This is a genomic window from Bradyrhizobium sp. AUGA SZCCT0177, assembly GCF_018130125.1.
Taxonomy (GTDB): domain Bacteria; phylum Pseudomonadota; class Alphaproteobacteria; order Rhizobiales; family Xanthobacteraceae; genus Bradyrhizobium.
Genome location: NZ_JAFCMA010000001.1, coordinates 332,187 through 387,756, shown reverse-complemented (window position 1 = coordinate 387,756; position 55,570 = coordinate 332,187). Strand labels below are relative to the sequence as shown.

Here is a 55,570-nt window from a genome sequence, read left to right as displayed (position 1 = left end):
GTGCTCTCAGAATTCCAGTCGGTCACGGCTTGCAGCGCATTGCGCAGCTTGCCGATCAGTTCACGGGTTTCCGGCGTCAGCAGGGCGGCCGCTTTCGGCTCGAGCTCGAGCGGACGGTCGGCAAAGATGAAGTAGGAGCCGGCGATCAGTTCGAGCAGCGTCTTGGCGCGCTCCTTCAGGCTCGGCATCGCCCGCAGCAATTGCGCCCGCGTGGTGTCGTTGAGCTTGGCCTTCAGCTCGGCGCCATCAGGGACGTAATCCAGCAACTGTTCGAACATGGTCACGAGCGCTTGATCGTCGGCCTGGCGGATGTAGTGGCCGTTGAGGTTTTCCAGCTTGGCGAAATCGAAGCGCGCCGCCGAACGCCCGATGGCGGGCAGGTCGAACGCGTCGATCATCTCCTCCGTCGAGAATATCTCCTGGTCGCCGTGGCCCCAGCCGAGCCGGACCAGGTAATTGCGCAGCGCCGCCGGCAGATAGCCGAGTGCGCGGTAGGCCTCGACCCCGAGCGCGCCATGGCGCTTCGACAGTTTTGCGCCATCGGCGCCATGGATCAGCGGGATATGGGACATGTTCGGAATGTCCCATTCCAGCGCGTCGTAGATCTGCTTCTGGCGCGCGGCGTTGATCAAATGATCGTCACCCCGGATCACATGGGTGACGCCCATGTCGTGGTCGTCGACCACGACCGCCAGCATGTAGGTCGGGTTGCCGTCGCCGCGCAGCAGCACGAGATCGTCGAGGTTCTCGTTCTGCCAGACCACGCGGCCCTGGACCTGATCCTCGATCACGGTCTCGCCGGTCTGCGGTGCCTTGAGACGGATGGTGGGCTTCATGCCCGCGGGCGCTTCGGACGGGTCACGGTCGCGCCACAGGCCGTCATAGAGGCGGGTGCGGCCCTCGGCGCGGGCCTTCTCGCGCATCGCCGTCAGTTCCTCAGGCGTGGCGTAGCAGCGATAGGCGCGGCCACTGGCGAGCAGGGACTCGGCGGCCTCGCGGTGGCGGGCGGCTCGGCTGAACTGGTAGATGACGTCGCCGTCCCAATCGAGCTCCAGCCACTTCAATCCGTCGAGGATCGCGGCAATCGCCGGCTCGGTCGACCGCTCGCGGTCGGTATCCTCGATCCGCAGGAGCATCTTGCCGCCATGCTTCTTGGCGTAGAGCCAGTTGAACAGCGCGGTGCGGGCGCCTCCGATGTGGAGGAAGCCGGTCGGCGAGGGGGCAAAGCGGGTGACGACGGAATCGGTCATGATTTGGGCAGGCCTATGCTTGAACGGCCGTGGTGTATAGCAGGACGGTGCATAACTAAAGTCTCGCCATTAATGTCCGGTCCTGGACAAAGCAGGCTTGGCGGGCCGGGGCGAATTTGGCAGAAGGGCCGCTTACCGAGCGGGAACACGTAATGACCACAGAACCGGCAGCGGCAGAAGCAGGGCGCGATTTCATTCGCGACATCGTCCAGGCCGACCTTGACACCCAGAAGCACAGCCGGATCGTGACCCGATTTCCGCCGGAGCCGAACGGCTACCTGCATATCGGCCACGCCAAGTCGATTGCCCTTAATTTCGGCATCGCGCAGGAGTTTGGCGGCAAGTGCCATCTGCGCTTCGACGACACCAACCCGACCAAGGAAGAGCAGGAATATATCGATTCCATCCAGGCCGACGTGCGCTGGCTCGGCTACGATTGGGGAACCGATCTTTATTACGCCTCCGATTATTTCGAGCGGCTCTACGACTGGGCGGAAGGCCTGATCAAGGCCGGCCACGCCTATGTCGACGACCAGTCGCAGGAGGAAATCCGCCTCTCGCGCGGCACGCTGACGGAACCCGGCAAGAACAGCCCGTTCCGCGACCGCCCGGTGGACGAAAACCTCGATCTGTTTCGCCGCATGAAGGCCGGCGAATTCCCGAACGGCACCCGCGTGCTGCGCGCCAAGATCGACATGGCCTCCGGCAACATCAACATGCGCGATCCCGTCCTGTACCGGATCCTGCACGCCCATCATCCGCGCACCGGCGACAAATGGTCGATCTATCCGAGCTACGACTACGCGCACGGCCAGTCGGACGCCATCGAAGGCATCACCCATTCGATCTGCACGCTGGAATTCGAGGATCACCGGCCGCTCTACGAATGGCTGCTCGACAAGCTGCCGGTGCCGTCAAAGCCGCGGCAGTATGAATTCGCAAGGCTCAACATCACCTACACGCTGCTCTCGAAGCGGGTGCTGACGCAGCTCGTGCGCGAGGGCCATGTCGCCGGCTGGGACGATCCGCGGATGCCGACCGTCGCCGGCCTGAAGCGGCGCGGCGTGCCGCCGGCGGCGGTGCGCGAATTCGTCAAGCGCATCGGGGTGGCGAAATCCAACAGCGTGGTCGATGTCGGCATGCTGGAATTCTGCATCCGTGAACTGCTCAACAAGACGGCCGAGCGCCGCATGGCGGTGCTGCGGCCGCTCAAGGTCGTGATCGAGAATTATCCGGAAGGCCAGGTCGAGGAGCTCGAAGCCATCAATCACCCTGATAATCCCGACGCCGGCACCCGCCGCATCGCGTTCGGCCGCGAGCTCTATATCGAGCAGGACGATTTCATGGAGAACCCGCCGAAGAAATTCTTCCGGCTTTCTCCGGGCAATGAAGTGCGGTTGCGCTACGCCTATTTCATCAAGTGCACCGGCGTCATCAAGAACGACGCCGGCGAGGTGGTCGAGCTGCGCTGTACCTATGATCCCGCCACCAAGGGCGGTAACGCGCCTGACGGACGCAAGGTCAAGGCCACCATGCACTGGCTGCCGGCGGCGCAGTCGCGGCCCGCGGAAATCCGCGTCTACAACCAGCTGTTCGCAAAACCGAGCCCCGACGCCGGCAATTTCGCCGCCGACATCAACCCGCAGTCACTGGAAGTGCTGTCCGACGCGCGGATCGAGGTCGGCGTTGCCGAAAGCAATTCGAACGAGGTGATGCAGTTCGAGCGGCAGGGCTATTTCGTGCGCGACCAGGACTCGACGCCGGACAGACTGGTCTTCAACCGCACCATCGGCCTGCGCGATACCTTTGCCAAGGAAGTCGCCAAGGGCTGAGAACGGCTGACGTCGGCCTCACAACGATTGGATATTCCGATGCCAAGCGCGGCCGACGACATCGCATCCGGCACCATGGCGAAATGGGCCGCGGCGTTCAGCAGGCTGGACGCCGATGCGCTCGCCTCGCTCTATTCAAGGCACGCGCTGTTCTTCGGCTCGAATCCGACGCTCTATCGCGGACGGGAAGGCGTGAGGTCTTATTTCGCAGGCCTGCCGCGCTGGAAGGCGCAATCCGTCCGCTTCACCGACGTGTCGACCGAAGCCGCCGGCACTGAGGTGGTCAACACGGCAGGCACGGCTAACTTCGCCTTCGACGATGCAACACTGACCGTGAAGATCACCTGGGTCATTGTCCGCGAAGACGGCGACTGGAAAATCGTCAGCCATCACGTGTCGTCGAAGGCGCCGCTGATTTAGGCGACGTCTCACAGGATCGTTCGGTGTTCGACTTGACGCTCGCGCGATACGATTTTGTCGGCGCTTGCGAGGGCAGCCTGCAATGGCTAACGATCGGCCGATGCCAGTTGCATTGGATCGGGAATGTTGAAGCACTTCGCTCACGATATCTGGACCGCGGATGGAACCGAAATCGTCATCGTCGGATTTCATTATCCCACTCGGATGGCTGTCATAAAACTGTCCGGCGGCGGCCTCTTCATCTGGTCGCCGATCCAGCTCACGGATGGCTTGCGGGCAGAGGTCGATGCCCTCGGTCCAGTGCGGCACATCGTTGCGCCCAATTCACTTCACCACTTGTTTCTTCTAGCGTGGAAGCAGGCCTATCCCGGAGCCAAGGTCTACGCCCCTCCGGGGTTGCGCAAGAAGCGTGAGGACATTGTCTTTGACGCCGATCTCGGTGACGCGCCGAGTCCGGAATGGGATCAGGAGATCGACCAGGTCTTGATGCAGGGCAATGTCATCACGACAGAGGTGGTATTCTTCCACGCCAGCAGCGGCACCGTGCTCTTCACCGATTTGATTCAGCAGCTTCCTGCCAGTTCGTTCTCCGGCTGGCGGGCTGTCGTGGCGAAACTGGACCTCATGGTAGGCCCCGAGCCGTCGGTGCCGCGCAAGTTTCGACTCGCCTTTACCAACCGCCGCGCCGCGCGGCTCTCTCTGGAACGCATTTTCGCATGGCCGGCCGAGAAGGTGCTGATGGCCCACGGACCGCCGGTAGAGACGGATGCCCGGGTATTCCTGCGCCGCGCGTTTGGATGGCTGGCCACGCATTCCTGACGGCGCTTTCCCCGAGATTTCGCTTCGCGTCTTGCGATCTGGCCGCCGTTCATCAAGACTCTGCGCACATGGGCGCGCGCAAGGTGCAGCGGTCAAAGCTTGAACAACGATCGCAGAAAATTCTGCACATCCGCTGTCGCTTGCTCGCGTGCCGCGGGATTATAACCAAACGACCCCTCCGACACGACGCATGGGGCCCCCGTTCCTGCCAAGCCGCCGGTCATCACGTCGATGATCTTGTCGTCTTGCTCGAGGAACGTACAGTTGTTGTAATTCAGGAAGCCGGTCGGCGTTTGACGGTTGGCGAGATCGGCGTTGTCAAACCAGTGCTTGGCGCCAACGTATTCGAATAAGGCGGCGTCATTGCCGGCGTTGCGGAGCCTTGCGACGTACTCCCTGCAGCGGCCGATGATCGTCGCGTCATCCGCTGCGCCATGAAAGATTCGTATCGGGACATTCGCCACGCGATCTTCATCGATGAGCTTGATATGACAGCCTGTGGGGTAAAACGCGAGATGGGCTGCAAAGGATGACAGCCCGGGACCGTAGCGTTGCTGGAACCGCGGGGAGGCGGCCCAGAGCGCGTTGCGGCCACCGAAGGAAAATCCCAATACTGCAATTCGTGAAGGGTCGATGCGCGGATGGACTGCCAGAAGATCCCGTGCGCGATAGACATCCGTGAGCACACTGGCTGTGCTTATTGTGTGAGGACCTGAGCAGACACGCGGAATATTCCTCCCGACAAAACTGTTGACGACGAACGTAGCGACGCCGAGTTGAATGAGACTTTCCGCCCAATACGTCTCCGCCCCAGTGATGCCCGAACAACCATGCGTTATGACGACGGCAGGAACCCGGTCCGTGGTCTCCGGGAGCCTCAGAATACCAAAGATAGTTGCCGGCGACCCGTCCTGTGGGGCAGCCATGAAGGGAGGCGTAAACAGGCTGCCGGGGAAGGTCAGGCTTTGGAAGTTCACTATTTCGATGCGGCCTTGAGAAACAGCGGCTTGCGGGGCCAGGAGTGCGAACGCTGCCATGCCAACCAGCACGGACGACATGCGTCTTGAGGCGCCGATCATAGGGCGCCGATATCGCTGCGCGCGTGAAGCGAAGAGCCCGGTGGCCAAAATCTTGCGCAAGAGTCCGATGATCGCCCGTTGCATCAAGCACCTCGCCGAAGTCAGGGGTGAACGGCGCTGAATGTTAGAAGGCAGAGTTGACTCACCCGCGACCAACTTGATGGCCGAGAGGCCTTTACGCAGCAGCGGGCATCGATCACGAAAACAGAAAGGTGCCTATCAGCAAACCGGCTGCAAATGACCAGAGGCCCAGAGTACAAAATGAGACCACGCGGACAAGGATACGGAGGTCGTGGTCTTGCGCAACTTCGTGGGATAGGTCCGCCATTTCAGCCACCGCCTGCGTTGGCCGCTAGGTTAAGGCTAGGATCGCTGTTTCCGCCCAAAAACAGGCAAAAAATGGGCAGTCAAGCTTAGAGATTCGGGTGAAAACCAGGTCGACCGTTGCTCAAAGTCACCAGTCGCACCGCGATCTGTGGCGACAAGGCGAATCATTTTGACTGTGCAGCGCGGCGAGTTGCTTACTTGAGCGACCCTGCGAGGATCGCCAATGTTCGAGGCCGTTGCAGCATTTCTGATAATTCTCAGCGTCGGCATCCTTGTCGCTCACGCGCTGGACGCTTACAGGTCGTGGAAATAGTGCGGCTTGGGGCCGTGCGGTTCACGGTTGCGGGAGCGCGCGCCTTACTGATCTCTTTTGAGCTTCCGCTTTCCCCAATTATGCTCTTTGGCATCGGGATTGAACTGCAGAACTTCGTGGCGGTGCAGTGCCTTGAGCACAGCCATGCGCGCCAAGAACATCCAGGCAATACCGCGCTCCGCGGCGTAGGTAAGGATTTCCGCCGCGGTCGTGACTGCCGGCATATCGCGTTCTGATTTGGGAACGGTCTCGGCGAGGTAGGCGACCGCCTCGCGCAGCGTGTTGAGCTGTGTGCCGTCCGGCGCCTCGATCGCCTCGTCGAATTTGCGGAGCCATCCTTTAAGCATCACGCAAACATCTCCGCGCCGGCCAAAGGTTCCCCGGAACTATATGACGTCATTTGCTGTTGAACAGCATGCCCGTCAGGTATTTTTTCAGTGCAGCGGTGGGAGCCAGCGTCGGGCTCTTGTTCGTTTTCACGTCCGACATGTTTGCGGAGATGAGCCTCCGATGGGCAATGGCGCTCCTTGCACTGATCGGTGGTGCTAAGCTGGGCGTTCTCGCCTGCTACTTACTGGACATGGCGGTAGAAAATGCTCCGGACATTAATCGGCGGGGCCAATAGCGGCAAAAGCAATTCCCCTCTACCCCTGCACCGAGCCAGCAGGCGAACATTTCGGCGCCGGCCGGGGTGATCTTCAGGAAGTCGTGTCAGCGGCAGAAGGGAAAGGCAACGCCACAATGGCGAAACGGGAGGACGACGAGGCTTGCGGGGCGCTTCACTTCGCCAGCCCGAGCGACTTCAGCGCCTTGCCGTTGTCCTCGTCGTCGGCCTTCATGAACTCGCCGTACCTTGCCGCATCCAGATAGATCATGTCGAAGCCGCGCCGGGTCATGAAATCCTTGAACTCGTCGCTGTCCCAGGCCTTCTTGATCGCGGCCTCATACGTCTTGGCGATCTCCGGCGGCAGGCCCTTGGGCGCCGCAAAGCCGCGCCACACGCCCTTGTGAAACTTGTGACCGGTCGCCTCCTCGGTGGTCGGCACGTCAGGGAAGTTCGGCGCGCGCTTGGGCGAGAAGAACGCGAGGCTGCGGATACGCCCCGCCTTGATCAGCGCCTCGGCTTCCGGCATCGAGCACGCGACGAAGTCGACGCCGCCGGCGGCCAGATCCGTCAGCGCGGTCGCAGCGCCCGTGGACGGCACCCAGCGGATCGAGGTCGGCGAAACGCCGTCGGCCTGCATCAGGCCCGCGAGCGCGACATGCCAGCTTCCGCCCTGGCCGGTGCCCGAGGCCACCACCTTGTTCGGGTTCGCCTTGATATGCGCGAACAGCTCCTTGACGTTCTTGTAGGGCGAGTCCGCCTTGACGTGGATCGCGGCGAAGTCCTGGTTGACCAGCCCGAGCGGCGTGAACTTCTCGAACGTAAGATCGGTAAGCCCCGCCCAGTGCATCAGGGTGATCTCCAGCGTGATGAGGCCGAACGTGTAACCGTCAGGCGCTGCAGTCGCGATCGCCTGGTGGCCGACCACGCCCGATCCGCCGGTGCGGTTCACGACGTTCACCGGCTGCTTGAGATCGCGCTCCATGATGTTGGCGATCTGGCGCGCGACCGCGTCGGTGCCGCCGCCGGCGGCCCATGGCACGATCAGCGTGATGGGTCGCTCCGGGAAGGCCGCTTGCGCGTTGCCGGCGCCGAGCAGGCCTAACGCTGCAAGCGAAGCAAGGGCAACATTTCTGGCCAGACTTTTGGCATCGCGGATTACTTGGCGAAGCATTCGCAAACCCTCCCGATTTTGTTTTTGATGCGCCGGGCATTGCACCGCGGCGCGCGCTTTTTGCGCTACCCGCCATTCGGGCGGCGGAGCGCCGGCATGTCAAGGGGAAGTGCCGGCGCGTGGCGCGGCGGAACGCCACGATGGGTGGGAGAAGCGTACGACGTAAGGCGGAGCAGCGGCGGTGTCAGCGCTGTGCGGCCTTGGCGGGATCGGCGTAGGGGCGGGCGGTGACGTGTTTCATGCGGGATGCAAATCCATCATATGTGCTTCGTATATGTGATGGTCGGCCGTCGCTATGTCGATCGTGACGCCACAGAAACAGCGTGCCCGTGCACTGGTTGATTGCGTCGGCAACGGCAGGCCAGCGGTAGTCGCTCCCGCGCTGGGGCCGTTTCCATTTTGGTGAATATTACAGATTACAGGTCGATCTCGAGGTAGGACCGGTGCATTTTTGTCGGTTCTTTGTTGCCATCAAACAAGACTTGAACAGAACCTTGTGCGGCCGTCCACCCAGGAATACGCACTACCGTGCCACGAGACTTAGTTCGGGGCGTGCGCGATTTCCCTAGCTCACTCAACCGGACGCGATCTCCCACCTGAAATTCTGGTAGAGGGTCGTCGCTCTGACGTATCATTGGAAACGTTCCGCGGGCCGCATCTTCAGGCTTTCACTTACCCATCGCCTTCATCTCGATCTCGACCGGTCAATCGAGCGCGAGGACGCCGAAACCGGTGAGCCTCGGTACTCCTTCTTGCATCTCGACGAAGCCCAGATCCATGAGCGCCGCTAGGTCATTTTCGCTGACGGGCGTCAATTTCGTTCGCTTACTTCTGATATCGCGCATCGCCCAGCGGAGGCGGATCGCGGTGTCAAGGTTTAGTCCGGACAGCAATGACTTTGCTTGCTCCGCCCGTCTCAACGCATCTTCGGCATCGGGTGCAGCGTCAACTGCAGGGGCTTGAACAGAAGGCTCCTCTTCGTTTGGTGGGTCAAAGGACGTTGCCGGCGCGGGCTCAATCTGGGTCGAAATTAGTGGAGGCTCGCGGAATATCTCCGCAAGAACCTTGTCCATCTCCTGAAGTTTATCCGTACTCATTTTTTGGCCTTCAACCCCCGGACAAGCCGAATTTGTCGCGATTGCAGATCCAAATTAGCGCCGGACAGCCGTCTCCAAGAACTCCTGCACGGAGCGCGGCACTTGATCGTATTCGACAAATCGTCGGCGCAGTTCGTCGGCGATATCCATGGTCACGTCCCGCGACCAGCCGTCGACGGTATTGAAGGCTACGATGCGCGCCGGATGCCCACATTCGTCGTTCATAAGGTCTTGGATCAGCGTCTCGCGATCGGTACCCGCTTCGTCGGTCTCGCGCCATGCTCGGCCTAAACGGGCGCCGAAATCGTCCAGCACCAGATAAACGTCCCGGTCCGCTTCTCGCGGCACGATCGACGGTGAGCGACGCATAACGGAACTCCCGGTCCAGAATACAATGCCAGCCTCCAGAAGGACGAACCGAAGCCGTCAGTCGAAAGCAAACCCATCGGTCTATTCGTTAACAAAAACATTCGATCCCGTGCGTGGGCCTTTGGGGGTAATCCCGGACATTCATGAATCCGGCTTACAGGACCGGGATTCAAGCTAGCCCCGGCGGATTCGTTCCAGGCGGTCGGGAGTCTGGAACTAAATCTGGCCTGCGCGCATTCCGGCTTATGGTTGAAGGGTTGGGAGATAGCAGTGTGCAATGGCAACTACACATAAAGGCGAGTGCTGCTGCGGCACGGTTCATGTGGAGGTATCAGGCGAGCCGGAAGCAATGGGCTACTGCCATTGCAGTTCGTGCCGTTCATGGTCAGGCGGACCCGTCAACGCTTTTAGTCTCTGGAAGCCCGAGGCGGTCCGAATAACATCGGGCATGTAGGAATGTTCCAAAAGACCGAGGTCAGTAAGCCGCAGTACCGTAAAAAATGTGGCGGGCACCTAATGACCAATCACCCGCCCTTGGGACTGGTAGACGTCTTTGCAGCAACATTGCCAACGCTGAAGTTTACGCCGGGCGTACATATAAATTACTCAGAAACAGTTCTGCCCATGCGCGACGGTGTGACCAAGTTGAAGGATGTTCCGAAAGAGTTTGGTTGGCTCCGGAGAGGTAGTTTCAGAGTAGGCGCGCGCCGCGAATAGTGCTTCTTTCGCCACCGGCAGAAGTTACGAATGATGCACGCCTTGATCAGGCGGGAGCGCAAAGCTTCTCAGTCACCGGTAGCTGCCGAGTCGGGGCGGTGATGGGAACACCATGCCGCGCCGTAATACCGAACCGATGATCAAAACAAGTCGAGGTCAGCGACGCGTTTTTTCAGAGCCAGCCGAATAGCTCCCCGATCCAATACCCGAGAGGGGGGATACGAACTGCCTGTGCAGGCAAGTTGGTCTTTTGGCGCCATCGAACAACACGGTAATGCCCGTGTTGGTATGACTCACCTCGACAACGATGCCATTCAGATTAGCCAGTTCCGGGCATCGAGCAGCGCCTAGCTTACTCGTCTTGAAGCGAGTCCCGACAACTATCCTGTCGATTTCCCGAACCATTGCAAATCTTCAAAAATAAATTTCGGTAAAGCGCAATAATATGTACCAGCGGACACTTAATGCGTGCCACCAAGTTGGCAAAGATTAAACACCTTAACCTATCAGCTTTCCATCACCCGTTTGGGTCAGCGGTCATGCCAAGGTCACCTGCATGTTGCAAGGCGGCGACAGTTCATTGAACCCGCGGTCCCGTGACACTTAGCGACGCTACCAGCGTCAGCCAGGAGTGCGGCTCTGTTGCGGAACCGGACTGCGTACGCGCATGCGGGATAAGCAGGCAAGTATGCAAGAAAAGCGAATCGACTATGCCGGCTGGTTTGTTACGCTTCAGCAGCCCTCACGCGGGCTAAAGAAGCAATGATACCCGACTTAGCCCCGCCCTAACCGGCGGGGTTTTTCGTCTAGAGAGGGCGCCTCGACGCGGATGCCGCCGGTTTCTTGCGCTGGAACGTCCCCACGGCTCACACCAGGCGTATCGGCACCGTCTTCGCCTTCAGCCCTAGCGCCGGTAGTGTCTCGGTTTGAAATTTCGGAATGAAAGAGGCCGCCAAACTGAGGCGACTATCGCAACAGACTCGGCCTTCACCAAGTCTGGCCGCCGACGGCAGAGAAGACTGCGCCCGAAGACGATTTGCTGTTTAGGTCTACTGGGGTGCGGCCGCTAGTTGGAGCGGACTTCGTAGCTGCAAGGACTAGTCCCGCCCAGCCACCGGCGACTGCATCGAGTTCGGAGGCGGTGAATTCGTAAATCGAGGTCTGGTTGGTCATGGTCCCGCTCCATGTTGTGGCGCTGTGCGCCGTTGATCTGGAGCGAGTATGCCGGGTGGCGATCTGACGTGCTGTGACGAGAGTCATATTGACTGCCGATGTCGTCAGAAAATCAACTTTTAACGGTCACCAGTCATCCTGAAGGCAATCGCGGAACGGACCCCAAAGCCCCCGCGAGAGTGATGCGTAAAGGAAACCCGCCGGGGCAGTTACCGGCGGGTTTTCTTCCCACAGCAGTCTTGAGAGCGCGGGGCTTCGCTTCCGCGCGCGCGGCGCCTTTCCCCGATATTCCACTTCCGTTCTGCTAGCCGGAACCTCACACCTTCCGGTAGCTTTGTCCCCGCGAGCGTATCGTGTGGGTAGCTTGATGTCGGAGCAGGGCAACACGTCGGGCCAAAGGCGAGGCTACGCCGGCACGTGGCCGCCGCGTGGGGCGGCGCCGGTCGGCGGTCTCGCGCCCCAGCGTCTTGCGCTGTGGCCGCCGCTGATCGAGACCTTGCGGCAATGGGCGCGCGCGGAGGCGGGGGCGGGGCGTTTGCTGCCCTGGGTGCCCGTCGCCTTCGGCACCGGCATCGCGTTCTATTTTGCCGCCGACCATGAGCCGGTGCTGTCGGTCGCGGCTGTCACCGCCATCGTGCTGTGCGCGGCGGCGTTCTTGCTGCGGCGGCACAAAATGTTTCCGGTCGCCGTGATGATTGCCGCCGTCGCCGCCGGCTTTGCGATTGCGACCTGGAAGACGGCTCGGATCGCGCATGGTGTGCTGGCGCGGCCGATGTTTTCGGTGGCGCTGACGGGATTTGTCGAAACCCGCGACATCCGCGAGCGCACCGACCGTTTTGTACTGCGCGTCGTGACCATGGAGAGCGCGCGCGACGCGACAAAAATCGAACGGGTGCGGCTGTCGGTCAAGAAGGGCACCGCGCCTGACGTGGGCAGCTTTGTCGAATTGAAAGCGCGGCTGTTGCCGCCGATGTCGCCGCTGCGGCCCGGCAGCTACGATTTCGGCCGCGACATGTTCTTCTCCGGCATCGGCGCCTCCGGCTTCGTGATGGGCGCGATCAGGACCGCGGAAGCGCCTGATGGCGGCGGGTGGAAGCTGCGCTATTCGGCGTTCATGCAAGGCATGCGGGATGCGATCGATGCGCGGATCAGGACCACGCTGGAAGGCGACAAGCGCGCGATCGCGACCGCGCTTCTGACCGGCCGGCGCGATGCGATCTCCGAGCCCGTCAATGACGCGATGTTCATCTCCGGCCTTGGCCATGTGCTGTCGATATCAGGCTATCACATGGCTGTCGTCGCGGGCGTCGTGTTCTTTGCGGTACGGGCACTGCTGGCGCTGTTCCCGACGCTCACGGTTGGTTTTTCGATCAAGAAATGGTCGGCGGTGGCGGCACTCGCCGCGTCGGCGTTTTATCTGTTGCTCTCCGGCGCTGAAGTCGCGACCCAGCGTTCGTTCTTCATGACGGCCGTGGTGCTGATCGCGGTCATGGTCGACCGCCGCGCCATCACGTTTCGAACGCTCGCGGTCGCGGCCCTCATTGTCTTGACCATCGCACCGGAGGCGCTGGTGCATCCGAGCTTCCAGATGTCGTTTGCGGCGACCCTCGGACTGGTGGCGCTGGTGCAACTCGGCATGCCGCGCCTGTTCGCGCAGCCGGATCATTCCGCGACGGCGCAGGTGGCGCTGTGGGGCGGCCGCGAGATCACGATGCTGCTCCTGGCCTCATTGGTGGCGGGCCTTGCCACCACGCCTTACGCGGCGTTTCATTTCCACCGGGTGACGCCCTATGGCGTGCTCGCCAATCTCGCGGCGATGCCGGTGGTCTCGGCGCTGGTGATGCCGGCGGGCCTGCTCGGCCTGGTTGCGATGCCGTTTGGTTTTGACGGTGTGTTCTGGGCCATCATGGGCGTCGGCATCGACTGGATGATCGTTGTCACGCAATGGGTCGCGGCCTTGCCGGGCGCGGTTGGTCGTGTGCCGGCGTTCGGCATCGGCCCGCTGATTGCGGCGAGTCTTGGCATCATCCTGCTCGGCTTGTTGCGGACGCCGCTGCGCTATACCGGCGCGGCCGTGGTGCTGGTGGCGGCGGTGTGGGCGGCGAGGGTGCCGCAGCCGGACATCCTGATCTCCGCCGACGGGCGCAATGTCGGTGTCCGCGGCCAGGACGGCAAACTGCATTTGATGCGCGCGGCCAAGGGCGCCGCGAGGGATGGCTTCCTCGTCAAGGAATGGCTGGCGGGGGATGCCGACGCCCGAAAGCCTGCCGATGCCTCGCTCACCGAGGGCGTCTCATGCGACGAGAGCGGCTGCGTGATGCAAGGCGCCGGTGGCGGGTTCGTGGCATTGGCGCTGCGGCCGGAAGCGCTGGCGGATGATTGTGAGCGCGCGGCGCTGGTGGTCACCGCAAGGCAGGCGCCTGCGGCGTGCGGCGCCTCGGTGATCTCTGCGGAGCGTCTGCGGCGGCAGGGCGCCATGGTGCTGCGGCGAAGCGGCAGCGGATTTACCATCGATGCCGTCAAGCTCCGGGGCGTCGATCGTCCATGGTCGCCGGCGATCGCGGGCGAGGGGGACGCGGAGACAACCATCCTCGCGCCGCGCCGTACGGCGCCGCGTGCGGTCGATGCGACCCCGTCGGAAGCGGATCTCCAGGCCGAGGAATAAGGATTCACGTTCCCCGGCGGGGCGCGACCGGCGGCGCGGAATTCAACCGGTGGAAAGCGGTGTCGCCGTGTCCGCCTTCGTTGTTGTGCGCTCGGGAATCGGATGCACCACCGGCAATTGCAGCACGGTGACGCGCTGACCCTCGCAAAGCTGCGTCACCAGCACATGGCTGCCGTCGGGAAATTCGATCGCGTCGTGGTGACGTTCCTTGATATGCGGATCGATGGTGTTGAACTTGCCGACGCGAAAACCGATCGTCCGCGTCCAGATCCAGCGATTGTCGTATTTGACGTCTTGCGCGAAGGCCAGTTCGGTCCCGGGCAGCATGCAGACCGCGACTGCGGGGTCGCGTTCGCTGGCAAAGCCGCGGGTCGAGGTGCCGCGGAAGGTGGTCGATATCAATGTCTCGCCGACCTCAGCAGGACGCGTTGCCATCGCGTGCAAACTATAGTCACACATCGGATCGCTCCCTCGTAAGAGATAGAGACCCGTGCCTCCCTCGAGGCGCTGGCCTCTATCAGAGTGGACTTGAGCAAAGTCTATTCCTGTTCTGGGCAATAGTGCGACGGAAAGGCCGGCGTGCCCGATCACAAACGCGCTACGACGGCTGCGGATCTTCGGGCATCGGCGGCAGCGGCAGTTCGAAGGCGCCGAGATGGAATTGCTCCCTTCCGTCGTCGGCAATCCCGGGCAGCGCGACCAGCGTGAACGCAGCCTCCGGATATTGCTGCCAGATCGCGAGATCTTCCGCCGTCACCATCAGCCAGCCGAACCGGAGCATGTAGCGGCCCGGCTCGGTCACGAGTCCCGCCCTCTGCCAGGTGATCTTGGTGATCATACTGCTGACCACGTCTCGTCCCCCCGGTTTTTGCGTCTTCGAGTTGAAAACGCGTCAAACCAACCATCCTCGCCCGCACAGTTTTTGCCGCATTCTGGGCAATTGTGCGACGCGCGGCCCCACCGTTCTCCGTCAGGGCCGGGTCTTGATCTTGCAGCCAACAACGTGGATGCCCGGCACAAGGCCGGGCATGACGCGCTTACGGATGTCGTTACCGAACAGAAGCGCCCGCGAAAGCGGGCCGCCCTCAGTACTTCCGGTACAGCCCGATCAGCTTGCCCTGAATCCGGACCCGGTTCGGCGGCAGGATGCGGACTTCATAGGAGGTGTTGGCAGGCTCCAGCGCGATCGAGGCGCCGCGGCGGCGGAAGCGTTTCAGGGTGGCTTCCTCCTCGTCGATCAGCGCCACCACGATATCGCCGGTGTCGGCGGTCTCGTTGCGCTGGATCAGCGCCATGTCGCCGTCGAGAATGCCGGCGTCCACCATGGAATCGCCGCGGACTTCGAGCGCGTAATGTTCGCCGGAGCCGAGCATGTCAGGCGGTACGCTGATGGTGTGGCTGCGGGTCTGCAGCGCCTCGATCGGGGTGCCGGCGGCGATCCGGCCCATGACGGGAACGGCGACCGGACGGTTGCCATCGTCCTCGGCGGACGCACTGGCGGCGCGGACCTTGCCGAGCGTGCCTTCGATGACGCTGGGAGTGAAGCCGCGGCGGCCGTTGCCGTTACCGGCGCCCGCAAGCTCGGGCAGCTTGATGACTTCGATGGCGCGGGCACGGTTGGGCAGGCGGCGGATGAAGCCGCGCTCTTCCAGGGCGGTGATGAGGCGGTGGATGCCGGACTTGGAGCGGAGGTCGAGCGCATCCTTCATTTCGTCGAAGGAGGGCGGCACGCCGGCTTCCTTGAGCCGTTCGTTGATGAAACGCAGAAGTTCATACTGTTTGCGCGTAAGCATCTCGAGCAATCCCCCGGTTGGCGCGTCGTAATTCGTGGTCGTTCAGTTCAGTTGCGAGTGCGGTCTCAAATTCGGAAGTCCAAAACTCCCATTTGTAGACACTAGCTCTCGAAACAAATCATGAACGAACACTATATGTTCGATACATGTTCCGCAACCACTTAATTTCAGGTGAACGCGCGCCGACTTCGCCCGAACAGGCCGCCGCGATGCGTCATTCCGGCAGGCGCAGGAACTCGCATGGCGTGCCTTTCGGCAGCGCCGGCGCAAACGGCGGACGTATCAAAAGCGCCCGTGCCGCAGCGAGATTTCCAAGCAGCGACGAGTCCTGGTGGCTCACCGGCACCGCGATCAACGCACCGTCCTCGCGCTCTTCAAGTCGTGCGCGAAGATAGTCTTCGCGCTGGTCGTTGGCGGGGAGATCGCGGCCGAGCAGGGCGGTCTCACGCGCGTGATGGATGGTTTTTCGGCCCGACAGCGCGCGAATCAGCGGCACCAGAAACAGGAAACCACAGACATAGGACGAGACCGGATTGCCGGGCAGGCCGATCACCCGCATCGCCCCGAGGCGCCCGTGCATCATCGGCTTGCCCGGCCGCATCGCGATGCGCCAGAACGCCATGGCCACGCCCTCGGCCTCCAGCGAGCGCTTGACGAGGTCGTGGTCGCCGACCGAGGCGCCGCCCATCGTGATCAGGATGTCGGCGCCCGATGCGCGGGCGCGGCGGATGCCGTCGGTGGTCGCCTCGACCGTGTCGGCGGCGATGCCGAAATCGATGGTCTCGGCGCCCTCGGCCCGCGCCAGCGCGCGCAGCGCATAGCCGTTGGAGTAGACGATCTGGCCGGGGCCCGGGATCGAGCCCGGCATCACCAGCTCGTCGCCGGTGGCGAGCACCGCCACCTTGGGGCGGCTGATCACGGCGAGTTCCGGATAGTTCATGCCGGCGGCGAGCGACAGGTCGCGTTCGGTGAGGCGGCTTCCCCTGGTGAGCAGCACATCGCCCTCGCGGAAATCGGCGCCGGCGGCGCGGATATGCCGTCCCGGTTTGGCGGTTTCCGTGATCGTGACGTGGTCGCCGCTGGCAGCCGTGTCTTCCTGGATGATGACGGCGTCGGCGCCATCAGGGATCACCCCGCCGGTGAAAATCCGGACCGCTTCGCCCGGGCCCACCATGCGCTCGAACGGGCGGCCCGCCGCGACTTCGCCGATCACCTTCAGCCGCGCGGAGAGGTCGGCGGCGTCGGCCGATCGCACCGCATAGCCGTCCATCGCCGACATCGCCTGCGGCGGCTGGGTGCGCTTTGCCGCAAGGTCGCGCGCGAGCACCCGATGCCAGGCCGTGTCGAGTGCGGCCATTTCTTCCGCCAAGGGATCGGCGCCCGCAAGGATCGCGGCCAGTGCATCAACGACCGGCATCAGGGCCACGGCAACACCCTCTCAAATTCCCAGCGCGGCGAGCGCCTTTGCGACGTCATCCGGCCCTGTCACATGTACCGCGGCCAGGCCGCGCGCCCGCGCGCCGTCGATGTTCGCGGCGGAATCGTCGAAGAACACGATGCGGGAGGCGGGAACACCGATCGCCTTGACGACGTGATCATAGGCCGCCGCATCGGGCTTTCGAAGCCCGATCGTCGATGACAGGTAGATTTCGCGGAAATGGCCGAGCACGCCGGCATAGGCCTGGCTGAAATGCACGACATGCGCGTTATTGGTGTTGGAGAAGGCATAAAGCGGCAGGCGTTGTCCGGCGCGCGCCAGCGATGCGGCGATATCGGGCATTTCGCCGGCGAAGATCGCGTTCCAGCCTTCCAGGAACTGGGCGTCCGATATCCCGATGCCGAGTGAGCCACGCAGGCCTGCGAAGAATTCGGCGTCGCTGATCTCGCCCCGCTCGTGGCGATGCCAGGCATCATTGGGCAAGAACCGCTCGACCAGCTGTGCCGGCTCGCAGCCGGCATGGCCGGCCCAATTGGCCACCACCTTGCCGAAGTCGATATCGAGTACGACGCGTCCAAGATCGAACAGGAGCGCGTCGGCGGAGTTGGGGAGAAGCGGGGCGTTCATGCCAGACGTTTACAAAACTGGACCGCTCTGGGCAACGACTGGCTGCAACCAGCAAAATGCTTGTTTTCGCGAGCAACTTCCGCCCAATCCAGCACTTAGGCTGGCGCGGGAGCTGTGCTAAGCGTTTGGCCGGAAAGTCCGGGGAGTGATCGCATGAAAATGATTGGTATCGTGGCTGTGATGGTCTTGCTGGCCGGGCCGGCGTTGGCCCAGCAGGCACCCGTTCAACAATACGGGGAGCCGGACAAGGAAAAGTCGCCGTCGGAGATCGCGGCGGCGAAGGAGGCCGAGCGGGCCTACAAGCGGTCGCTGGGCAATATTCCGGAGCAAAAGAGCACGGATCCCTGGGGAACCGTGCGCAGCGACAATGCCGCCCCGAAAGCCGCAGCCAAGCCGCCCGCGAAGCCGAAGGCAGCCAAAACGGATATCAAGACCGAGACCACCGCAAAACAATAACAGCCGCCCGCCGGCAGCTTGCCGGGACTGGGGTGCCCAGGATTCCAGGAAACCGGCGAGGACGCTAGAATGTCGAACACGCTGCTGTTTTCGCCGGTGACGATCCGCGGCGTTGAGCTGAAGAACCGCATCGTGGTGCCGCCGATGCACCAATATTCCGCCGTGAAGGGGTTTCCGACCGACTGGCACCTGATGAACTCAGGCAAATTCGCCGCCGGCGGGGCCGGGCTTGTCGTCGTCGAGTCGACCAAGGTCGAGCGCCGCGGTTGCGGCACGGTCGGCGATCTCGGCATCTGGGACGACGCCTTTGTCGAGCCGCTTGGCCGCCTCGTTAGATTCATCCATCAGCAGAATGCGGTCGCGGGCATTCAGCTCGGCCATTCCGGGCGCAAGGCGCGCGCGACCCGGCCGTGGGAAGGCGACCGGCCGCTGCAACGGACGCCCGAGATCGAGGATTGGGACGCCTGGTCGCCGGTGGCGCCGAGCGCGATTGCCCATAGCGAGAAATGGCCGGTGCCGAAGGCCCTGGAGCGGAGCGAAGTGAAAGACCTCGTGCAGGCCTGGGGCCAGGCCGCGCGGCGCGCCCATGAGGCCGGCTTCGACGTGCTGGAGCTGCATGGTGCGCACGGCTATCTCGTGCATCAATTTTTGTCCGAGCGATCCAACCAGCGCACCGACGAATATGGCGGCTCCGAGGCCAGCCGGACGCGCTTCATCATCGAGATCACCGAAGCGGTGCGCACGCACTGGCCCGACCACAAGCCGCTGTTCGTGCGCCTGTCGGTGGACGACAACGCCGGATGGGGACCGGAGCAGAGCGCACGGCTGGCAAAAATCCTCAAGGCCAAGGGTGTCGACGTCATCGACTGTTCGTCCGGCGGCATCACCGAGATGGCGCCGATCCTGGGCAAGGAAATCAAGTACAGCTACCAGGTGCCGCTGTCGGACTATGTCAAACGCCACGCCGATATCATGACCATGGCGGTCGGCCTCATCATCCATGGCGACCAGGCCGAGCAGATCCTGCAGGACAAGCAAGCCGATCTGATCGCGGTCGGCCGCGAAATCCTCAACAACCCGAACTGGCCGATGGACGCCGCCCTCAAACTCGGCGTCGAAGGCCCGTTCCGCAACGTGCCCCCACAATTCGGCTATTGGCTGGGCACGCGCGCCAAACGCGGCTTTGGCACGCAGCCGTCGACCTGGCAGAGCGGGCTGAACGAGGCGGGGAAGCTGACCTGAAGCTGGTAGCCCGCATGAGCGCTAGCGATATGCGGGTATCGGAGGTGCGAGAGCCTCGCACATCGCTTCGCTCATCCCGGCTACGCAACAATCCGCTTCACATCCGCTTCTCGAAGAACACACTCGCCGCAATGGATTGCGGCGCTTTCAGCGCGTAATCCCCAAACGCGGAACATTCCCGGAATCCCGTCCGTATATAGAGCCGCATCGCCGCGATCTGGCGCGTTCCTGTCTCCAGGCGCAACATGGGAAGTCCGGCGCCACGCACCTCGTCTTCGATGCGCGCGAGAATCGCGTCGGCGACGCCCTGGCCGCGCGCGTTGCCGCGCACATACATGCGCTTGACCTCGGCATATTCAGGGAAGAGGGCGACGCCGCCGCAGCCCACCGCCACGCCGTGACGTCGCGCGAGGAAGAAGCGGACATGCGGTTGAAAGATCGCATCGATGGGAAAGCCATGCCGCTGCTCCGGCGGATACTCCACCGCGAGCACGGCCTCGAGCTCGCCGATCAGCAGGCGCACCTCATCGGTCGCGGCCAGCGCAACTTCGATCTGCACGTCATCGCCGTTGCTCATCGGTGCTCCCTTTTAGACCCGTACGTTCGCGAGCTTGGCCCGGGCGAGCGAAGCGATATCAGGATTTCTTCAGATTCGTCCTGACAATTGCAACGAGATGCCGAAGATTGCAGGCGGCTTAACGCGATCGATCAAATGTTGAGTAATTGACATTACCGCCCATCCACCATGGCTCAACTAATCCCGTTGTCCTGACGTCTGGCAAGGCAATTTGAACGCGTGAGCTGCTATGTGTCGGCGCGGCTATGAAATACGTTGGCGGCAACAAGGTCACTTGCGCCACGCAGTCTCGATCGAGGAAAATATAATGGTAGATGGTGCCACCGCATCTGAGCCACCCTTCGTCCCCGACGCTCCCCTTCTCGCCGATGCCGCAACGCCTCCCGAGGCCTTCGTTCCCTCCGACGTCTCGATCTTCAGGATGCTGACCGCAGAACAGCGTCAGGAGATCCGGGGTTTCATGCGCGAGCTGGTCATTCTGCGCGGCGAAGAGCTTGTCGCCGAGGGCGACGCGTCGGACGCTTTCTTTGAAGTCGTGCGCGGCGCATTCACGGTGCAGCGCGCGGGCGATGAAGGGCTGATTGCCGAACTGGGGCCGGGCGATCTCATCGGTGAAATCGGCTTTTTTGGAAAGATCCGGCGGACGGCCACCGTAACGGCGATCAGGGATTCCTGTGTTCTCTCATTGTCGCGTGCCGCTTACAACAAAATAGCAATTGAAGCGCCCAGCATCGTTGGTTTCTTGCTTGAGGCGATGGCGCTTCGGGTGGCCGAGACGACGTCGCGCGTCGTTCCCAACCGGCAACTTGCGCGCACGCGAACAATCGTGGTTCTGGAAGGGGGAAGGGAGCCGGTGCCGCCGCAGTTTTACGCGTTGCTGACACAGGCGCTCGGCAACGCGGTGGTTGAGATCGTGACCTCCCAGCGTATCAATCAAATGTTCCCCGGACGGGATCCGGACGATGAAGAGGTAACCGGCTGGCTGCATCGACTGGAGCAGGCATCCGATCTCGTCGCCTATTTTGGCGACCGGGAGCTGACGCGCTGGACCCAGAAATGCATCCGGCAATCCGATCAGGTCCTGTTCGTATGCAGGGGCAGGGCGCCGGATGATTCCCTGACCGAAGTAGAGGCTGCGGCGTCGACCTATCATCGAACCAACGAGCGGCGGCTCGTGCTCGTTCATGATGAGCGAAGCGGTGAAGTGCGTGGCACGGGCGCCTGGTTGAGGCGCATGCCCGTCTTCATGCATCACCACATATCGCTTCAGGACGACATCGATGTACGGAGCCTGGCGCGCTTCCTGCTCGGGCGGGCGATCGGGTTTGTGGCGGCTGGCGGGGGAGGATTGGGTCCGGCGCACCTTGGAATCTACAAGGCGTTTCGCGAACGCGGCGTTGACTTCGATATCTTCGTCGGAACCAGCGTCGGGGCTGCCATGGTCGCCGGCTTCGCCAAGAACCTCGAAGCTGAAGATCTTGATCGAGGCACGGACGATATCTTCGTCAAGAGCCGGAGTTTCAAGCGTCCCACCTGGCCGCGATACTCCCTGCTTGACCACAAGGCCCTCGACCGCGCGCTTGCGGAGGCGCTCGGGGCGGATTGCAACATCGAGGATTGCTGGAAGCCGTTTGCCGCCGTGGCAACCAATCTCTCCACCCAGGCCGGCGAAGTCATTCGTACCGGTTCGCTGTGGCAGGCCGTGCGGGCGTCAGCCTCGATTCCAGGCATCTTGCCGCCGTTCTACACCAAGGATGGCTCGATGCTGGTTGACGGCTGTCTGATCGACAACATCCCGCTTGCGCCGATGCACAATCTGAAGCGCGGGCCCAACCTGGTGGTCCATTTTGGCAAGCAGGAAATCGAACGCTTCGAGGTGGATTACGATGCGCTTCCGGGACGCCTCAAGCTGATTTCCAGTCTGCTGCTGCCGTTTGGCAAAAAGCGCCTGCCAAGGGCGCCATCAGCGGTCAGCGTGCTCTGGCGCAGCCTGCTCGTGCATCAGCGCGTGGATTCGATTCCGGTGGGCCCCGCCGATTTTGTGATGCGTCCGCCGACCATTCCTGGCGCCAAGGTCATGGAGTTCGACAATCACAAGCGTGTTTTCGAAGCGTCCTATCTGTGGGCAAAATCAACGCTTGAAAGCGCGGAAGGCGATCAGCACGCAGCACTGCTCGCGATTCTCTCAAAGGGCTCGCCATTGCGCGCCGCTGCCGGCCGGACGTTCGCCGAGCTGGCCGCAAGCTGAGTTCAGGCGTCGCTTTGACGCGTGCATATCTATCATTTGAATAAAATTTATCCTGTTTTAGGGTTTCACCGCGAAAGCGAACCTGAAACCATTTTCCGTTCCACAGAACTATTCTCTGCAATTCACGAAGTCGTGCAGAAACGCGGCCTCCTTATTCGTCCGTTCCATCGCGTGAATGGAAGCGCAATAAGGAGACGATCATGCAAACGACTTCTGCCGAGACCAGCGCATCGGCCCGAGAGAACGGAATCTCCTGGCTGAACGAGGCCGGCATCGATCTGTCTCAGATGATGCTGCGGCTTGGATGCGCCAGGACGAGCGTGGAACTCGACCACTATCTCAGGAGGTTGCTGCCGGCTCATCGCGAGGTGATTGAACTCGTCGACTTCGCGCTCAAGTCCCTCGAGGAAGCAAGCGAGATCATCGGCCTCCCACAGGCGACGATCAAGACGCGCTTGTTCTACGCTCGCAAGGCGTTGGTCGACGTGGTCAAATATCAGAATATCGAGCCCGTTGCCGCCTAGTGCGCTCCCGGGGAGGGCATGACCTCCTCGACCCCTTCACCAGTATGTTCAGAGGAGCCGGTCATGAATTCGATCGAATGGCGGCATGAAGTGATGGTTGTGGATTGCGACTCTCCCGCGCTCGCACCAATGCTCCAGGGCGAAGCGCTCGACGTCGCCGCGGCCTTCGTAGCCACGACAGCCGCGGCGGTTTTCGAGATTGTGCGGTTGCGGACCGGTAAGTCGGTCGTGATCCGCTTGCTTGAACCAGATGACCGCGAAGCGCTGCAGGCCTACTTCGAGGCGCTGTCGCCGGCCGCGCGGCGTAACCGGTTCACCGGCGCAAGCCATGGCCCCACGGATCGGGATCTCGATTTGTTGTTTCGGTCCAGCGCGGATAGTCGCTTCGCTGTGGTCGCCGTCATGACGGTGAATGGCGTCGAAACGATCGTCGCCGAGGCCTGCTATGCGTTCGATCGGGCAACCGGCGGCCTGGAGTTCGGCGTTTCCGTCCACGATGAGCATCGGGGCTGCAGCATCGGTTCTGCATTGCTTTCAAATCTCGAGCGCCTCGCGGCGGCATTCGGCGCCCGCCATATCTTTGGTGATACGCTGCGGACCAACAATGAGATGCAGGCGCTTGCGCGCAAGGCAGGCTTTTCCTTCTCCAATACGCCGGGCAATTGGTGCGAGCGCCGCATGGTGAAGCCGTGTTTGGCGGCGTTGGGCACGATGCTTGGCGGCGTCATGCCGGGGTTCGGGGCGGCCGGAAAGCTGTCTGTCGCCTGATCCGATGCGATCGGCTTGAAGCAGGCCAGCCGCCGCGATGGTCGCGAAGGCCGTTCGGGCCTGCGTGCAATGACGCCTGGGCGCGACAAAACGACCCGACGGGCAAATCAGTTCTGATTTACGGAAATCGTGTCAAGCCCCAAAATAAAAAATATTTCTGTTTACCAGAAGGGAAATCAGGTGCATATCTTTGCCCATCCCGTCCTACTCAGAAGGGCGTCGGCCGTCGTCACGGACGTTGGGCGGGTTGCGGTGGACGCTTGTTTGCGCTGAGACGACGGCGCGGACGGGCGTACGGCAAAACCGTGTGGTCCTGGCGCCCGTTGCAGGCGTCAAGCTGTCGGAGAAGCGCAAGCGGGAACGGCAGCGACGGAGTCAACCAAGAACTCGTCTCCGGGGAGATCACGGCATAAGCCGTAAAGCCATTGCGCAGGGAAGGCCGGGTGTTCTCCGCTGCCCTGTATGCTCGTGTGCAGCTTTCTTTGCACTATTCGCACACGAGACCGCGGGTGCAGCGCGCACCCGGTCTTCCCTGCGCCCTCTTGATGAGAGGGCAAGGAAATTTCTGGCAAACCTCGGGCGCAATGCGCCGCGAGATCGCGAAGCTATGTCCACGTCGTCCCGGCGAAGGCCGGGACCCATAACCCCGGCGAGAAGTTTTGCGAATGGTCTCGGCTACCGAGGCTTTATCGAGAGATCACGCGGTATGGGTCCCGGCCTTCGCCGGGACGACGAGAGACATAATTGCTGCCTCGCTCGAATGACGTCGAAGCGGTTATGGAATCAACACCCTTACGTCCCGCAGAACGTCTGCAGCACGCGCTGCTCCGGCTGTGGCGGATCGGCATAGCCGGCAAACTCCGGCTGGTCCTCGAACGGCTTTGCCAGCACGCCCAGCAACTCCTCGAACGGCGCGTAATCGTTGTTATTCATCGCGGCCTGGATCACGGCTTCGACGCGATGGTTGCGCGGGATGAAGGCCGGGTTGACCTTGCGCATCGCGGCATGTCGTTCCGCCGCCGATTGCGGTTCGTCAGCAATACGCTGCCGCCAGCGCGCCGCCCACTCATCGAACGCCGCGAGATCGAGGAACTGGGCCCTGACGCTGTCGTCGTTGGCATCAAGCGCGGCGTCGGCGAGGCGGCGGAAGGTGAGGGTGAAGTCGGCCTGGTTCTTGGCCATCGCATCGAGCAGGTCCTGCACCAGCGCCTCGTCGCCGTCACGCTGATCGAACAGGCCGATCTTGGCGCGCAGTCCGGCCTGATAGGCGCTGGTGAATTTTTCGGCGAATTCGCCGAGGATGAATTGCGCCTGTTCGATCGCCTTGTCCTTGTCGTCGGAAAACAGCGGCAGCAGGCATTCGGCCAGCCGCGTCAAATTCCACAGCGCGATCTGCGGCTGGTTGGCGTAGGCGTAGCGGCCCATCTCGTCGATCGAGGAGAACACCTGCGCGGGGTCGTAATGGTCCATGAACGCGCACGGGCCGTAGTCGATGGTCTCGCCCGAGATCGAGGAATTGTCGGTGTTCATGACGCCATGGATGAAGCCGACCAGAAGCCAGCGCGCGACCAGTTCGGCCTGCCGCGCCACCACGCCTTCCAGCAGCGCGTGATAGGGGCGCTCAGCCTTGGCGGCCTCCGGATAGTGGCGCGCAATCGCGTGGTCGGCGAGCTGGCGCACGCCGTCGGTGTCGCCGCGCGCGGCGAAGAACTGGAAGGTGCCGACCCGGATATGGCTCGCGGCGACGCGGGTCAGCACCGCGCCGGGCAACATGGTCTCGCGCTGCACGCGCTCGCCGGTGATGACGGCCGCGAGCGAGCGCGTCGTCGGAATGCCGAGCGCGAACATCGCTTCGCTGACGATGTACTCCCGCAGCACCGGGCCAAGCGCGGCGCGGCCATCGCCGCGGCGGGAAAACGGCGTCGGGCCGCTCCCCTTGAGCTGGATGTCGCGGCGGACGCCGTCGGCGTCGATGACTTCGCCGAGCAGGATGGCCCTTCCGTCGCCGAGCTGCGGGACGAAATGCCCGAACTGGTGGCCGGCATAGGCCATCGCGATCGGATCGGCGCCGTCGGGGACGCGTTTGCCAGCCAGGATCTCGGCGCCCTCAGGGCCGGAAAGCACCTCCGGATCGAGGCCGAGATGGACGGCCAGCGCCCGGTTCAGCTTGATCAGCCGGGGGGCCGCCACAGGGGTGGGCGCCACGCGGGCGAAAAAGTTCGCCGGCAGCGTCGCATAGGTGTTCTGGAACGGGAAATGGACGGTCATGACCACAAAGATAGGCGCGCCCGGGGGATAGGCAAAGGGCTCACGCCCGATAGGTTCGAAATGCCGCTTTTTGGGCCAAAACAGGGGCCGCCACTGGTTGCCGCGCCTGACCTCGTCGGGTAAACCCTGCCGCAGCTCGGGCAGGCCTTGTTCCCCGATTCTTGTCTTGATTCTGGCCCTCGATTCGAACTCCAATATCAGTTTTTGGGATTTCCATGCATCGCTACCGGTCACATACATGCGGCGCGCTCCGCGACAGCCACATCGGCGAAACCGTTCGCCTCTCGGGCTGGTGCCACGTCATCCGCGACCATGGCGGCGTGCTGTTCATCGACCTGCGCGACCATTACGGCATCACCCAGTGCGTGGCCGACAAGGACTCGCCGGCGTTTGCTGAAGTCGAAAAGTTCCGCTCGGAGTGGGTGGTGCGGATCGACGGCAAGGTGCGCCATCGTCCCGAAGGCACTGTCAATGCCGAATTGCCGACCGGCAAGATCGAGATCTATGTCAGCGCGGTCGAAGTGCTGGGGCCTGCCGGCGAGCTGCCGCTGCCGGTCGCTGGCGAGCAGGAATATCCTGAGGACATAAGGCTTAAGTACCGTTTCCTCGACCTGCGTCGCGAGAAACTGCACCAGAACATCATGACCCGCGGCGCGATCGTCGATTCCATGCGCAAGCGGATGAAGGAGCAGGGCTTCTTCGAATTCCAGACCCCGATCCTGACCGCGTCCTCGCCCGAAGGCGCGCGCGACTTCCTGGTGCCGTCGCGGATTCATCCGGGCAAATTCTACGCGCTGCCGCAGGCGCCGCAGCAGTACAAGCAGCTCCTGATGATGTCGGGCTTCGACCGCTACTTCCAGATCGCGCCGTGTTTTCGCGATGAGGACCCGCGCGCCGACCGACTGCCGGGCGAGTTCTATCAGCTCGACGTCGAGATGAGCTTTGTCGAGCAGGAAGACGTGTTCGCGTCGATGGAGCCGGTGATTACCGGCGTGTTCGAGGAGTTTGCAAAAGGCAAGCCGGTGACAAAAGGCTGGCGGCGGATTCCGTTCGCCGAAGCCCTGAAGAAATACGGCAGCGACAAGCCGGATCTGCGCAATTCGATCGAGATGCAGGATGTCTCCGAGCACTTCCGCGGCTCCGGCTTCAAGGTGTTCGCGCGGATGCTGGAAGACCCGAAGAACCAGGTCTGGGCGATCCCCGGACCCGGCGGTGGGTCACGCGCGTTCTGCGACCGGATGAACTCCTGGGCGCAAGGCGAGGGCCAGCCCGGCCTCGGCTACATCATGTGGCGCGAGGGCGGCGAGGGCGCGGGGCCGCTGGCGAACAACATCGGCCCGGAACGGACGGCCGCGATCCGGAGCCAGCTCGGGCTGAAGGAGGGCGATGCAGCCTTCTTCGTCGCCGGTGATCCGGAAAAATTCTGGAAGTTCTCTGGTCTCGCGCGCACGAAAGTCGGCGAGGAGTTGAACCTGATCGACAAGGACCGGTTCGAGCTCGCCTGGATCGTCGACTTCCCGATGTACGAGTATGACGAGACTGAGAAAAAGGTCGACTTCTCGCACAACCCGTTCTCGATGCCGCAAGGCGGCCTCGATGCGCTCAACGGGCAGGACCCGCTGACCATCAAGGCGTTCCAGTACGACATCGTCTGCAACGGCTACGAGATCGCCTCCGGCGGCATCCGCAACCACAAGCCCGAGGCGATGGTGAAGGCGTTCGAGATCGCGGGCTATGGCGAGAAGGATGTCGTCGAGCGGTTCGGCGGCATGTACCGCGCGTTCCAGTACGGTGCCCCGCCGCATGGCGGCATGGCGGCCGGCGTCGATCGCATCGTGATGCTGCTCTGCGGCACCACCAACCTGCGCGAGATCTCGCTGTTCCCGATGAACCAGCAGGCCGTCGACCTGCTGATGGGCGCGCCGTCTGACGTCGCGATCAAGCAGCTGCGCGAACTGCACATCCGGCTCAACCTGCCGGACAAGGGCTAGCGTAGGGTTAGAGTCCCGTCGAAGCCTCGATCCGGAATTGCGCCAGCGCCAGCAACGGGTCGGCGTTCATGTGCTGGTTGAGCTGCTGGAGCGGCAGCTTGCCGCGCGGCGTGAGTTTGACATTCAACGTTTGCCGCGGCGTCTCGACAAAGCGAGCGACGGCGTCCAGCGCCGCGAGCACGTCGGGATAGCCCGCGGCCGGTTCGCGGGCCGACCGGATCATGTCGACGATAGCGCTCCGCGCCGCCTCGCGGCTCACGTCCTGAAGGCGGGCATATTGGGCAACCGCGATGTCGACCGCGCCGGTGTCGCGCAGCACGAACTCGAGCGGGCCGGCCTCGATCTGCTCGGCCATTGCCGCCGCCTGCACCGGGTTGAGCGTGAACACCCCGCGAGGCACGTTGGTGAGCGACAGCCGCGCATTTGCCTTGAGGAGCCCGCCCAGTTCGAGCGACACCGGCTCCAGTGCGAACGTCTTCGTCGCCTCCGTCCAAACAGCGCCGACGTCATTATCGATGACTGCCTTGTCGAGGCCAGCCGCGATCAGCGCCTTCAGCATTGGATCGGAGGCGTCGAGAGGCGTCGTCATCCTGGTGGTCATGCGGACCTTGGTCGGGATCGGGCCGACAAACTGCCCCCAGTCCAGGCTGAACTGTTCGATGCTGACCTGCTTGCCGGTGTTCTTGAAGGGGGCCACCAGTCCCCTGAGTTCAGCGCCCCCGATCAGCGGAATCATGTCGAGCGCCTTGTCGGGCGGCGGCGGCGAACCGGCGAACTGCGCCGACAGCCGCAGCAGATTGGCGACGTCGAGGGATTTGAGGGCAAAGCGACCAAGCTTGACCGGCCCTTCGGGAGCGCGGCCATCGACGCCTTCGATCGCGAATTCGTTGACCTTGCCATTGTCCAGATCGAGCCGCATCGCCGACAGCTTGATGGGGCCCTGCGGGGTCTCCACCGAGAACCCGCGCATCTCGGCATTGCCGATCCGCATGCCCTCGTACAGCTTGGCCACCTTCTCGATCAGCGCGCGCGCCTGCGCCGGCGTTGGCGGCGCGGCGCCGGGCGCAGGTATCATCGCCAGCAGATCCGGCACTTGCATGCGCGAGGGCCGCAAGCCCAGATCATCGATCGTGATGCCATCGATCCGCATGTTGAGGCCTTGCGCGGAGGTGACGACATAGGGCCCCGTCGTGATCTGGCGGTAGGCGCGGTAATATTGGTCGTCGCTGGCCTTCTGCGGATCGAACATCGCGGCCACCGCGCGGCTGTCGATGTCGTAGCCCGCGATATTGGCGAGGTTGCCGGTGAGCTTGTCGGGCTTGCCCCCCGCGCCTTGGGCGTTGACGGTGAACACCGCACCATCGATCTTGGCGCTGGCGACCTTGCCGTCCTTGATGTCCTGCATCGCAAGGCCCGTATACGCGACCTCGCCACCGCCCGGCGTGGCAAGGCCGGAGTTGATGGTTCCGGTCAGGCTGGGGGCCGTGATCGACGCCGCCGTGACGCCTGCGAACTGCTCGAGTACGGACCGGTAGACGTCGGCAAAAGACGACGAAGCCGGCAGCCGCTGGAGGCTGGCGGGGCCGGAATAGTCCTTCACAATGATCCGCGGCACCTTGTAGGCGAGGCTCAGAGCCGCCTGCGGGGCCATGGCCGCGCCGATCTCGACATCGGTGATGTCGATGTTCTCGGCGGAGAAGCGCGCCGCGTCCGGCTGGCTGACGCCAGAGGCCGTGAGGCTGCCGATCTTGACGCTGGTCGGGTGTTGCGCCGCCGATTGAGCCGCGATCTCGGCGATCGTGACCGTACGGCTCAGCAGGTCGAACGACACCTTGCCATGGCTCGCCTTGCCTCCCGCCGCGCGAATCTGTTCAAGCGCGGCGTCGACCTCGCTGGCTATCCGATGCTGGGTATAGAACTGAAAGCCGAAGAAACCTCCCACCGCGATCACGATTGCGGCAACCAGGCCGCTCAGAACCTTTACCATTCGGGCAGCTCCGGTTGCCGGTTGGGCGGAAGGCAATTTGCCGTTGTCGGTCGAATGACCGGGGATGGGGAGGGGTCATGGTACCGGGTTCGATCGTTTGCGTCGATCCGCCAGCCCCTGCGCCCTGTTGATGGGGGCGCCATCAGCTGTTGCATCCAAGCGGTTGCGCGTGCTTCACATCCGGCTCAATCTGCCGGCAATCTGACCTCGTCCGGACGTGGCGAAGAAACAAAAGATCGGGACCGGAAACGCGGGAGTATGCATGTCGTCTTATTCTGAAGATCTCCATTCCGCGGCACTGGCGTACCATCGGCTGCCGCGGCCCGGTAAGCTGGAAATCCAGGCCACCAAGCCGCTCGCCAACCAGCGCGACCTGGCACTGGCCTATTCGCCGGGCGTTGCGGCCGCCTGTACCGAAATCGCCAACAATCCGGCTGAAGCGGCGACCCTGACTGCCCGCGCCAACCTGGTCGCCGTGGTCTCCAACGGGACGGCCGTGCTCGGCCTCGGCAATATCGGCCCGCTGGCGTCGAAGCCGGTCATGGAAGGCAAGGCGGTCCTGTTCAAGAAATTCGCCGGGATCGACGTCTTCGACATCGAGATCGCCGCCGACACGATCGAGCGCGTGGTCGAGACGGTGGCGGCGCTGGAGCCGACCTTCGGCGGCATCAACCTGGAAGACATCAAGGGGCCGGAGTGCTTTGAGATCGAGGCGCAGCTCAAGGCGCGCATGAAGATCCCGGTGTTTCACGACGACCAGCATGGCACCGCCATCATCGTCGCTGCGGCGATCACCAACGCGCTGCTGCTGAACGGCAAGAAGCTCGCCGACGTCAAGATCGTTTGCTCAGGCGCCGGTGCAGCCGCGATCGCCTGCCTCAATCTTCTGGTGTCGCTCGGCGCGCAACACAAGAACATCTGGGTCTGCGATATCGACGGCGTCGTACACGAGGGCCGCAACACGCTGATGGACCGCTGGAAGGCGGTTTATGCGCAGAAGACCAGCGCGCGCGTGCTAGCCGACGTGATCGGCGGCGCCGATATTTTCCTCGGCCTATCCGCGCCCAACGTGCTGAAGCCGGAAATGGTCAAGGCGATGGCGGATCAGCCGCTGGTCATGGCGCTGGCCAATCCGAATCCGGAAATCATGCCGGACGAAGCACGCAAAGCCCGCCCCGACGCGATGATCTGCACCGGGCGAAGCGACTTCCCGAACCAGGTCAACAACGTCCTGTGCTTCCCGTTCATCTTCCGCGGCGCGCTCGACGTCGGCGCCACCGGCATCAACGAGGAAATGAAGCACGCCGCGGTGGACGCGATCGCACAGCTCGCCCGCGATCCGCCGTCGGACGCGGTGGCGCAGGGCTTTGACAGCAGCGAAACCCAGGGCTTTGGACCGGGCTCGCTGATCCCGAGCCCGTTCGATCCGCGCCTGATCCTGCGCATCGCGCCGGCGGTCGCCAAGGCCGCAATGGATTCCGGCGTGGCGACACGGCCAATCAAGAATTTCGACGAGTACACCATGCTGTTGGAGCGCTTTGCGTTCCGCTCCGGCCTCGTCATGAAGCCGGTATTCGCCAAGGCGAAGTCCCAGCCGGTGCGGGTGATCTACGCCGAGGGCGAGGATGAGCGCGTGCTTCGCGCCACCCAGGTCGTGCTCGAAGAGAAACTGGCGCGGCCGATCCTGGTCGGGCGGCCGTCGGTGGTCGAAGCCCGGATCAAGCGGTTCGGGCTTTCGATCAAGGCCGGGCAGGACTTCGACCTCGTCAATCCTGAGGACGATCCGCGCTACCGCTCCTACGTCCAGACCTATATCGATGTCGCCGGAAGGCGCGGCGTCACGCCTGAGGCCGCGCGCACCGTGGTTCGCACCAACGCCACCGTCATCGCAGCACTGGCGGTGGTTCGCGGCGAGGCCGACGCCATGATCTGCGGCGTCGAGGGCCGCTATATGAGCCATCTGCGCCATGTCCGGGAAATCGTCGGCTTCCTGCCGGGCGTCAGCGATTTTGCGGCATTGTCGATGATGATCACCAGCAAGGGCTCCTATTTCATAGCCGACACGCAGGTGAGGCCCAATCCGAGCGCCGAGGAATTGGCCGAGGTGGCGTCGCTGGCGGCGATCCACGTGCAGCGCTTCAACATGAAGCCCCGCGTTGCCTTCGTGTCACATTCGGACTTTGGCAGCTATGATACCGAGTCGTCGCGCAAGATGCGTCTCGCCACCGCATTGCTGCAGGCAAAGCACCCTGAGATCGAGGCAGATGGTGAAATGCAGGGCGATACCGCGCTATCGGCGGCTGCGCGCAAGCTCGTGCTGCCGCATTCGAAGCTGGAAGGCGATGCCAACATCCTGATCATGCCGAATCTCGATACCGCCAACGTCGCCTACCAGATGATCAAGACGCTGGCGGATGCGCTGCCGGTAGGGCCGATCCTTATCGGCCCGGCGCGCCCGGCGCATATCCTTACCCCGGGGGTGACCGCGCGCGGCATTCTCAACATGACGGCGGTTGCCGCCGTCGAGGCCCAGGAGCGTGCCGGCCGTGCGCAACCGACTCTGTTCGGCTAGTTGATGTCGACGGGTTCTAACGCGGATGGTTTCGATTTGATCGTTTGAAAAGCAGGGGCGAAACGCTCATAATCGCCTTGCGCGACCGCTTGTGACATTGCATTGCCATCCAGTGAGGCCGACCCATGCCAGCGTTCTTTACTTTCGGGCGAGTTTTGTTCGCCGTGCTCTTCATCTACACGGGAGCGACCAAGCTCTTCGGCATCCAGCAGACGGCGGATTTTATCGCGTCCAAGGTGACCATTCCCACGCTGCTCGCGCCCTATACCTCGCAGCTCGAAACCATCACGGGCATGCCGACGCCGCAATTGCTGGCGCTTTCGATTGGCGGGTTCGAGATCATCGCCGGGCTGATGATCGCGGTTAATTTCGGCGCACGGTTCTTTGCGATCCTTTTGATCTTCTTCGTGCTGACCGCCACCTTCTATTTCCACGATTTCTGGAATCAAGCCTCGCCCGAGAACGCCAAGACGCTGATCGACGCGTTGAAGAATCTGTCGATCGTCGGCGCCCTGTTCATGATCGCGGGCTACGGCCGCGGGCCGCGGTCGTCGGAACCTGCCTACGACGTCTAGACTAGAGCGGCGGACGTGTGTTCAGGTCCGCCGCCACGGCGTGACGGTGACGTCAGCCGCCGGGTCGAGTATTTTCGGTTGTCCGGCGCGTAATCCGTGCGACGCCAACACCTGCTGCGGCGAGCGCGCGGGCACCCCGGGGAAGCAGGGCTCGCCGTCCGGCAGCCGCACGTGCGGGGCCTGTGACAGCCAGAATACGTCGTAGCGGTCCATGAACATGCCGAACACGTAGGGGCCGCCGATCACGGCGACCGTGCCGGCGCGTATTCCGGTCTGCTCGCAGACGGCCTCAAAGGAGGCGCCAGCCGGATTCCACAGCGTGGCGTTGGCATTGGATGGATCGGGCGCAATCGTGCGAACCTTTCGCGTCAGGATCAGCCGCCTGCGCCGCGGCGAGTTCGGCTGGTCTTCGTAGGAATTGCGGCCGTGCAGGATCAGGTCGGCGCGGTCGAGGGCGGCCGTGAAGAACTGCTTGTCGCCCTCGAATTTCAAATCGTCAGGCATGACATTGCTGGCGTTCGCCAGCATGCCGTCCGCCGAGACGATAACGTAGCCTTCGATGCGCAGCGCCGGCATGGACTTGTCGCCGAGTCGAAGCCGATTATTCCGAGATCGTCTGCACGACGCTGGAAACCGGGCGCGAACTCACCGTCGGCAGTTTGGCGTCTTTCAGTAGACTCTCGTCAAATTGCGGGAGGGTCTGTATTGGCGCCTTGGCGCGCATCGCCACCACCTTGTAGCCGCCAGCCTTCAGCTTCTTCAGGAGCTCGGGCAGGGCTTCCGCGGTGTGTTTCTGGAAGTCGTGCATCAGGATGATGCCCTTGCCGAGCTTGTCGACCTTGCGCATCACCGTCTCGATGATTTTCTCCGGCTTGCTTGCCTTGAAATCGAAGGAGTCGAGATCGCAGGAGAAAATCGCGATGTTGCGCGTGCCGAGATAGGTGACGATTTCCGGCGGGTGCTGCAGCGCCGGAAAGCGGAAGAACGGCGCCGGCGAGGTGCCGCCCAATGCCCACTTGACGGCGCTAAAACCTTTCTCAATCTCTTCCTTGCGCTGATCCTCGCTTAGCTTCTTGTTGACCAGGGCGGCGTGCGACCAGGTGTGCGAACCGACCGCGTGGCCGGCCGCGTAGACCTGCTTGAGAATTTCCGGATAATAGGTGGCGTGCTTGCCGATCGGGAAGAAGATGCCGGTGGTGCATTCCTCGGCGAGCGTCTTCAGCACCGAGGGCGTATTCACCGGCCACGGGCCGTCGTCGAACGTCAAGACGACTTCCTTGTCGCGCAGGAAATCCAGATCCTTGAAATGCTCGAAGCCGAAGCCGGGGCCGCCTGTTGTGTCGATCTCGACGGTGCGGCCGACGCCGAGTGCGTTCGGGTTGGTGCAAGGAGGCCGGGCCGGAGCGGCCGCGGCCTTTGGGGCAGGAGCTGCCTGAGGCGCGGCGGCAGCGGGTGCTGGAGCGGCCGCCGGGGGCGCAGCGGCGCCCTTGGCTGGCGGCGTCTGCGACCAGGCCGCGCTCGAGGTCAACAACGAAACCGCGCCTGCAAAGATCAACCCTGCCGCAATACGCATCTTGTTTTCCTTAAATGATCCCGCGTCCGATGCCGGCTTTGCCGTCGTTCGGCCGCTTCCCGCCCCAACGCACAATAGCCTAGTTGCAGCGGCCTCGCCAAGGCAACGGCGGTCATACAGGGCCGCCGATTTGTCGCCGAACCGGTTAATTCAGGGGATTATTCCCGCTGTTTCCACGCATTGCCCGCAAGCGACCCGTTAGCCGCTTCGTTCGGAAACACCTTGTGCGAGCGACCGCGCAATCGCGGTCTTCACCCGCGTATCCGAGGGGTCGACGGATTCCGGGAAGACTTCGGCGATATAGCCGTCGCGGCCGATTAGATATTTGTGAAAGTTCCAGCGCGGAACATCCTTTGGCCGTGCTTCTGCTGCCCATTTGTAGAACGGATGCGCATTCGGCCCTTTGACGATGGCCTTGGCCGATATCGGGAAGGTCACGCCGTAATGGTGCTGTGCGGTCGCTGCGATTTCGGTCGCGCCGCCGGGTTCCTGGCCGCCGAAATCGTTGGAGGGAACGCCGACGATCATCAGGCCGCGGTCGCTGAACTGCGTCCACAATTCCTGCAGCCCCTTATATTGCGGCGTGAAGCCACAAAGCGAGGCGGTGTTGACGATCAGGAGCGGACGGCCGGCATATTCCGAAAGCCTGATATCGCCGCCGGCCAATCCGCCAAACGAAAACGCGTAGGCAGTGATCCGGCTCATGCCGGCCTGCGCGTTGGCGATCCGGGCCGAGCCGATGCCCGCAATGGCGGCCAGCGTTGCCGTCATCATGGTTCTGCGGTCGATCATGGACGGCCTCGCGCGAAATTCATCGGCGCAAAGCATAGCAGAGCCGGTGAACCGGCGCCGCTCAACAAGCTGTTATGGCGAGTTAGCGCAAGGGAACGATGAAGTCGGTGCCTTCGCCGGTTTCGCCTGTATTGATGCCGTGATCGGACACCACGATCGAGCCGCCCGTCGTCAGGGCCTCGGTGATGCGCGCCATCGCTTCCGGTGGCACGCTGATGCGGTCCAGTGCTTCGGCCGGGCTGTTCGACGCCGGTGCCGGCTTGGCCTCGGCCGGGGCTCCGCCGGCGACCTTGCGCCGCCGCGAGGCGCGCTCGTCTTCTTCCTTGAGGGCCGCGTTGCGGGCGGTCACCGGCAGTGACACCACCGACCAGCGCAGGAGATTGGGATCGTTCTTGTCGACTTCCGCCGTGAACACATGCGTGCCCAGCATCCGCTCGCTTGGCGCGATCGTCACGGGCACGTCGAACAGCGGCGTGAAATTCTGCCGCACGTAAAGCTTGCCATCCTTGCGGCTGACAAACACTGCGATCTGCCCGGTGCGCTTCGGTTCCGGCTTCGCCGCGGCCTTCTCGACGCCTGGCAGGCGCGACGGATCCTTCTTCACATCGCGCGCGACGGCAGGTGCATCGGCGATCGCCTTGACGGGCTCTGCCGGTTTCCCCGCTGCCTTTGGTGCTTCAGTTTTCGTTGTATCGACCTTGGGCGCGTCCACCTTGAGCGTCCCGGTTTTCACCTCGTCCGACTTCGCCTCATCCGGTTTCACGTCAGCCGATTTGGCCTCGACCGGGGTGTCGCTGGCGGAGATTTCGCTCTTGGTCGTGTCGCCTGTCTCAAACGATTTGACCTCGGCCGTTGCAGCATCCGACGGTTTGGACTCGGACGATGTCACTTCGGCCGGCTTCCTGTCGGTGGACGCGCCGTCGGCGCTTTTGGCGGGCTCTGCCTCAGCGTCCGATTTCACCGGCTCGGACTTCGCAGCATCGCCGGACACCGGCAGTCTGCTCGCCGAGGACGAAGCATCGGACATCGTAGCGGCATTGGCCGCCGGCATGGCTCCGCGGGCATCTGCAGTGTGGGTTCGTTCGCGCAACGGCGTCCGATCGGGGCTGCCGTGACCGACGGTCGAACGCAATTCCAGGCTCGCTTCGGACTGCGCGGGCTTGATTGCCGATCCAGCGTCCGCGCCCTTGTCAGATTTAACCGCCGGCGCGTCCGACATCGGCTCGTCGGCGGCCACAGGTTGCGCTACGACCTTCTGCGCCACCAATAGCGGGTGCGAGAAACTCGAAGGCGTCATTTCGCCGGGCGTGACGATGACCCGGGCGCCCATCTTGGTCCAGTTCCACATCTTCGCGGCAAAGGCCATCGGCAAACGGATGCAGCCGTGCGACGCCGGATAGCCGGGCAGGGCGCCGGCATGCATCGCGACACCCGACCAGGTGATGCGCTGCATAAAGGGCATCGGCGCGCCACTGTAGATGTTGGAGTGGTGCATCTTGTGCTTCTGGATGATGCTGAACACGCCCATCGGGGTCGGATGGCTTTTCGTGCCAGTCGACACCGGACTTTCCGCGAAGATTCCGTTGGCGTCGTAGACCCTGACCTTTTGCTGGTTGATCGAGATCGCGATGATCAGGGGGCCCTGCGGCTTGGCGCTGATTTCCTTTTCGGCGGCCATCATAGCCTTCGAGGGCTTGCGGGCGCGCTGCTTGCGCGGCTGGGCTGACGGTGCCGGCCGGTAGAAGCTGGGGTCGGAATCCTGCCAATAATACAGGGCGGCGTCGGCATGGGAGGAGGCGCCGATGGTGCCTGCGGCAACCAGAATAGCTATTTGCCAAAATCGCTGGTTCGCACTGCTTACGCTCGTACTATTCAACCCAAAAAGCCGATGCCCGCTCACGCCCAAATTCCCTGAGTCCAGATCGTTCGAATCCGATGTTCCGATGATCATTTGTTGTTGCAGACGCGAAAAGCGTTCACCAGCTTAAGCCCTCTAAACCCGCGCTTTTCGCCGCAAGCGTAGCAAAAAAGCCTCACATTCCGTTAAACGCGAGCTCCCCCGCTCCGTTCCTCAGCCTTCCTGTGCGGCATTTGCACATTACATAACCGGTGGGTCCTTCAGCGGAGATAGAAATGACATTCAAGGCCATCGGTAAGTGTGACAAGTCATGGAGAAATCTGGCCTTGGGCGTGTCGTTGGCGGTGTTGGCCGCGGTGGTGTGGCATGCCGGCCCGGCCTTTGCCGCCGACGAGCCGGACCTGATTTTTCGCCGCTCCACCGTGTTCAAATGGCTGAGCCCAAATGACAAGCTTGCGACCTACGGCGTCGACGATCCCGAGGTCGACGGAGTGGCCTGCCATTTTACGGTACCGGAGAAGGGCGGTTACAAGGGCTGGCTCGGGCTTGCCGAGGAAGTTTCAGATATTTCACTGGCTTGCCGCCAGATCGGGCCGATCCGGTTCAAGGGCAAGATGTCCCAGGGCGACGACATGTTTCGCCAGCGCCGTTCGCTATTCTTCAAGAAAATGCAGATTGTCCGCGGCTGCGACCCCAAGCGGAACGTGCTGGTCTACATGGTATATTCGGACCGGCTGATCGAGGGGTCACCCAAGAACTCGACATCTTCGGTGCCGGTCATGCCTTGGGGAGCCGCCGACGCCGCGGTGCAGAAATGTGGCGAGTTCGTCCATTAGTGGTCCGGGCTAGGCAGCTATCCCGGAGCTTACCGTTTCACCGGATTGGGATGTGGGCGGACCTCTGAGCAGTCCTTGTTTTCAGGGCCCCTGGCCTTGGGCTCGTGGCAGCCGACCAGCCGCACAAACTTTTGCGGCGAGCACTGATTGTCGCCCATGATCGGTGCGCCCTGCTGCGACATCGCACCAGCCATCTGTTGCTGGCCGGATTTGCGGGGCGAGGATTGATTGCCAACACTGATGTTGCCATTGCCCACGACGGCTATCCTTTGTTGGATTATGAGAGAGAACAACGCCGAACCAACGGGAAAAGTTGCACGGGTGTTTGCTTGAGTCGGTCGGACCGACGCTTCGGTTCACAGTTGAGTTTGCTGCGCTGCGGCCTATTCACCAGACAATGATTAAGAAATTTGGATGAAGAACTTGCGACGGCGTCGAACCCGCCGACCGTTAGGGGCGTCTCATCGCCAGATGGTGAATGGAGACACACCCGATGCGCGCCCTCAGCTGCATAATTGCCCTGGTTGTCGTCCTGACCGGCCCGTCGCTGGCCGGCAGCGCTGATCGCGACATGCCTGGGGTAGGGACGTTCACCTATTGCGGTTCGCCGGTGGTGACACCCGCACCCGATTTGAGCGCCGTCGACAGCGAGTGAGGCAGTTTCGCCTCTCTTCCTTCGGCGGTACGCGGCAGGGCCCAGACTCAAAATCGCGAAAACAACCCCATGCAAAGTAGAATGGCCCCGGCTCTCAGGTGACCTGTACCTCTGTCCAGCCATTGATCACTATATTGAAATCATTGGGTTTTTCTCGTCAATGTTTCGTCCCGGCGGACCGACGAAACAATTCACCCCTGCGATGAAACCATTTTCCGCTTCTGGCGCAGATATCCGGAAACAGCCGTTGGTTATCACTCTGCCAACGAAACGGCGGGGACGCCGGCACCCAAACCGGAGACAGTCAAATGCGGACCATCAGCTTCATCCTCGCCTTCGCCTTCATCCTGGCCGGTCCCTCGATCGCTGGTTCCTCGGATCAGGGCTTGCCCGGCATCGGCACCTTCTCCTACAACGGCGCGCCGGTGACGACCTCGGCTCCGCAGTCGATCGTTGTCGCAGCTGTCAACTAAGCGCAGCTAACAGCTCGCAAGAGAATTTGCCGGTAAAGGCTCAGTATGTTTGTACGTTTTGGTGCCGCTGCGATTTTGGTTTCCTGCCTGCTGGGCGCTTCAGCCCAGGCCCAAACCCAGTTAACGGCGCAGATGCGGTTCCAGCAGGGGCCGATCGGCTCGATGTTCAAGCTCCCCGATCCCCGCGGTGAGTTCGTACGGCAGTGCGCACCCCACATGGTGGGACGCTGGGCGCATCCGGAAACCGTTTGCACTTGCTTGCACGATCATGCAGCCGCGACCGTCGAGGACAACGACCTGCGCGAAGCGTTGCTGCGTGGCATCAGCGAGACCGGCGTGCCCACGATCGAGACCGCCTGGGTGCCGGCGTCGAAGCAGTCCGAAATCGGCCCGACCTTCACCAAGATCGCCAAGCCGACGCTGCAATGCATGTTCGAGCCGTCGTCGAACTAATATCCTCGGACGCTCATCCCCAAAACCTCCCAAGAATCGAAGCCGTTGCCAGGTCGGTGGCAGCGATTGTAAGGCAATGGTTGATCGATGATTCCCGGGATGCACGCGATTGCGTTAACCCGCGCGCGTGAGCCAGCCGATGCAGCCGGGACGAATTCTGCTGTCATGCTTCCTTCTGGTGCTTGCGTTGCCGGCCCTTGCCGCTCCCGACGAGGACCTGTTGGGAAAGGCTAAGGGCTACCCGCTCGGCACCCGCGCCAGCTGGTTCTTCGATGAAGGCGTGCGGGTCGAATCGTTCAGCCATCTCGACGAGATACTGCCGCACAATAGGCTGAGCAAAGCGGTGTCTCCGCTGCCGCTTGCCGCTGCCGGCGGCGATGCAAAGCTCGGCTACCGGTTCGAAAACCAGAGCTGGACGCTAGACGATTTTCTCAGCCACCAGCGCGTCACCGGATTGCTTGTCATCAAGGACCGCACCATCCTGTTCGAGCGCTACCAATACGATCGAAAACCGGCGGATCGCTTCGTTTCGCATTCGATGGCGAAATCCATCGTCAGCCTTGCCGTCGGGATGGCGCTTGCCGAAGGCAGGATCGGTTCGTTGGACGATCTGGTTTCGAAATACGTGCCAAAGCTTGCGGGCAGTCCCTATGGCGAGACCACCATACGCCATGTTCTGCGAATGTCGTCCGGCGTGCAGTTCAAGGAAGCCTACGACGGCAATGACGATCTGACGCGGTTCACGATTGCCCGTAACCGCGAGGGCTCGATATCAGCGCTACGCCAATTCCAGACGCGCGAAGCGGTGCAGGGCGCGCGCTTTCACTATGCCTCCAGCGAGACCGTCATCCTGGCCGTGCTGCTTCGCGCGGTGACCGGCACCACGCTCAGCGAATATCTGACCGCGCGGCTGTGGCAGCCGATGGGCGCAGAGGCCGATGCGACGTGGGTGCGGACCACCGACGGCACCGAAACCGGCTCGGGCAGTTTCAATGCGACCCTGCGCCACTACGGACGCCTCGGAATGCTGCTCGCCAATGATGGCGCGGTCGGCGGCAAGCAGATCGTGCCGAAAGATTATCTGCTGGATGCGACCGACTGGCACCGGCAACCCCAGGCGTTCGCGCCGGGAAAGGCCACGCCGTATTTCGGATACGGCTATCAGTTCTGGCTCTACCCCGGCGAGAAGCGAAGGTTTGCCTTGCTGGGCGTTTACGGCCAGTCGATCTTTGTCGACCCCGGGCTTAAACTCGTGATGGTGATCACTGCGGTGGCCAAGAACGCCAGTGTCGGAAAGGAATCATTTGCCCGCGAGCGCGACGCCGTTTGGCGTGGAATCGTCGGCAAATACGGCAGTTGGTAAGGTTCGGCGGGCTGGCGAGACGGCGCGAATCGATGGTCGCGTATGGGAACTTGCAACAGGAATGCTTACGACGGCGGCAGTTGAACCCCGGCAGGGCCGGCGCGACTAAGTGACATGTTGCTGTCCGAATTCATAAAAGACCTCCTGTGGGCGGGGGCACATTCCGTGTTCATGAAGGTGGGCACCTGGCTCGATAAGAAAATCGACGGGCCTACGGTGAAGGTCGCCATAGGCATGGTACTCGGGCTTGCATCAATTTTCTTCGTTGCAATTGTTTCCGGATTGCTAGGCGTCTGAATGAAGAAGAAGCTTATCATCGCAATGGCGATCGGCGCGATTATCTCGTCGGTACTTCTGGCCATACCAAGCACAAGCGGCTGGTCAGGCTTAGGACTTGCAGGCCTGACCGCAGCGATCGTTTTCTGGGGAATAGTAGGGGAGTCTGCCTGGGGCGTCGCTGTTGCGTGGGTTGTGAATGCAGTCGTCTACGGCGCGGGCGCCTTCTTCGTTCTCAAGTCTTTCAACCGAGCCGCTGCCACGTAAACAAGTCGCTTACAATTTCCTGATTCAAGCTTCGCTGGACGGCGAGGCGTGCAAACGCAATAGCCTGAAAGCAGGCCCGTGCTCCTGTTGCCGTCGTCGGTTTCAGTATGGCGACAACTGCGCGGTGACCCGTCAGTATGAACCTCTCTGGCCTCTGAAGACACAAAAGGCGCGTATGTCGCGGAAGAACCGCGACGGAGGCATATGTGATGAAGGCCATGAAAGCATCTATCCGCATTGCGGTCACCGCGCTGGCCCTGAGCCTGTCAGTCATCGTGCCATCCTACGCCGAGCAGGATGAGGCAAGCCGTCTCAACCAGGAATCCAAGGAACTTTATCGGGTCGGAAAGTACGCGGCAGCGCTTCCGCTGGCCCAGCAGTTGCTGGCCATTCGCGAGAAGGAGTTTGGTACCGATGATGCAATGGTCGCGATGCCGCTGAATGACCTGGGCACGATCCACTACAATCTGGGTCAATACGCCGTTGCCGAGCCACTGTACAAGCGCTCATTGGCTATCAAGGAGAAGACACTCGGTCCGGACCATGCCGAAGTCGCAAGCGTGCTGAATAATCTCGGCGAACTCTACCGCACGACAGAGCGTTTTGCCGAGGCGGAGCCGCTCCTCAAGCGGTCGATCGCCATTCGTGAGAAAACGGTCGGTCCTGACGATCCGGACATCGTGCTGGCGCTGAGCAACCTGGCCGCTCTCTATAGCAATCAGGGTCGATACGACCAGGCCGAGCGGCTGTTCAAGCGCGGGCTGGCCGTTCTCCAGAGGGCGCACGGTCCGAGCGATCCGAACGCCACGGTTTTGATGAATAACCTGGCCGATGTCTACACCAACCGGCATCGTTATGCCGATGCCGAGCGGCTGCTCAAGCGGTCGATAGCCTTGACCGAGAAAGCGTTCGGTCGCGACCATCTTGATGTTGCGCAGGCGCTGAACAATCTGGCCGCTGTTTATGGGCGGCAGGGCCGCAACGCCGACGCCGAGCGGCTTTACAAGCGGTCGGTGGCCACCTTCGAAAAGACGGTCGGCCCGAACCATCCGGACCTCGCGGATGTCCTGGAAAACCTGGCCCGTCTCTACAAGTATCAGAGCCGCTACGCCGATGCCAACGCGCTTTTCAAGCGGTCGATGGCCATTCGCGCGAAGGCAGGCTCGCCTGCCTGAGATAGCGACTATCGCGGTTTAATGAGTGCGCACCCTACCGCCTCTGCTTCGTCCCCAGGCGCGCAATGCATTTGCGGACGCGCAGCACGCCCGACGTCGTCATCTGCGAGCCCGAGACTTCCTTGATCTGTCCAGCCGGGCATGTTCCGTCGTCGACAAGGATGCGCTGACCCAGCCGCAGATCCAAGATGTTGCGCTCATTGGGGACGACCTGCTGCGCGGCGGCCGGTGAGGCGAGCAGGCACAGGGCAAGGCCGGCGGGAAGTGCAAGAGCCGCGGCCGTCACGGCCTTCGTGATTGCCAAATTGACCTCCCTCACTTGCTCTGGATCTTCAACCCGTCGGGGCCGAGATTGATCTGCACGCCCTCGGGCTGTTTCTTGGCCTGATAGAGATTGTAGCCGAGCACGCCGACGGCAACGACCAGCACACTGATGATGAGATACAGGACGTTGCGATTGCCTGGCATCCGGTGTCTCCATCGTGACGACGATTCAATGCATTTAGCGGATGCGGCGGCGATTCTCCTAGGGCGCAAAGTTAGCGCGCCGATCGGGATCGCGCCGACGCCGGCCTTCGCGATTTGCCGGTTCCGCCGGTGTCCGGCTTCCGGTTGGCCCGCATCGCCGCCAGCGATGCCTTTGCCAGTTTCTCGGCCGACGCTTTCAGTTGCGGAAGCGGGTGGCCGGCAAATCCCAGCACAAATCCCGGCAGCGGCTGCGCGCGCGCATAGGTGTCCGCCAGCAGCCAGCCTTCGACGCCGGCCGCGAATTTGGCGTGGGCTGCAACCTGCGCCTCGACCGACGGATCGAACCGCGCCACCAGATGCAGGCCTTGCGACGGCACCGGCACGGAGAGGCGGCCTTCCGAAGCCGACGACAGTGTCGAGGCCAGCACGTCGCGGGCCTCGCGGTAGAGTCCGCGCACCCTGCGCAGATTGGCAGCGAACGCGCCGGAATTCAGCATATCCGCGACAGCGCCTTCCAGCAGCGTGCCGGGAAAGCGGTCGAGCGCGGCGCGCGCCGTCGTCACCGGCCCGATCAGCTTCTCGGGCAGCGCGCAATAGCCGATGCGCAAGCCGGGAAACAGCGTCTTTGAAAACGTGCCCATGTAGATCACGCGCTGCAAATGATCGATGCCGGCAAGCGACAGCAATGGCGCGCCGTCATACCTGAACTCGCTGTCGTAATCGTCTTCCAGCACGAAGGCATCGGCATCCCTAGCCCAATCGAGCAGTTCTAGGCGGCGGCTCATCGACATCTGCACGCCGAGTGGAAACTGGTGCGAGGGCGTCACATAGGCCGCGCGCGCCGATGGCGCTGACGTGCGGCCTTTGGCGACGATCAAACCTGATGCGTCGACTGGAACCGGGGCCGGGCGGTAGCCGCAATGCTCGATGGCGCGCCGCGCGGCGGGATAGCCGGGGTCCTCGCACCAGACCTGATCGGCCGGCTTGAGAATGGCGCTGAGCACGATCCGCAGGGCGTGCTGGGTTCCCGAGGCCAGCATGATCTGGTCCGGATCGCAGCGCAGCCCGCGTGCCGACAACAGATGATCGCCGATGGCGGTGCGAAGTTCGCGGCTGCCGCGGGGATCGCCGTAGTGCAGGTGGTCGGTGCCGAAGGCGCGCATCCGCCGCCCGACAAAGGACCGGAAGCGTTGCAGGGCCCGGTCGTCGATATGCGTGCAGCCAAGCGACAGGGTGCCTTGTGGCGGCGTCTCGATGACGATCCTGGCCTTGCCGGCGCCGCTCACCTGCGCGGGGATGCGCGCGGCGACGAAGGTGCCCGAGCCGACAATCGCGACCGCAAACCCGTCTGCGATCAGCCGCTCATAGGCCGTCGTAACCGCGTTGCGGCGAAAACCGGTCTGGCTTGCCAGGGTGCGCGAAGGCGGCAACGGTTCGCCGGGCTTCACGATGCCGCTGACGATGGCGTGGCAAAGCGCCTGATAGAGCCGGTGCGGCGAAGAGGCCCGCGGCGTCACATGCGGTCCGGAAAGGTCGAGCGGCAGCTCGGTCTTTCGCGGCGGCACAGGAGAATTGGTCGGAATTTTTCGCATGGAATTGGCACTATCGCAGACCAAATTCGCCGCTACAACTCTCGTCATCATTGATTGATTTGACAGGAACTGCCGTGACCGAAATCGAAACCGCCAATTCCTATCCCGTGTCGCCGCGCAATCGGGTGAAGCGCCTCCATGAGCGCGGCCGCTACGATCACGCGACCGTCCACAGCCTGCTCGACGCTTCGATGCTGTGTCACGTTTCCTACGTGATCGACGGCCAGCCCTATTGCACGCCGACGTTCTTCTGGCGGGAAGGAAGCAGGCTGTACTGGCACGGCAGCAGCGCCAGCCGCATGCTGGAGAACCAGTCGGACGGGCAGAAGGTGTGTCTGACGGTCGCGCACCTCGACAGCCTGGTGCTGGCAAGGTGCGGCTTCAACCATTCGGCCGACTACCGCGCCGTGATGGCCTTCGGCACCGCCTACATCGTCACCGACCCGGACGAGAAAGCGCGCGCGCTGGTCGCGATGGTCGACCGCTTCTTTCCCGACCGCACCGCTTCCTTGCGGCAAAGCACCAAGCAGGAAATCAAGGCAAGCGCTGTGATCGCGATGGAGATCGAGCAGGCGTCGGCCAAGGTCCGCACCAAGGGCGTCGCCGACGATGACGAGGACTATGCATTGCCTGTCTATGCCGAACGCATTCCGGTACGCACCGTGATCGGCGCGCCGGAACCTTGCCCGCGGCTTCTCGACGGTGTCGAGCGCCCGGAATCGCTGGGCGTCTATTCGGAAGGTCGTCTGCTCGATGATGCCTTGCGGGAGGCCCATCTTCTGCATTACCCCGGCGGCTGAGATCGGGCTAGGGTGGCTCGTTCTCGTGACCTGCAATCTTCGATTGGAGCCGCCGCATGACCACTGATACGCAACAAAGGATTCTCGACGCCGTCGATGCCGGCTTTGATGCGCAGCTTGCGACGACCCGCGACTTTGTCGCGATCCCCTCGACCCGCGGCGCCGAGGGGCCGTGCCAGGACATGATCGGCGATCTCCTGCGCGCGCGGGGCTGCGAGGTCGATGACTGGCATATCGAGGTCGAGGATTTGAAGGACCTGCGCGGCTTCGGGCCGATCGAGCATGATTTCTCCAAGGCGCGCACCGTGGTCGGCACCTACCGTCCGCCGACCAATGGCGGCAAATCGCTGATCCTGCAGGGGCACTGCGACGTGGTGCCGGCCGGCCCGCTCGACATGTGGGAGACGCCGCCGTTCTCGCCGGTGATCAAGGACGGCAAGATGTATGGCCGCGGCGCCTGCGACATGAAATCGGGCACCATCGGCGCGCTCTATGCGCTCGATGCGATCAAGGCAGCCGGCCTGCGGCCGACCGCGCGGATTCACTTTCAGTCGGTGATCGAGGAGGAAAGCACCGGCGTCGGCGCGCTCTCGACCCTGCAGCGCGGCTACCGCGCCGACGCGTGCTTCATTCCGGAGCCGACGGGCGGCAAGATGGTGCGCTCGCAGGTCGGCGTGATCTGGTTTCGGTTGAGGGTGCGCGGCGTTCCCGTGCATGTGGCTTACGCGGGCTCCGGCTCGAATGCGATCATGGCGGCCTATCATCTCGTTCACGCGATCGGCAAGCTCGAGGCCGAATGGAACGAGCGCGCCAAGGCCGATCCGCATTTCAAGACGCTGACGCATCCGATCAACTTCAACCCCGGCATCATCAAGGGTGGCGACTGGGCCTCCAGCGTGCCGGCGTGGTGCGACGTCGATTGCCGTATTGCCGTGCTGCCGGGCTGGTCGATCGCCGATTGCCAGAAGGAGATTCTGGCCTGCGTTTCCGCCGCGTCGCGCGACCACCGCTTCCTCTCCAACAATCCGCCCGAGGTGCAATGGTCGGGCTTCCTGTCGGAAGGCTACGAGCTGAAGGATGCCGCCGCACCGGAAGCGGCCTTCGGCAAGGCGTTTGGCGCCGTCTATGGCGGCAAGGTCGAGGACCTCGTCTTCACGGCCCTGACCGATACGCGGTTCTACGGCCTGAACTACAACATCCCGAGCCTGTGCTTCGGCGCCAGCGGCGCGGCGATCCACGGCTTCAATGAATATGTCGATCTGGATTCGCTGCGCAAATCGACCAAGGCCACTGCGCTGTTCATCGCGGAATGGTGCGGGGTGGAGAAGGTGTAACCGTGCCCAGAGCTAGACGCTTATTTTGACGCGTTTTCTACCGCAGATAAGTCTACGCAATCTGCGTAAACTTGATTGCTGTGCGAGCCGGTATCCACGTCGCTCGAAAACGCTCTACGGCTTTGCTTTGAAGCTTTCGACCATCGCTCGAAATTCCGGCAAAGCCTCGTCAAACCGCTCCGGCGGCGCCATGCCCAGCAGGACAAAGGGGCGCCCCGACGGATAGAGGGCAACGACCAGGTAGCGGAGCGGGCGGCCACCGGCCCCTTTGCCCTCGCCAAGATATTCGAAGCCGGCCGTGTTCGACGTCGTCAACGGTTTGGTGCTCAGGATTTTCTGGTCGCTGATTGTTCTCGACGCCAGAAATTGCTGCTCGCCGAAGCGCTGCTGATCAGAGGGCGCAATGGTGGCTTCGGTGGCGAGACTGACGATGAAGCCGACGTCGTCCAGCTTCCCCTCCGGCGGAGGCGGCGTTTCCTTCAGCAGCAGTCCCCTGCCGGCCAGCGGCTTGCGATACGCAAAGCGCGCTGTCGGCTCGATCGAGAACGGTAGCGCGGCGATCGGATCGCCCGAGGCCGTCGCAAGGATCCGGACGCTTGCAAGCGCGGCGCGGATCACGGCATCCGACAGCTGCTTTGGCGCGGGCTTTGCGATCGAGACGGTTAACATTCCGGTCATGTCGGGGCCGTCGATGACCATCAGCCATTTGTCAAAAACCTGATTGCCGGCGCGTTGCTCTGCACGCACGGTGATCTGCTCGTAGGGCACCCCCTCGATCGTCTCCGTCGACAGCAGGCGCATGCCACGCTTGGCCATCGCATCCGCTGTGAGGCCGTTGCGGAACTGTGTGAACGCGACCGGAGGGAACTCCGCCAACAAGATTGATGCATGGTGCGACTGATCCTGAAAGCCGGTGAATGTCGTGGCGACGACAAAGCCCTTCGGCGGCGCGAGACTGATGCGGCTGCCCGGTGGCGTAACCGGATCGGCAGCGTGGGCGAGGCCGGCGAAGAACCAGCCGGCGAGAGCCACGCCGACAGCAAGAAGTCGCATCCCTATCGATAGTCGCCACATGCTTGCACAGCCCTCTATACGTCTCATTCACCGCGATAATCCTGAGATGGTTTGTTTCTCAAGTGACCGCGCGGGTTCAGTGTCGGCTGTCAGTCTTGCTGTGGCCAGAGCGCCTTCACGATCGCATCCAGCCCGTCCGTCAGCGCGGCCGGGCCCGGCTGCAGGATCAGCGGCGATTTGATCTCGACGATGCGGTTGTTGCGCACGGCGGGGATGTCGCTCCAGCCCGGACGTTGCCTGATCCGCTCGGGCACGACCTTCTTGCCGCACCATGAGGCCAGGATCACGTCGGGCGCGGTCTCGCGCACCGTGTCTGATGAAATGATGCGGTCCTTGGCGGCCTGCTGAAACCGCAGCTTTGGCAGCACGTCTTCGCCGCCGGCAATCTCGATCAGTTCGGACACCCAGCCGATGCCGCTGATGATGGGATCGTCCCACTCCTCGAAATAGACTTTTGGTTTGGGTGAGGGACGGGGTGTCGCAGCGATGCTGGCAAGGCGCTGCTCAAAGCTGGTGGCAAGCTGCTCGGCGCGCTCCCCAGCTCCGACCAGCGCACCGAGCGTGCGGATCATCGCGAGTATTCCCGCGACGTCGCGCTGGTTGAAGACATGGATGGCGACGCCGGCGCGCACGAGGTCGGCGACGATGTCGGCCTGCAGGTCGGAGAAGGCGAGCACCAGATCCGGCTGTAGCGCCAGGATCTTCGGAATGTCCGCCGAGATGAAGGCCGATACCCGCGGCTTCTCGCGGCGCACCCGCGGCGGCCGCACCGCATAGCCGGAGACGCCGACGATACGGTCCTGCTCGCCGAGCAAATACAGCGTCTCCACGGTCTCTTCGGTGAGGCAGACGATCCGGTGGGGCGGGAACTGGCGCATGGGGGACATATGCAGAATTACCGGCCTCTTGTCACGGCGCCATTACCTCCGAGGTCATTGCCTGATTTACCTGGCTCCTTCATGCTTGCTGCGGAACTGCTTGAAAGAAATACGGGAGGACGCATGACGCTGCTGGAAAAAATCCAATCGATGAAGATGCCGTTTGCGGAATTGAAAGGCGTGACCTTTGTCGAGGCCGAGAAGGACCGTGTGGTCGCGAAGATGCTGGTGCGCCCCGAGCTCTGCACCTTGCGCAGCACGATTCACGGTGGCGCAGTGATGGCATTTGCGGATTCGGTTGGGGCGGCCGCGACCGTCATCAATCTGCCTGAAGATGCCAAGGGCACCACCACGATCGAGAGCAAGACCAATTTCATCGGCGGGGCCAAGGAAGGCAGCACGGTGATTGCGACCGCGACCCCGGTTCACCGGGGACGACGCACCCAGGTCTGGCAGACCCGGCTCGAGACCGAGGACGGCAAGCTGGTCGCGATCGTCACCCAGACCCAGATGGTGCTGTAGGCGCGCGGACAGTGCCCGCTACGCAGCGTCCGTCGGCAGGGCGTTCAGCATCCCGGTTTGCGGGTGACAATCCAGATATTCAAAGAAGGCTTCGTCGGCCCGCGCCACCGTGACCTCGTGATAGAGCCGCAGCTTCGCGGCAGGACCCAAGGTCGACAGATATTTCATCGCGGCGCCAAAAATCCGGACATGGGTCGGATGCGATTCCGCCCATCGCTCCAGGGCGGCGAGGCTCTTCCACCAGCTCATGCCGTAGGATTTTTCGGTGCGTGTGCCGTCGGGCGCGACGACGGTCATATATCGGTTGGCGTAACAGCCGATCGAGCGGCCGTCATCGCGCAGGAAGTCCATGCCTTCCCGCAACACCGGCTCGACATCCTCCAGGTACATCTTGCGTTCGGAGGCTTCGGTATCGCCCCAATCCTGGCCCGAGCGGATCAGGCAGACATTGTCTGAAGGGATGACCCTGATGCGGGCGCCATCACGGACAGCGGTGATCGTTCCTGATGGCGCCATCTCGCTGGTCTGGGAGTTGGGAATGCGATCGCGCATGCCGCCCCAATAGGCGTGCTCCTGAATCTCGCCGCTCATGCCGTCGGCGAGAACCGCGACGCCTTCGGGTCTTCCGAGGGACGAGAACAGGGTCTCATAGCCTTCCACGCTGGGATGCAGCACCTCGATGAACGTGCCCACACCGCCGGCGTTTCGTCGCTCGCCGGTCCAGCCCTCGCGCGCCGCCGGGAACCAGCCGTCGAACCTGGCGCGATCGTCCCAATAGGCCACCGTGACGACATTGGTGAAACCGGCTTCGTCAATATAGCGCGCCCGGTCCCAATGCGTTGGGCCGCCATTCTGCCCGAAAGCGGCGACGATCCACGCCAGCGCTTGCTCGGCGGCTTCTGACGCCTCGCCACGGGTCTGGACACCGAAATAGGCCATCACCACCCGCACCACGGCGGGCTTGTGGCGCGCGACGAACGATGGGTAGGGCGGTGCGTAGTCGTCCGGGACGCGACGGTGGCGTGTGCGCGCGCTTCGCAGATGGTCCGGGATCGCGGATTCCATGGGCTCGCTCCTCGTCAGCTGGCAGAACCTTCTAAAGCTCTCAGGCCTGCAGCCTGATTTCGCTCATGACCTCGGCATCGACCGGTAAGGTAAAATGTTCGACGCGGTTGGCGCGGGACGTGTTGAGCAGCAGGCGCGTGACGTCGGGCCGGGAATAATGCCCGGCGGGATCGGCTGCGTTCTTCGCCACGCCGATCATGCCGAGATCGATATCGGCATAGAGAATGCCTTCCTGATCGGGCGGCAGTTTTTCGGCCAGCGAACTGCCGTCCGGTCCGTAGATGACAGCGTGACCGCCACCGGCATGCAGGAACGCGTGCTTCTCGGGGGAGTCGCAGAGCTCTTCGATCATGGCCTGCGAGACCACGGCGCAGGGAGCGAGGACGAAGCATGAGCCCTCGACCGCGTAGATCTTGCTCGCGGCGTTGTTGACCTCATGGCCGAGGGCATGCGCGAACGGGTCGTACAGCGAGAAGCTCGGCCAGGCGCCGACATGAACCTGCTCGTTCTGGGCGTACATCGCGTATTTCGACAGCGGCTGCAGATGTTCCCAGCAGCACAAGGCTCCGAGCCGGCCGACATCGGCGCGGTCGTGGACGGCGAGGTCGCTGCCGTCGCCTTCGCCGAACACGGTGCGTTCGGCATGGGTCGGCCGCAGCTTGCGGCGCCTGGCGATGGTCTCGCCGTCGGGCCCGATCAGCCATTGCGCGATGTAGAGGCTGCCGCCGGCGCGTTCGGAGAGACCGAGAACCGCGGTGAGTTTGGCGCGCTTCACGGCGCTGCGAATCTGGTCCGCCTGTGGGCTGTCATAAGCCAGCGAGTTGTCGAAATAGCGCTGCACGAAACCGCGGCCGATCGCCCAGGCAGGCGCACCGAGCCAGATCTGCCATGGATATCCGGGAATGAAGGTTTCGGGAAACGCGATCAGTTTGGCGCCTTGGGCGGCGGCCTGTTCGATCAGCGCGATCGTCTTGTCCACAGTCGCATCGAGATCGAGAAAGACCGGCGCAGCCTGAACCACCGCTACCTTGTACTTCTGGTGCACGAGACCCATTGAAATCATCCTTCTGCGTTGGGAGATAAGGCAATCGCTGGGTCGAAAGCCTACCGCCGCCCCTGGCTGCGGCGCTTGTCCGTGGCAGAACGAAAACTTGTTTTAACTTGCAATTGTCAGCCGTGACGGCGGAGAACCCGGCGCGTCCGCAGGCGGGCGTTGTGCCGCCGCGGGAGGCCAGAGCGATCGAGGAGAATTTATTGCGTCGGGTGGTCTCGCCATTCGCGCGGCGAGGCACCGTACCTCTGCTTGAAGATCCGGCTGAAATGGGCGAGGTCGTTGAAGCCCCACGCGAATGCGATGTCGCTGATGTGCCGGGCCGCATGCGCCGGGTCCGACAGATCGCGCTTGCATCGCTCCAGGCGCTGCATCTGGACGTAGCTGCGGAACGAGTGCTGCTCGTCGGCCATCAGGTCGCTGGCATAGCGCGGCGAGATTCCGGTGGCCGCGGCAACCTGCGAGATCGACAGGTCGGGATCGCTCAGGTGCGTCAGGATGTAATTCTTGAGCCGATAAAGCAGCGCAGAGCGGTGAAACGACTGATCCGACGAACGCGCATGCATCCGATCGGCGAAGGCCATGGCGATGAGATCCAGTCCCTGATCCAAGAGGCGGGATGCTGTGGCGGGATCGACGTGGTCGACGACCTTGCTGGTGCTAACCAGAAACTCGTATGCCAGGCCTTCCAGGGGCCGACTGCTGCAGAAGGTGGTCGCGGTCAGCGCGTCGAAGGCGCCGATGCGTTGCTGCAGAAGTTTTCGCGGCATCTGCAGGATCGTTTGTGAAAAACTGTCATCGAAGCGCAGCTCGTAGGGGCGGGTGGTGTCGTAAATGACGAACTGTCCCGCGCAGACGACGGCATCGCGGCCGTCCTGATACACGCCGTTGACGCCGCGGTTGCCCAGCGCCAGCAGCACGTAATCCTCGCTGGCGCGTGCGATTCGGGATGGCGTGCGGAACACCCGCTGGGCGCAGGAATCGACGCGGGTAAACGTCGCGCGGCCGACCGCGGATTGCGAAACCGCGCCCCAAAACCCCTCCCGCATATCGGAGTGGCAATCGAGACCGACAAAGGTATCGCAGACGATGTCCTGCCAGACCGCAAGGCGTCGATCTGGAACTGAAGAACTCGTGTCGAGCACGACAGCCACGATGGGACCTCCGGGAACCGGGATAAGTGTGGGCCAAAGCCCGGCTCAAATCCAGTGTGTGCAAATGGCTTGCCGAGCGCCGCGACTGGCGTCGATTTGGTTACCGAATTGTTAAGCAGAGAATGGCTTTTTATTAGGCATTTGAAGGGGTTGAACTTCATATTGCGATGCACAATATAGGTGGTCTAGGGATTCGACGCCTCCTCGAGGGCCACCACGAGGAGTTATGACTATGAACTACCAGACTACCGCTCCGAGCCGCGCCAAGGGCGCCGTTCGGATTCTAAGCCAGCAAGAGGAATTGCCGCTTCTGCGCGATCACCTTTTGCGGCTCGACCGCACCAGCCGCCATGATCGCTTTCATGGCTTCATGGACGACAGTTTCATCGAACGCTACGCCGAAAAATGCGCCAACGACGGCACGGTGATCATCGGCTATTTCGAGGATGGCGTGGTGCGCGGTGCCGCCGAACTGCATCCGCCGGAGCAATCGCCTGACGCACTGCCGGAGATCGCCTTCAGCGTGGAGAGCTCGGTACGACGCAAGGGCGTCGGCAGCATCCTGTTCAGGAAGCTGATCGCGGAGGCGCGGGCCAAAGGATATAAAAGCCTGCGGATCACCACCGGCGCGCAGAATGAAGCGATGCGGGCGCTCGCCAACAAGTTTGGAGCACACCTGACGTTCCGCTACGGCGAATCCACCGGCAGCATCGATCTGGCCAAGCAGAACCAGCCGGAAGGGGCGCCGTCCGCAATGGCGACGACGCTCGAGGCCGCACGGGCGATTACGAACTTCAATCGCGCTTATTGGGCCATGATGCTGAGAATGTCCGGCTGGGGCCGGACGGCCTGACCGGAAGGCCCATCGACAGAGCCCCGTTCCGCTTGCATCGGAACGGGGCTCTGTATTTTTTGATTTGACGCGTTTTCTTGACGCGAACCGGTGCCCACTTCGCTTGAAAAACGCTTTAGCGGCAATTCGCGGATCTCCTGGATCACGCGAATTGCCCGGGGGCCTTTAACACTAGGATCTTCAGGAATGGACTTCAGGTACCGGTGCGCTTGTCGTTGCCGAAGCGCCTGATCACCTTGCGTTCGACCACGACCGAGCGCTGGGCGCCTTGCTCACCCGTGATGACGCGGGTGGCGGACCGCGCAACGGCGCGGCCGGTCTTCTTCACCTCAGCCAGCACTTCTTCGAACGGCAGCCCCATCAGCGCTGCGGCGATTTCCGCCTGCTGCTGCTGATCGTCGGTAATGCCGACGGCGGCGAAGATCGCTTCCTCCAGCGTCGGCGGATCGCGCCGTACGCGCCGGGTGCCATATTTCGTGTTCCAGTCTTCGCTCATCGGGGCCTCGCATCTGATGCGGAGATACCTAAGTGCCCTTATGTTGCATTGCAATATGAATTTGGCGTGGCATTACAGCCATGCACCTACAATTTCTCCAGTCTGGTAGCGTCGTACAGTTCGATAGACGTGGCGGCCGCGGCCAGCGATTGCAGCGATTTGACGAAATCGCGCGAGGCGGGGACCGCGAAATGGTTAAGCAGCGCCGCGCGGTCGGCCCATTGCTCGAAAAACACCAGCCGCAGCGGGTTTTCGCAATCGACATGCACGGCGTGCGAGATGCACCCGGGTTCGCTGCGCGAACGATGGACGTGCTCGAGGCTCAGGCGGCGGACCTCGTCGAAACTGTCCTGGCGCGCCGTCACACTGCCGGTAACCACGATCATGTTGTCCTCCCGGTTTCACCGTCCTTGTCGGGACTATTCGGCGGCGGTCAGATCCAGCGGTTGTTGAGGCCAGCGTTTCAGCGCGGCGTGTCCGGCATCGGTCAGGACGTAAATGCCGCGCTCGGCGCGATCGAACCAGCCATAGACATTGTGCAGTAGAATCTTGCCGGCGTCCGGCATCTCGATCCGCAAATCCTTCACGCGCCGCGGGCCACCTGAAAGTGCCGCAGCACAGGCCAGCGCCTGCTGGCGGTAGGCCGTCATGATCGGCGCGCGCGTTGAGCCGCCCATCGCCGGATCGCCCTTGCGTCGCTCATGCTCCCTGATCAGCCGCGAACGTTTCTTCGGGTTGCGGCGAGGGGCTGTCGTGGCGGGTTTGACGATCACCTCGACGTCGCCGGTGTTGGTGACCGCGAGCATGCCAAAGCCGAGCCGCCGACAGAGGTTGCGATAGCGGGCGTCACTTTCGCGGCCCTTGCCGCGTGCCGACAATTTGGCCGCGAGCCACACCTCGTCACAGGCGCCGGCGCGATCGACCGCCTGCAGGATCAGTTCGAGATTGAATGTGAGCTTCAATTCCCCGATCACCACGACCGGCGGATCGTCGCCGCTCAGCGCCACCAGGTCACAGCCGCCGATCTCGCCCTTGACCGTGAAGCCGAGCTTTTCAAGGAAGCGTTTGACGGGCAGATAAAGCGCGGTTTCCAACGACAGGCTCCGGCGGCAAAAGCGGCCGCGACTCAGTGTCACGAGTTTAGCCCGGATTTGGCCAAATCGCGCGTAGGTGGCTATCTTGGCCGGCGGGACAGGTAAACGGGCGCGATCCAATCCATGATCAGGAACGGCCTCTATCACATTACCGTGGAAATGCTGGACAGCGTCCACGGCGGCAACCAGGGCGTCATGGTGGTGCGTGATGGCCAGTTGCGGGGTGGCGACTCGTTCTTCTATGCCTACGGCACCTACACGGCAGCGAACGGCAAGTGGAAAGGCGAACTGACCAACCAGGAGCATTCGCCGACCTATGGCGAGCGGCCGGTCTGGGAACGCAAGATCGTCACCATCGGATTTACCGGAACCTATACAGACGACACCGCCGAGAGCGACGGTATCGCGCTCGCCGGCAAGCAGAGCATCCGCTTCAAGTCGATGCTGCGGATATTGATCCCGGACTGAACGCGCACGGCGACATCTCCACCGTCTGGATTCAGAAAAACAACAAGGACCGGCTGCAGCCGGAGCGGTCATGCTCAAGGGACTTTACAAGGTCG

The 55,570-nt window shown here is 62.7% G+C and carries 56 protein-coding genes and 1 pseudogene (2 of these 57 only partly in view); 27 read left to right on the top strand and 30 right to left on the bottom strand.

Annotated features, from left to right (window positions below; genetic code table 11):
- Positions 1-1,250: the 5' portion of a glutamate--tRNA ligase gene (gene gltX, locus JQ597_RS01990; protein ID WP_212262359.1), read on the bottom strand. 175 nt of this gene lie to the left of the window's left edge; 1,250 of the gene's 1,425 nt are visible here — the first part of the coding sequence; the start codon lies at positions 1,248-1,250; its stop codon lies off the left edge, out of view.
- A 152-nt stretch (positions 1,251-1,402) separates the two neighbouring features.
- Between gltX and JQ597_RS01985 the strand changes: the two genes are divergently transcribed.
- The 3 genes from JQ597_RS01985 to JQ597_RS01975 all read left to right on the top strand — a co-directional run bounded on the left by JQ597_RS01985 (position 1,403) and on the right by JQ597_RS01975 (position 4,321).
- Positions 1,403-3,082 (top strand): glutamine--tRNA ligase/YqeY domain fusion protein, encoded by a 1,680-nt coding sequence (locus JQ597_RS01985; protein WP_212262357.1) that lies wholly within the window; start codon positions 1,403-1,405, stop codon positions 3,080-3,082.
- A gap of 39 nt (positions 3,083-3,121) precedes the next feature.
- Complete coding sequence (locus JQ597_RS01980; RefSeq protein WP_212262355.1) at positions 3,122-3,502, top strand: nuclear transport factor 2 family protein; 381 nt, start codon at positions 3,122-3,124, stop codon at positions 3,500-3,502.
- Positions 3,503-3,625: 123 nt separating this feature from the next.
- Entirely contained in the window at positions 3,626-4,321 is a 696-nt protein-coding gene (locus JQ597_RS01975; protein ID WP_212262353.1) for a DUF4336 domain-containing protein, read from the top strand.
- Positions 4,322-4,413: 92 nt separating this feature from the next.
- Here JQ597_RS01975 and JQ597_RS01970 read toward each other — a convergent pair whose 3' ends face one another.
- The 5 genes from JQ597_RS01970 to JQ597_RS01950 all read right to left on the bottom strand — a co-directional run bounded on the left by JQ597_RS01970 (position 4,414) and on the right by JQ597_RS01950 (position 9,284).
- On the bottom strand, positions 4,414-5,484 hold the full coding sequence (locus JQ597_RS01970) for a dienelactone hydrolase family protein (protein ID WP_212262351.1): 1,071 nt from the start codon (positions 5,482-5,484) through the stop codon (positions 4,414-4,416).
- A gap of 600 nt (positions 5,485-6,084) precedes the next feature.
- Complete coding sequence (locus JQ597_RS01965; RefSeq protein WP_502754139.1) at positions 6,085-6,390, bottom strand: hypothetical protein; 306 nt, start codon at positions 6,388-6,390, stop codon at positions 6,085-6,087.
- Between the two features lie 429 nt (positions 6,391-6,819).
- A complete protein-coding gene (locus JQ597_RS01960) occupies positions 6,820-7,818 on the bottom strand; it encodes a tripartite tricarboxylate transporter substrate binding protein (protein ID WP_212262349.1) in 999 nt (332 codons plus the stop codon).
- 704 nt (positions 7,819-8,522) lie between these two features.
- A complete protein-coding gene (locus JQ597_RS37445) occupies positions 8,523-8,915 on the bottom strand; it encodes a hypothetical protein (protein WP_249147151.1) in 393 nt (130 codons plus the stop codon).
- A 54-nt stretch (positions 8,916-8,969) separates the two neighbouring features.
- Positions 8,970-9,284, bottom strand: coding sequence for a hypothetical protein (locus JQ597_RS01950; RefSeq protein WP_212262347.1), 315 nt, complete (start codon positions 9,282-9,284; stop codon positions 8,970-8,972).
- A gap of 277 nt (positions 9,285-9,561) precedes the next feature.
- Here JQ597_RS01950 and JQ597_RS01945 point away from each other — a divergent pair.
- Both JQ597_RS01945 and JQ597_RS01940 read left to right on the top strand, forming a co-directional pair.
- Positions 9,562-9,984 (top strand): annotated as a pseudogene (locus JQ597_RS01945) (GFA family protein).
- 1,557 nt (positions 9,985-11,541) lie between these two features.
- Positions 11,542-13,839, top strand: coding sequence for a ComEC/Rec2 family competence protein (locus tag JQ597_RS01940; protein ID WP_212262344.1), 2,298 nt, complete (start codon positions 11,542-11,544; stop codon positions 13,837-13,839).
- A 42-nt stretch (positions 13,840-13,881) separates the two neighbouring features.
- On the opposite strand, the gene JQ597_RS01935 is transcribed toward JQ597_RS01940, so the two are convergent.
- From JQ597_RS01935 to JQ597_RS01915, 5 genes are all read right to left on the bottom strand, one after another.
- Positions 13,882-14,298 (bottom strand): hypothetical protein, encoded by a 417-nt coding sequence (locus JQ597_RS01935; protein ID WP_212262341.1) that lies wholly within the window; start codon positions 14,296-14,298, stop codon positions 13,882-13,884.
- A gap of 139 nt (positions 14,299-14,437) precedes the next feature.
- Positions 14,438-14,677 (bottom strand): hypothetical protein, encoded by a 240-nt coding sequence (locus JQ597_RS01930; RefSeq protein ID WP_212262479.1) that lies wholly within the window; start codon positions 14,675-14,677, stop codon positions 14,438-14,440.
- 247 nt (positions 14,678-14,924) lie between these two features.
- Positions 14,925-15,632: a transcriptional repressor LexA gene (gene lexA / locus JQ597_RS01925; protein WP_212262339.1), complete on the bottom strand. Its 708-nt coding sequence runs from the start codon at positions 15,630-15,632 to the stop codon at positions 14,925-14,927.
- Between the two features lie 214 nt (positions 15,633-15,846).
- The gene (locus tag JQ597_RS01920) at positions 15,847-17,058 is read right to left on the bottom strand and encodes a molybdopterin molybdotransferase MoeA (RefSeq protein WP_212262336.1); all 1,212 of its coding nucleotides are present in this window, start codon (positions 17,056-17,058) and stop codon (positions 15,847-15,849) included.
- A 12-nt stretch (positions 17,059-17,070) separates the two neighbouring features.
- Positions 17,071-17,697 (bottom strand): HAD family hydrolase, encoded by a 627-nt coding sequence (locus tag JQ597_RS01915; RefSeq protein WP_212262333.1) that lies wholly within the window; start codon positions 17,695-17,697, stop codon positions 17,071-17,073.
- A 153-nt stretch (positions 17,698-17,850) separates the two neighbouring features.
- Between JQ597_RS01915 and JQ597_RS01910 the strand changes: the two genes are divergently transcribed.
- Together JQ597_RS01910 and JQ597_RS01905 are read left to right on the top strand one after the other, a co-directional pair.
- The gene (locus JQ597_RS01910) at positions 17,851-18,153 is read left to right on the top strand and encodes a hypothetical protein (protein WP_212262330.1); all 303 of its coding nucleotides are present in this window, start codon (positions 17,851-17,853) and stop codon (positions 18,151-18,153) included.
- Positions 18,154-18,222: 69 nt separating this feature from the next.
- Entirely contained in the window at positions 18,223-19,395 is a 1,173-nt protein-coding gene (locus tag JQ597_RS01905; RefSeq protein WP_212262327.1) for an NADH:flavin oxidoreductase/NADH oxidase, read from the top strand.
- A 97-nt stretch (positions 19,396-19,492) separates the two neighbouring features.
- Here JQ597_RS01905 and JQ597_RS01900 read toward each other — a convergent pair whose 3' ends face one another.
- Positions 19,493-19,972, bottom strand: coding sequence for a GNAT family N-acetyltransferase (locus JQ597_RS01900; protein ID WP_212262324.1), 480 nt, complete (start codon positions 19,970-19,972; stop codon positions 19,493-19,495).
- 307 nt (positions 19,973-20,279) lie between these two features.
- Here JQ597_RS01900 and JQ597_RS01895 point away from each other — a divergent pair, with 307 nt between their 5' ends.
- The 3 genes from JQ597_RS01895 (at position 20,280) to JQ597_RS01885 (ending at position 23,512) form a co-directional block, all read left to right on the top strand.
- Positions 20,280-22,220 carry a cyclic nucleotide-binding and patatin-like phospholipase domain-containing protein gene (locus JQ597_RS01895; RefSeq protein ID WP_212262321.1) on the top strand — a complete coding sequence of 647 codons (1,941 nt, stop codon included), beginning with the start codon at positions 20,280-20,282 and terminating at the stop codon, positions 22,218-22,220.
- Between the two features lie 200 nt (positions 22,221-22,420).
- Positions 22,421-22,744: a sigma factor-like helix-turn-helix DNA-binding protein gene (locus tag JQ597_RS01890; protein ID WP_212262318.1), complete on the top strand. Its 324-nt coding sequence runs from the start codon at positions 22,421-22,423 to the stop codon at positions 22,742-22,744.
- Positions 22,745-22,807: 63 nt separating this feature from the next.
- Positions 22,808-23,512 (top strand): GNAT family N-acetyltransferase, encoded by a 705-nt coding sequence (locus tag JQ597_RS01885; protein ID WP_212262316.1) that lies wholly within the window; start codon positions 22,808-22,810, stop codon positions 23,510-23,512.
- Between the two features lie 792 nt (positions 23,513-24,304).
- On the opposite strand, the gene JQ597_RS01880 is transcribed toward JQ597_RS01885, so the two are convergent.
- Complete coding sequence (locus tag JQ597_RS01880; protein ID WP_212262313.1) at positions 24,305-25,780, bottom strand: protein adenylyltransferase SelO; 1,476 nt, start codon at positions 25,778-25,780, stop codon at positions 24,305-24,307.
- A gap of 215 nt (positions 25,781-25,995) precedes the next feature.
- Between JQ597_RS01880 and aspS the strand changes: the two genes are divergently transcribed.
- A complete protein-coding gene (aspS, locus tag JQ597_RS01875; protein ID WP_212262310.1) occupies positions 25,996-27,771 on the top strand; it encodes an aspartate--tRNA ligase in 1,776 nt (591 codons plus the stop codon).
- A gap of 7 nt (positions 27,772-27,778) precedes the next feature.
- Here aspS and JQ597_RS01870 read toward each other — a convergent pair whose 3' ends face one another.
- Positions 27,779-29,758 carry an aq_1923 C-terminal domain gene (locus JQ597_RS01870; RefSeq protein ID WP_212262308.1) on the bottom strand — a complete coding sequence of 660 codons (1,980 nt, stop codon included), beginning with the start codon at positions 29,756-29,758 and terminating at the stop codon, positions 27,779-27,781.
- 262 nt (positions 29,759-30,020) lie between these two features.
- Here JQ597_RS01870 and JQ597_RS01865 point away from each other — a divergent pair, with 262 nt between their 5' ends.
- Positions 30,021-32,330: an NADP-dependent malic enzyme gene (locus JQ597_RS01865; protein WP_212262306.1), complete on the top strand. Its 2,310-nt coding sequence runs from the start codon at positions 30,021-30,023 to the stop codon at positions 32,328-32,330.
- 125 nt (positions 32,331-32,455) lie between these two features.
- A complete protein-coding gene (locus JQ597_RS01860) occupies positions 32,456-32,905 on the top strand; it encodes a DoxX family protein (RefSeq protein WP_212262303.1) in 450 nt (149 codons plus the stop codon).
- Between the two features lie 21 nt (positions 32,906-32,926).
- Here JQ597_RS01860 and JQ597_RS01855 read toward each other — a convergent pair whose 3' ends face one another.
- From JQ597_RS01855 to JQ597_RS01840, 4 genes are all read right to left on the bottom strand, one after another.
- Positions 32,927-33,481: a dihydrofolate reductase family protein gene (locus JQ597_RS01855; protein WP_212262301.1), complete on the bottom strand. Its 555-nt coding sequence runs from the start codon at positions 33,479-33,481 to the stop codon at positions 32,927-32,929.
- Between the two features lie 25 nt (positions 33,482-33,506).
- Positions 33,507-34,478 (bottom strand): polysaccharide deacetylase family protein, encoded by a 972-nt coding sequence (locus JQ597_RS01850; RefSeq protein WP_212262298.1) that lies wholly within the window; start codon positions 34,476-34,478, stop codon positions 33,507-33,509.
- A gap of 198 nt (positions 34,479-34,676) precedes the next feature.
- Complete coding sequence (locus tag JQ597_RS01845) at positions 34,677-35,270, bottom strand: glutathione peroxidase (RefSeq protein WP_212262296.1); 594 nt, start codon at positions 35,268-35,270, stop codon at positions 34,677-34,679.
- A gap of 82 nt (positions 35,271-35,352) precedes the next feature.
- The gene (locus JQ597_RS01840) at positions 35,353-37,146 is read right to left on the bottom strand and encodes a L,D-transpeptidase (protein ID WP_249147150.1); all 1,794 of its coding nucleotides are present in this window, start codon (positions 37,144-37,146) and stop codon (positions 35,353-35,355) included.
- A 257-nt stretch (positions 37,147-37,403) separates the two neighbouring features.
- On the opposite strand from JQ597_RS01840, the gene JQ597_RS01835 reads away from it, so the two are divergent.
- The gene (locus tag JQ597_RS01835) at positions 37,404-37,964 is read left to right on the top strand and encodes a CreA family protein (RefSeq protein ID WP_212262290.1); all 561 of its coding nucleotides are present in this window, start codon (positions 37,404-37,406) and stop codon (positions 37,962-37,964) included.
- A 29-nt stretch (positions 37,965-37,993) separates the two neighbouring features.
- Here the strand turns inward: JQ597_RS01835 and JQ597_RS01830 are convergent, their stop codons facing one another.
- The gene (locus JQ597_RS01830) at positions 37,994-38,221 is read right to left on the bottom strand and encodes a hypothetical protein (RefSeq protein ID WP_312017276.1); all 228 of its coding nucleotides are present in this window, start codon (positions 38,219-38,221) and stop codon (positions 37,994-37,996) included.
- Positions 38,222-38,457: 236 nt separating this feature from the next.
- On the opposite strand from JQ597_RS01830, the gene JQ597_RS01825 reads away from it, so the two are divergent.
- The 7 genes from JQ597_RS01825 to JQ597_RS01795 all read left to right on the top strand — a co-directional run bounded on the left by JQ597_RS01825 (position 38,458) and on the right by JQ597_RS01795 (position 42,626).
- Complete coding sequence (locus tag JQ597_RS01825; protein ID WP_212262287.1) at positions 38,458-38,619, top strand: hypothetical protein; 162 nt, start codon at positions 38,458-38,460, stop codon at positions 38,617-38,619.
- Between the two features lie 308 nt (positions 38,620-38,927).
- Complete coding sequence (locus tag JQ597_RS01820) at positions 38,928-39,092, top strand: hypothetical protein (protein WP_192733364.1); 165 nt, start codon at positions 38,928-38,930, stop codon at positions 39,090-39,092.
- Positions 39,093-39,137: 45 nt separating this feature from the next.
- Complete coding sequence (locus JQ597_RS01815) at positions 39,138-39,545, top strand: hypothetical protein (protein ID WP_212262285.1); 408 nt, start codon at positions 39,138-39,140, stop codon at positions 39,543-39,545.
- Positions 39,546-39,684: 139 nt separating this feature from the next.
- A complete protein-coding gene (locus tag JQ597_RS01810; protein ID WP_212262282.1) occupies positions 39,685-40,908 on the top strand; it encodes a serine hydrolase domain-containing protein in 1,224 nt (407 codons plus the stop codon).
- Between the two features lie 114 nt (positions 40,909-41,022).
- Positions 41,023-41,205: a hypothetical protein gene (locus tag JQ597_RS01805; RefSeq protein ID WP_212262279.1), complete on the top strand. Its 183-nt coding sequence runs from the start codon at positions 41,023-41,025 to the stop codon at positions 41,203-41,205.
- A complete protein-coding gene (locus JQ597_RS01800; RefSeq protein ID WP_212262277.1) occupies positions 41,206-41,451 on the top strand; it encodes a hypothetical protein in 246 nt (81 codons plus the stop codon).
- 209 nt (positions 41,452-41,660) lie between these two features.
- The gene (locus JQ597_RS01795; RefSeq protein WP_212262274.1) at positions 41,661-42,626 is read left to right on the top strand and encodes a tetratricopeptide repeat protein; all 966 of its coding nucleotides are present in this window, start codon (positions 41,661-41,663) and stop codon (positions 42,624-42,626) included.
- Positions 42,627-42,660: 34 nt separating this feature from the next.
- Here JQ597_RS01795 and JQ597_RS01790 read toward each other — a convergent pair whose 3' ends face one another.
- The 3 genes from JQ597_RS01790 to pdxR all read right to left on the bottom strand — a co-directional run bounded on the left by JQ597_RS01790 (position 42,661) and on the right by pdxR (position 44,686).
- Positions 42,661-42,930, bottom strand: a complete 270-nt coding sequence (locus JQ597_RS01790; protein ID WP_212262271.1) for a DUF6719 family protein — start codon at positions 42,928-42,930, stop codon at positions 42,661-42,663.
- Positions 42,931-42,941: 11 nt separating this feature from the next.
- The gene (locus JQ597_RS01785; RefSeq protein WP_212262268.1) at positions 42,942-43,094 is read right to left on the bottom strand and encodes a hypothetical protein; all 153 of its coding nucleotides are present in this window, start codon (positions 43,092-43,094) and stop codon (positions 42,942-42,944) included.
- A 71-nt stretch (positions 43,095-43,165) separates the two neighbouring features.
- Positions 43,166-44,686, bottom strand: a complete 1,521-nt coding sequence (gene pdxR, locus JQ597_RS01780; protein ID WP_212262266.1) for a MocR-like pyridoxine biosynthesis transcription factor PdxR — start codon at positions 44,684-44,686, stop codon at positions 43,166-43,168.
- 74 nt (positions 44,687-44,760) lie between these two features.
- Between pdxR and JQ597_RS01775 the strand changes: the two genes are divergently transcribed.
- A complete protein-coding gene (locus tag JQ597_RS01775; RefSeq protein WP_212262263.1) occupies positions 44,761-45,486 on the top strand; it encodes a pyridoxamine 5'-phosphate oxidase family protein in 726 nt (241 codons plus the stop codon).
- A gap of 56 nt (positions 45,487-45,542) precedes the next feature.
- Positions 45,543-46,820 carry an ArgE/DapE family deacylase gene (locus JQ597_RS01770; RefSeq protein WP_212262261.1) on the top strand — a complete coding sequence of 426 codons (1,278 nt, stop codon included), beginning with the start codon at positions 45,543-45,545 and terminating at the stop codon, positions 46,818-46,820.
- 114 nt (positions 46,821-46,934) lie between these two features.
- On the opposite strand, the gene JQ597_RS01765 is transcribed toward JQ597_RS01770, so the two are convergent.
- Together JQ597_RS01765 and JQ597_RS01760 are read right to left on the bottom strand one after the other, a co-directional pair.
- Complete coding sequence (locus JQ597_RS01765; RefSeq protein ID WP_212262258.1) at positions 46,935-47,873, bottom strand: hypothetical protein; 939 nt, start codon at positions 47,871-47,873, stop codon at positions 46,935-46,937.
- Between the two features lie 110 nt (positions 47,874-47,983).
- Entirely contained in the window at positions 47,984-48,772 is a 789-nt protein-coding gene (locus JQ597_RS01760) for a cobalamin-binding protein (protein ID WP_212262475.1), read from the bottom strand.
- A 123-nt stretch (positions 48,773-48,895) separates the two neighbouring features.
- Between JQ597_RS01760 and JQ597_RS01755 the strand changes: the two genes are divergently transcribed.
- The gene (locus JQ597_RS01755; RefSeq protein ID WP_211994734.1) at positions 48,896-49,294 is read left to right on the top strand and encodes a PaaI family thioesterase; all 399 of its coding nucleotides are present in this window, start codon (positions 48,896-48,898) and stop codon (positions 49,292-49,294) included.
- 18 nt (positions 49,295-49,312) lie between these two features.
- Here the strand turns inward: JQ597_RS01755 and JQ597_RS01750 are convergent, their stop codons facing one another.
- The 3 genes from JQ597_RS01750 to JQ597_RS01740 form a co-directional block, all read right to left on the bottom strand.
- Positions 49,313-50,359: a phenylacetaldoxime dehydratase family protein gene (locus JQ597_RS01750; protein ID WP_212262255.1), complete on the bottom strand. Its 1,047-nt coding sequence runs from the start codon at positions 50,357-50,359 to the stop codon at positions 49,313-49,315.
- Between the two features lie 40 nt (positions 50,360-50,399).
- Positions 50,400-51,413 carry a carbon-nitrogen hydrolase family protein gene (locus JQ597_RS01745; protein WP_212262252.1) on the bottom strand — a complete coding sequence of 338 codons (1,014 nt, stop codon included), beginning with the start codon at positions 51,411-51,413 and terminating at the stop codon, positions 50,400-50,402.
- Positions 51,414-51,610: 197 nt separating this feature from the next.
- The gene (locus JQ597_RS01740) at positions 51,611-52,564 is read right to left on the bottom strand and encodes an AraC-like ligand-binding domain-containing protein (RefSeq protein ID WP_312011155.1); all 954 of its coding nucleotides are present in this window, start codon (positions 52,562-52,564) and stop codon (positions 51,611-51,613) included.
- A 232-nt stretch (positions 52,565-52,796) separates the two neighbouring features.
- On the opposite strand from JQ597_RS01740, the gene JQ597_RS01735 reads away from it, so the two are divergent.
- Positions 52,797-53,417, top strand: a complete 621-nt coding sequence (locus JQ597_RS01735; protein ID WP_212262249.1) for a GNAT family N-acetyltransferase — start codon at positions 52,797-52,799, stop codon at positions 53,415-53,417.
- A gap of 193 nt (positions 53,418-53,610) precedes the next feature.
- Here the strand turns inward: JQ597_RS01735 and JQ597_RS01730 are convergent, their stop codons facing one another.
- From JQ597_RS01730 to JQ597_RS01720, 3 genes are all read right to left on the bottom strand, one after another.
- Positions 53,611-53,913, bottom strand: a complete 303-nt coding sequence (locus tag JQ597_RS01730) for a hypothetical protein (RefSeq protein ID WP_212262246.1) — start codon at positions 53,911-53,913, stop codon at positions 53,611-53,613.
- A gap of 86 nt (positions 53,914-53,999) precedes the next feature.
- Entirely contained in the window at positions 54,000-54,299 is a 300-nt protein-coding gene (locus JQ597_RS01725; RefSeq protein ID WP_212262243.1) for a putative quinol monooxygenase, read from the bottom strand.
- A gap of 33 nt (positions 54,300-54,332) precedes the next feature.
- The gene (locus JQ597_RS01720; protein ID WP_212262240.1) at positions 54,333-55,007 is read right to left on the bottom strand and encodes a DUF2161 domain-containing phosphodiesterase; all 675 of its coding nucleotides are present in this window, start codon (positions 55,005-55,007) and stop codon (positions 54,333-54,335) included.
- A 123-nt stretch (positions 55,008-55,130) separates the two neighbouring features.
- On the opposite strand from JQ597_RS01720, the gene JQ597_RS01715 reads away from it, so the two are divergent.
- Together JQ597_RS01715 and JQ597_RS01710 are read left to right on the top strand one after the other, a co-directional pair.
- Positions 55,131-55,475, top strand: a complete 345-nt coding sequence (locus JQ597_RS01715) for a GrlR family regulatory protein (protein WP_212262237.1) — start codon at positions 55,131-55,133, stop codon at positions 55,473-55,475.
- Positions 55,476-55,545: 70 nt separating this feature from the next.
- On the top strand, positions 55,546-55,570 hold the start of the coding sequence (locus JQ597_RS01710; protein ID WP_212262235.1) for a hypothetical protein. It continues 677 nt past the right edge of the window; only the first 25 of its 702 coding nucleotides appear in the window; its start codon is at positions 55,546-55,548; its stop codon lies off the right edge, out of view.

Bases quoted from the DNA above. Each gene is read 5' to 3' on its own strand.
- JQ597_RS01985 (WP_212262357.1), top strand. From the start codon at position 1,403: ATGACCACAGAACCGGCAGCGGCAGAAGCAGGGCGCGATTTCATTCGC.
- JQ597_RS01980 (WP_212262355.1), top strand. From the start codon at position 3,122: ATGCCAAGCGCGGCCGACGACATCGCATCCGGCACCATGGCGAAATGG.
- JQ597_RS01975 (WP_212262353.1), top strand. From the start codon at position 3,626: ATGTTGAAGCACTTCGCTCACGATATCTGGACCGCGGATGGAACCGAA.
- JQ597_RS01970 (WP_212262351.1), bottom strand. From the start codon at position 5,484: ATGCAACGGGCGATCATCGGACTCTTGCGCAAGATTTTGGCCACCGGG.
- JQ597_RS01960 (WP_212262349.1), bottom strand. From the start codon at position 7,818: ATGCTTCGCCAAGTAATCCGCGATGCCAAAAGTCTGGCCAGAAATGTT.
- JQ597_RS37445 (WP_249147151.1), bottom strand. From the start codon at position 8,915: ATGAGTACGGATAAACTTCAGGAGATGGACAAGGTTCTTGCGGAGATA.
- JQ597_RS01950 (WP_212262347.1), bottom strand. From the start codon at position 9,284: ATGCGTCGCTCACCGTCGATCGTGCCGCGAGAAGCGGACCGGGACGTT.
- JQ597_RS01940 (WP_212262344.1), top strand. From the start codon at position 11,542: ATGTCGGAGCAGGGCAACACGTCGGGCCAAAGGCGAGGCTACGCCGGC.
- JQ597_RS01935 (WP_212262341.1), bottom strand. From the start codon at position 14,298: ATGTGTGACTATAGTTTGCACGCGATGGCAACGCGTCCTGCTGAGGTC.
- JQ597_RS01930 (WP_212262479.1), bottom strand. From the start codon at position 14,677: ATGATCACCAAGATCACCTGGCAGAGGGCGGGACTCGTGACCGAGCCG.
- lexA (WP_212262339.1), bottom strand. From the start codon at position 15,632: ATGCTTACGCGCAAACAGTATGAACTTCTGCGTTTCATCAACGAACGG.
- JQ597_RS01915 (WP_212262333.1), bottom strand. From the start codon at position 17,697: ATGAACGCCCCGCTTCTCCCCAACTCCGCCGACGCGCTCCTGTTCGAT.
- JQ597_RS01910 (WP_212262330.1), top strand. From the start codon at position 17,851: ATGAAAATGATTGGTATCGTGGCTGTGATGGTCTTGCTGGCCGGGCCG.
- JQ597_RS01905 (WP_212262327.1), top strand. From the start codon at position 18,223: ATGTCGAACACGCTGCTGTTTTCGCCGGTGACGATCCGCGGCGTTGAG.
- JQ597_RS01900 (WP_212262324.1), bottom strand. From the start codon at position 19,972: ATGAGCAACGGCGATGACGTGCAGATCGAAGTTGCGCTGGCCGCGACC.
- JQ597_RS01895 (WP_212262321.1), top strand. From the start codon at position 20,280: ATGGTAGATGGTGCCACCGCATCTGAGCCACCCTTCGTCCCCGACGCT.
- JQ597_RS01890 (WP_212262318.1), top strand. From the start codon at position 22,421: ATGCAAACGACTTCTGCCGAGACCAGCGCATCGGCCCGAGAGAACGGA.
- JQ597_RS01885 (WP_212262316.1), top strand. From the start codon at position 22,808: ATGAATTCGATCGAATGGCGGCATGAAGTGATGGTTGTGGATTGCGAC.
- JQ597_RS01880 (WP_212262313.1), bottom strand. From the start codon at position 25,780: ATGACCGTCCATTTCCCGTTCCAGAACACCTATGCGACGCTGCCGGCG.
- aspS (WP_212262310.1), top strand. From the start codon at position 25,996: ATGCATCGCTACCGGTCACATACATGCGGCGCGCTCCGCGACAGCCAC.
- JQ597_RS01870 (WP_212262308.1), bottom strand. From the start codon at position 29,758: ATGGTAAAGGTTCTGAGCGGCCTGGTTGCCGCAATCGTGATCGCGGTG.
- JQ597_RS01865 (WP_212262306.1), top strand. From the start codon at position 30,021: ATGTCGTCTTATTCTGAAGATCTCCATTCCGCGGCACTGGCGTACCAT.
- JQ597_RS01860 (WP_212262303.1), top strand. From the start codon at position 32,456: ATGCCAGCGTTCTTTACTTTCGGGCGAGTTTTGTTCGCCGTGCTCTTC.
- JQ597_RS01855 (WP_212262301.1), bottom strand. From the start codon at position 33,481: ATGCCGGCGCTGCGCATCGAAGGCTACGTTATCGTCTCGGCGGACGGC.
- JQ597_RS01850 (WP_212262298.1), bottom strand. From the start codon at position 34,478: ATGCGTATTGCGGCAGGGTTGATCTTTGCAGGCGCGGTTTCGTTGTTG.
- JQ597_RS01845 (WP_212262296.1), bottom strand. From the start codon at position 35,270: ATGATCGACCGCAGAACCATGATGACGGCAACGCTGGCCGCCATTGCG.
- JQ597_RS01835 (WP_212262290.1), top strand. From the start codon at position 37,404: ATGACATTCAAGGCCATCGGTAAGTGTGACAAGTCATGGAGAAATCTG.
- JQ597_RS01825 (WP_212262287.1), top strand. From the start codon at position 38,458: ATGCGCGCCCTCAGCTGCATAATTGCCCTGGTTGTCGTCCTGACCGGC.
- JQ597_RS01820 (WP_192733364.1), top strand. From the start codon at position 38,928: ATGCGGACCATCAGCTTCATCCTCGCCTTCGCCTTCATCCTGGCCGGT.
- JQ597_RS01815 (WP_212262285.1), top strand. From the start codon at position 39,138: ATGTTTGTACGTTTTGGTGCCGCTGCGATTTTGGTTTCCTGCCTGCTG.
- JQ597_RS01810 (WP_212262282.1), top strand. From the start codon at position 39,685: ATGCAGCCGGGACGAATTCTGCTGTCATGCTTCCTTCTGGTGCTTGCG.
- JQ597_RS01805 (WP_212262279.1), top strand. From the start codon at position 41,023: ATGTTGCTGTCCGAATTCATAAAAGACCTCCTGTGGGCGGGGGCACAT.
- JQ597_RS01800 (WP_212262277.1), top strand. From the start codon at position 41,206: ATGAAGAAGAAGCTTATCATCGCAATGGCGATCGGCGCGATTATCTCG.
- JQ597_RS01795 (WP_212262274.1), top strand. From the start codon at position 41,661: ATGAAGGCCATGAAAGCATCTATCCGCATTGCGGTCACCGCGCTGGCC.
- JQ597_RS01785 (WP_212262268.1), bottom strand. From the start codon at position 43,094: ATGCCAGGCAATCGCAACGTCCTGTATCTCATCATCAGTGTGCTGGTC.
- pdxR (WP_212262266.1), bottom strand. From the start codon at position 44,686: ATGCGAAAAATTCCGACCAATTCTCCTGTGCCGCCGCGAAAGACCGAG.
- JQ597_RS01770 (WP_212262261.1), top strand. From the start codon at position 45,543: ATGACCACTGATACGCAACAAAGGATTCTCGACGCCGTCGATGCCGGC.
- JQ597_RS01765 (WP_212262258.1), bottom strand. From the start codon at position 47,873: ATGCGACTTCTTGCTGTCGGCGTGGCTCTCGCCGGCTGGTTCTTCGCC.
- JQ597_RS01760 (WP_212262475.1), bottom strand. From the start codon at position 48,772: ATGCGCCAGTTCCCGCCCCACCGGATCGTCTGCCTCACCGAAGAGACC.
- JQ597_RS01755 (WP_211994734.1), top strand. From the start codon at position 48,896: ATGACGCTGCTGGAAAAAATCCAATCGATGAAGATGCCGTTTGCGGAA.
- JQ597_RS01750 (WP_212262255.1), bottom strand. From the start codon at position 50,359: ATGGAATCCGCGATCCCGGACCATCTGCGAAGCGCGCGCACACGCCAC.
- JQ597_RS01745 (WP_212262252.1), bottom strand. From the start codon at position 51,413: ATGGGTCTCGTGCACCAGAAGTACAAGGTAGCGGTGGTTCAGGCTGCG.
- JQ597_RS01735 (WP_212262249.1), top strand. From the start codon at position 52,797: ATGAACTACCAGACTACCGCTCCGAGCCGCGCCAAGGGCGCCGTTCGG.
- JQ597_RS01730 (WP_212262246.1), bottom strand. From the start codon at position 53,913: ATGAGCGAAGACTGGAACACGAAATATGGCACCCGGCGCGTACGGCGC.
- JQ597_RS01725 (WP_212262243.1), bottom strand. From the start codon at position 54,299: ATGATCGTGGTTACCGGCAGTGTGACGGCGCGCCAGGACAGTTTCGAC.
- JQ597_RS01715 (WP_212262237.1), top strand. From the start codon at position 55,131: ATGATCAGGAACGGCCTCTATCACATTACCGTGGAAATGCTGGACAGC.